The organism is Gordonia sp. GN26, assembly GCF_054823965.1.
In genome coordinates this window covers 71,319-115,746 of sequence record NZ_JSYC01000151.1, presented here as the reverse complement: position 1 = coordinate 115,746, position 44,428 = coordinate 71,319, and the positions used below count along the sequence as shown (strand labels likewise).

The window sequence follows — 44,428 nt, the reverse complement described above, 5'->3', positions numbered from 1 at the left end:
GCCTGTGCGGGTCCTCGCACCGCCGGAGATCACGATGTTCACGTTGCGCGCGCAGGGCTGACAGCGGGGCGTCGTTTCGATACGGCTCCTCGCTGCGCTCGTCGCCTACTCAACGAGCAGGAGGGCCCCTCGGCTGCGCTCGTGCCTACTCAACGAGCAGACAAAGCACTCGGCCAGCGGGGGAATATCCACCGCTGGCCGAGTAGGTCCGAGGGGCTACCCGAGGACCGTATCGAGGTCAGGCGTTGATGTCCGACGGGTGCTTCGCGAGCGGCGTGACCTTGATGTCCATATACGGGAACAACGGCAGCCCGGACAGAAGCGTGTGCAGCTCGTCGTTGGATTCGACGTCGAAGATCGAGTAGTTCGAATACTCGCCGACGATCCGCCAGATGTGCGGCCACTTGCCGGAACGCTGCAAGTCCTGGGAGTACGCCTTCTCCCGGGCCACGGTCTCGGCCCGGACATCCGGGTCGAGGTCGTCGGGGATGTTGACGTCCATCCGAACGTGGAACAGCATCACTTCTCCGGATCGAGGACGAAGTCGTAGGCCACGGTGTAGCCGCCCTGGCCGTCATCCTGCGGATCGAGGATCAGTTCCGGCTTGACCGCGCTGGCGACGTCGTCGTCGTTGTGCGCGTCGCCCGGGAAGTACAGCTGCGCGGTCAACTGCTCGTGACCGGGAGCCGAGACCTTCAGGTGCAGGTGCGCGGGACGCCACGGGTGCCAGCCGGCGGCGGAGATCATCTTGCCGCAGGAGCCGTCGGTCGGGATCATGTACGGCGCCGGGCGGACCGTGGTGATCTCGAAGCGGCCCTCCTCGTCGGCGGTGAAGGTACCGCGCAGGTTCCACTCGGGGATGCCCGGTGCGAACTGCGAGTAGTAGCCGTCGTCGTCGGCGTGCCAGAGTTCGACCTTGGCGCCGGACAGGGCCTTGCCGTCGACCGTGCGCACCTGGCCGTTCCAGACCAGACGATCGCCCTTCTCGCCCTCACGCATCGGCAGGGTGCCCTTCGAACCCAGCTCAGGGGCGTTCGGAACGTAGTACGGACCCTCGATGCTGCCCTTGTTGCCCTCGCGGTGTTCGGTCGCGACGTCCTCGACGACGTGCTCGACCCACACGTCGAGGAACAGCGGCCATTCGCCGTCCTGACCGACGTTGATGAGCCACGCCTTGAGGGCGTTGTACTCGTCGTAGGTGACCTTGTGCTTGCGGATGGTCTCGTGGACACCGGCGAGAACGTCGTTGATCAGGGTGGCGACGCGCTCCGGCGGGGTGTCCTTGACGGCCTCGAAGGGAGACTTGTCGGCGTGGAAGCGCTCGGTGGCGGAGGCTCCGGAGGCTGCGGCGGTGGCCGCTTCCTGGCGCTGCTCGACTGTGGTCATCAGTTTCTCCTCGGTGGGTTCACGGTTCCCGGGGCTGCCGGGGAACACGCTGTGGGGGTGTACTTCTCAGGTTCTTCAGTTGTTGTCGGTGCGGAAGTGCTCGAGCTTGTCCGGGTCGATCTCGAAGCCGATGCCCGGCGCAGTCGACCGGTGGAGGTGGCCGTCGCGGATCTGCAGGGGCTCGGTGAGCAGGTCATCGCTCATGTCGAGGAAGTTCGACAGCTCGCCCGCGTAGCGCGAGGTCAGTTCGAAGGCACTGCCGAACGCGAGCGCACACGCGGTGCCGACCTGGCCGTCGATCTGGTTGCCCATGACCACCGGGATGCCGAGCCCCTCGGCGAGGTGGTGGGTCCGACGCGAGGTGGTGAAGCCGGTGCGGGCGGTCTTGATGCTGATCGCGGTGGCCGACCGGCCGAGGATCTCGCGGGTCACGTCGGCCGGCGTCGGCACCGACTCGTCGGCGATGAACGGAACGTCGAGCTGCTCGACGAGCCATCGGCGACCCATCACATCGGCTGCGTCGCAGAGCTCTTCGGCGAACAGGAGGTCGAGGTCCGACATCTCCTTCATGGCGCGCGCGGACTCCGCGGCGGTCCAGCCGCGGTTGCCGTCGACGTAGAGTTCGATCTCGTCGCCGAACCGCTCGCGCAGTGCGCGTACGACGGCGGTGTCGAGGGTGACCGGGTGGCGGCCGACCTTCACCTTGAAGGTGCGGATGCCGTAGGTGTCGACCATCTTCTCGGCCTCGGCGACCATCTTGGTCGGTTCGGCGAAACCGAGCATGTGGCTGACGCGCATCCGGTCGGTGAAACCGCCGAGCAGGTCGCCGACGGGCAGGCCGAGTGACTTGCCGAGCGCGTCCCAGATCGCCATGTCCACCGCGGATTTGGCTGCCGGGTTGCCGACGGTCCGCGCCATCCGGGAGGCGACCACCTCTCGTTCGAGGAGGGACAGCCCGACGATCGCAGGCGCGAAGATCGTGTCGATGACGGTGATGATCCCGGCCTGGGTCTCGCCGTAGGTGAAGGGGCGCGGCGGGGCCTCGGCGACGCCGACCACGCCGGTATCCGTGTGTACCCGCACCAGGACGTGATTGGCCTCGTGGACCTCGCCCGAGGCGAACCTCAAGGGCTTCACGTACGGGATCGCGAATGGAATCGCTTCCACGCGAGTGATCTTCATCGTTCATCTCCAAATCGGGCACCGAGCTGAGGAGCGGGTGCGAAGGCTGTGGTCTCGAACGCGGCGGCGATGGTGTCGGCGACCGCGGCGATGACCGGGTTGTCGACGCCGCGACGCCAGGCGAGGGCGACCTCGACGGTGTCGGCGTCGACGAGATCTCGGACGACGAGTCCGTCGAGCGGCAATGCGCGCACCGAGGCCGGCAGGACCGCGACCCCCAGACCGGCGGCCACCAGGGCGAGCAGGACCGTGGTCCCGGTCGCCTGGTGGGCGCGCTGAGGGACGAAACCCGCTGCGCGACAGGTCCGCATCGCGGCGTCGTTGACGGCCGAGTCACGGCTGTCGTACATCACGAAGGGTTCGTTGCGGAGGTCGACGGCCGACACCACCGGTTCCACGGCGAGGCGGTGATCCGCCGACACCGCGAGGACGAGCGGCTCGTGGTCGATGACCCGGGTCTCGATGTCGTCACCGATGGCCGGCGGACGCAGGAGCCCGAGGTCGATCGCGCCGGCCCGCAGGGCGTCGCACTGACCGGGGGTCAGCATGTCGGACCGGATGTGGAGGTCCACGTCGGGGAGCTCACGCTTGACGACCCGGGCGATCCGGGGCAGGTGCGAGAACGCAGCGATTCCGGTCAGGCCGAGCCGGACGAGGCCGCTGCGTCCGGCGGCGATTCGCCGGACCCCGTCGACCGCTTCGTCGACCCCGGCCAGGATGCGCTCGGCCTGGGCGCGCAGATACTCCCCCGCGGGGGTGAGCGAGACCTGCCGGGTGGTGCGGACGAAGAGCGTGACATCGAGCTCGGCCTCGAGCTGGCGAATGGCATAGGAGAGCGCCGGCTGGGCCACGTGCAGGGTTGCCGCAGCCTGACCGAAATGGCAGGTGTCGGCGACCGCTGCGAAGTAGCGCAGGTGCCTCAGCTCCATGACCTCGCCTTTTGTCGTCGGAATCCTCTCCGCGATCCGGTGTGACCCGGACCACGTCCTACACACGGTAGATCGCGGGATACATACATGACAAAGACCTGTGGTGGCCTCATTGATCGAGGCTCTTTATCAATGGGCACCTAGGTCAGGACCGGCGAATGCCCTGGTGTGATCGCCGCCACGTGGTGCCAGAGTGCAGTGAACAGCCCATATCTGGAGGTTTATCGACCATGACCGCGTCCGTTTCGGAGCACCTGAACCACGTGAACACGGTCCTCGACGACGCCGTCGTCGATGACCGGACCGCCGGCGTCTACCGCGCCAACCGCCGTATCTTCACCGACGAGGACATCTTCGAACTCGAGATGAAGCACATCTTCGAGGGCAACTGGATCTACCTGGCCCACGAGAGTCAGGTGCCCAACCCCGGCGACTACTTCACCACCTACATCGGCCGGCAACCCGTGGTCATCACCCGCGACAAGAGCGGTGAGCTCCACTGCCTCATCAACGCGTGCGCCCATCGCGGTGCGATGATCTGCCGTCGCAAGACCGACAACCGGATGACGCTCACCTGCCCGTTCCACGGCTGGACGTTCCGCAACGACGGCACCCTGCTGAAGGTCAAGGACCCCGAGGGGGCCGGATACCCCGACACCTTCGACGTCAACGGTTCGCACAACCTGACCAAGGTCGCGCGTTTCGACAGTTACCGAGGCTTCCTGTTCGGCAGCCTCAACGACGACGTGCAGTCGCTCGAAGATCACCTCGGCGACACCCGACTGGTGATCGACATGCTCGTCGACCAGTCCCCCGACGGGCTCGAGGTGGTGCGCGGCGCATCGACCTACACCTTCGACGGCAACTGGAAGGTCCAGGCCGAGAACGGCGCGGACGGGTACCACGTCACCGCGACCCACTGGAATTACGCGGCCACCACCTCGCGACGCAGCACCGGAGAGTCGAAGAACGACACCAAGGCACTCGACGCCGGTGGCTGGGGCAAGTCCGGCGGCGGCTACTGGTCGTACCCCAACGGCCACCTCTGCCTGTGGACCTGGGCCGCCAATCCTCAGGACCGCCCGCTGTGGGACAAGATGGACGAGCTCAAGAAGACCCACGGCGACGCCAAGGGCGAGTTCATGGTCAAGGGTTCGCGCAACCTGTGCCTGTACCCGAATGTCTATCTGATGGACCAGTTCTCGACGCAGATCCGCCATTTCCGGCCGATCGCGCCGGACAAGACCGAGGTGACCATCTACTGCATCGCCCCCAAGGGGGAGAGCGACGCCGCACGCGCGCACCGCATCCGCCAGTACGAGGACTTCTTCAACGCCTCGGGTATGGCGACGCCAGATGACCTCGAGGAGTTCCGCTCCTGCCAGCTCACCTTCCGGGCGCAGGCCGCGCCCTGGAACGACATGAGCCGCGGTGCCGAGCACTGGCTGACCGGACCGGACGAGGTCGCCGAATCGCTGGGCATGACCGGCGTCATCTCGGCGGGCGTCAAGAACGAGGACGAGGGTCTCTACCCCGTCCAGCACGGCTACTGGCTGGAGACGATGCGCGCCGCGGCCGCCGCCGAAGAGCACTCCACCACCGCAGCCGAGAACCACTGAAGGGGAACGCGATGACGACCGCAGAGACCAACGCCGCGACCGGGACCGAGGCCGGCGGAAAACTGATCACCCAGAACATGATCGAGCAGTTCCTCTACCGCGAGGCGCGCTATCTCGACGACCGCGAGTTCGAGAAGTGGCTCGAGTGTTACGCCGACGACGTCGTCTACTGGATGCCGTCGTGGGACGACGACGACCGCCTGACCGAGGATCCGCAGCGGGAGATCTCGCTGATCTACTACGGCAACAAGGGCGGGCTCGAGGACCGCGTGTTCCGCATCCGGACCGAACGGTCGTCGGCGACCTCACTCCCCGAGCCACGGACCAGTCACAACATCAGCAACGTCGAGGTCATCGACCGGCGCGGCGATCTCATCGACGTCCGGTTCAACTGGCACACCATGTATTTCCGCTACCACACGATCGACCCGTACTACGGCACGTCGTTCTACACCATCGACTTCTCGGGCGATCAGCCGTTGATCCGACGCAAGACGATCGTGCTGAAGAACGACTACATCCACCACGTGGTGGACATCTACCACTTCTAGGACGCGTTGAAATGACTGTCACCACCGATCAGGGCGTCGGCACCACCGCCGACCACGCAGACGACGGGACACCGACGCACCAGGTCGCCCTGTCCTTCGAGGACGGGGTCACCCGGTTCATCACCTGCCGCGAGGACCAGACCGTCGCCGACGCGTCGTATCGGCAGCGCATCAACATCCCGCTGGACTGCCGTGACGGTGCGTGCGGAACCTGTAAGTCGTTCTGCGAGTCCGGCGATTACGACGGCGGGATCTACATCGAGGATGCGCTGTCCGACGACGAGTCGGCCGAGGGCTTCGCTCTCCCGTGTTGTATGAAACCGAGATCCGATCTGGTGCTGCAGGTCCCGGCCACATCGGACATCGCCAAGACCCAGGCCTCCCGGTTCACCGGGACCGTCGTCGAACTCGAACGCCTCTCCGAGTCGACGATGCGCCTGGAGATCCGGATCGAGAACCGGGGCGAGCTGGCGTTCCTCCCCGGCCAGTACGTCAACATCGAGATCCCCGGCACCGACGACGGTTCCGGGGAGCCGGTCAGCCGCTCCTACTCGTTCGCCAACGGACCGCACGAGGATCGTCTGATCTTCCTGATCAAGTTGACCCCCGGTGGCGCGATGTCGACGTATCTGACCGATCGCGCGACGTGTGGCGAACAGATCTCCTTCACCGGACCCCACGGATCGTTCTTTCTCCGCGAGGCGAGCCGGCCGGTGCTGCTGCTGGCGGGCGGCACCGGACTGGCCCCGATCCTGTCGATGCTGCGAAAGCTGCACGCCGACAACAACGGACGCAAGGTCCACCTCATCTACGGCGTCTCCACCGACACCGACCTGGTCGCGCTCGACGAGATCGAGTACTTCGCCGGGAAGCTGCCCGGATTCACCTGGGACCACTGCGTGTCCGACCCCGCGAGCACGGCGGTCAACAAGGGTTACGTCATGAGCCTCATCGAACCCGGACATCTCTTCGACGGCGATGTCGCGATCTACCTCTGCGGTCCGCCGCCGATGGTCGAGGCGGTGCGCAAACACGTCGCCGAGGCCGGGATCGAACCGACCGGCTTCTATTACGAGAAATTCGCTCTGGCAGCGACATCCGCCGCCCCGGGTGAGAACGCGCCGGCTGGCGCGCCGATCGCGCCTGCCGCACCGGAGGTTCCGACGGACGAAGGCATCATCGCCAGCCCGGACGCCCGCGCGATCGCCGGGCAGATCACTCTGCCGCCGGCCGATCTCCCAGACGCACCGGCCCGTTCCGGCACCCGGGCCGCCGACGACTCGCTCGTCCGGATCGCCGGCCAGCGGATGTGGCCGAGCGAGATCGTCGATGCGGCACTCGATTCGGACGCGGGGACGCTGCGTCCCGCGGGGACGGCCCGCGCCATCGCCGGACAAGAGATCTTCCGTCCCGGTGACGTGGCCCCGCTGCACGAACCGGCGGCGGCGTCACCAGTCCCGGCCTCGGAGTCGCGGGAACCCGCACCCGAAGCCGCGACGTCCACCGTCGTCGGTTCGCAGGGCTACCAGATCGGTGAGGAACACCCGGCGATCTTCGAATCCGACGCACTCTTCGAAGCGCGCGCCGCTCTCGAACTCGGTGCGCTGGAACTGACTTTCGGGCGCCTGACCACGCAGCAGCTCGCCGGGTACCGCCTGCTGGCCGACGCCACGGTCCCGTATGTGGACGGTGAACGGTTCGTCGACGCCGCCGAGTACACCGAGACCAATGCCGCGTTCCATGACTACTTGTTCACCCTGACCGGCAACGACCATCTGCTCGAGGCGTACAAGGCGCTCGGCGTGAAGGGCCGGATGAGCGAGGTCCTGCGCAACGCGACCTGGTGTCACCCCCTCTGCGCCCAGGACCACCTGGACATCGTGACCGCCTTCGAGTCCGGCGACCACGACGGTGCCCGCGCCCTGATCTCGGCCCACGCCGACCGGTCCAAGCAGACGATGCGCCGTGCGATGTCCGACGAGATGGCCGCTCGCCGTCCGCGTTTCGTCACCCCGGGCCGCTTCGCCGGCAAAGTCGTCGTCATCACCGGTGCGGCCCAGGGCATCGGCGAACAGGTCGCACGTCGGATCAGTGCCGAGGGTGGGAAGGTTGTCGTGGCCGACCGGTCCGGGCTCGTCGACGAGGTCGCGCACGATCTCGACACGACCGGTCCCGGTGCGGTGTCGGCGATCGCCGACCTGGAGAGCTACGACGGAGCGGAGTCGGTGATACGGCGCGCGGTCTCGTCGTACGGTCGCGTCGACGTGCTGATCAACAACGTCGGCGGAGCCATCAACTTCAAACCCTTCGTCGAGTTCACCGACGCCCAGATCCGCGCGGAGATCGACCGCTCCCTGATGACAACGCTGTTCGCCTGTCGCGCGGCGTTGCCCTCGATGGTCTCCCGCGGTGGCGGGGTCATCGTCAACGTCTCCTCGGCGGCCACCCGAGGGATCAACCGCATCCCGTATTCGGCCGCCAAGGGCGCGGTCAACGCGATGACGGCCTCGCTGGCCATGGAGTACGCCGATGATGGCATCCGGGTGGTAGCCACCGCTCCGGGCGGCACCGAGGCTCCCCCGCGGCGCATCTCACGCGGCACCCCCGAGCCGCGCAACGAGGTGGAGGCCCAGTGGTTCCAGGCACACATCGACCAGACGCTCTCGTCGTCGCTGATGCGTCGATACGGCAGCCTCGACGAGCAGGCGGCGGCGATCTGTTTCCTCGCCTCGGACGAGGCGTCGTACATCACCGGCACGGTACTGCCCGTCGCGGGTGGCGATACCGGGTAGCGCCCGGTCCTAGGATGGGACGATGACGGTCGCCGGCCGGGACACCACCCACATGGTCATCTCCACCGTGTGTGCCGGCCGCGACCGTGAGGTCGGCGTCCTCACCGAACGTCTCCGCGAGATCTCGGGTACGGATCTCCTGGTCGTGACCGGCGACCCCGGCATCGGCAAGTCGACGCTCCTGAACCGGATGGTCGACCTCCACCGCCGAACAGCGGGCGACGCACACACGCTTGTCGCGCAGGCGTCCCCGTGGCAGTCGAGGTCCCCGGGACCGCTGATCCGGCAGCTGACGCAGGACACCACCGGCGCCACGCCGACGAACCCCGACGAACTCGCCGAGCGCCTCCTCGCGGTGATCCCGGACACCGACGAACAGCCGACACTCATTGCGGTCGACGATGCCGACTCCGCGGACGAGGAGTCACTCCAGGCTCTGATCACGCTCACCCGCGAGCACCGGTCTCGCCGCATCCTGATCGTGGTCACGACCGGCCGTCCGGGCATCCGGTTGGCGGGAACGACATTCGACGAGCTCCGACTGGACGGCGTCGGCCCGGACGCGGCCTCCGAGATCGCCGCGCAGCGCGGGATCCTGCTGCACCCGGTGATGCGCGACGAGCTGACCGCCCACACGCGCGGGAACCCGCGCGACATCGTCGCACTGCTCGACGAGGTACCCACCGGGACCTGGGCGCGCAGCGGCGGCCGTCTCCCCGCCCCACGACGTGTCGTCGACGAGGTCCGGGCCGCACTTCCCGCTCCGGAAACCCCCGCACGCGCACTCATCGAGGCCCTCGCCATCCTCGACGCGAACGAGCCGCTCTCCACCGCGATCGATCTCTCCGGCGTCGACGATCCGTTGCGGGCCATCGACGATGCCCGAAGGTCCACCCTGGTCACCTCCGACGGCGCCCTGACGCCCGCGGAGGCGCAGCCGCGGCTGACCACCCCCCTGGTCCGGGCGGCCGTCCTCGAGATCATGGGCATGACCGCCGTCGGCGAGGCCCATCGCCGGGCCGCGGAGGTGGTCACCGATCCGGCCCGTCGCCTCCATCACCGGGTCGCCGCCACACCCACCCCGGACGCCGACCTGGCCGACGACCTGGCCGGCCTCGCCCGCACGCGCGGCGCCGAGGGGGCCTGGGCCGAGGCCGCCCGCCTCTACCGCCAGGCCGGTCGCCTCACCCCCGACACGCTCGAACGGGATACCCGGGTCACGCTCGCGGTCGATTCCCTTCTCGCGGCGGGTGATTGCGTCGGAGCCGGGGCACTCGTCCCGACCGTCGAGAGCCTCCGCGAGACACCGCTGCGCAATGCGACCCTCGCCTACCTGGCCATCCTGCGGGGACGGTCGTCGGAGGCGCAACTCCGACTCGATCGCGCCTGGGGCATCGTCAACGTCCAGCGTGAACCCGACACCGCCGCACTCATCGCACAGCGATACGTCCTGCACAACCTCGTGCGTTGCCAGGGTGCAGAGCTGGTGGCCTGGGCCGACCGCGCGATGGAGATGGCGGTGGAGGGCTCCGCCGCCCGCATCGAGGCCGCGGTGATCCGCGGTCTCGGCCTCGCCTGGTCGGGCCGGCCGGAAGCGGCCCGCGCGGAATACGATTCGATCACCGAGCGCATCCGCTACGGCGCGCAGGCACAACGCGCCACGATGGGACGCGGCTGGCTGCAACTCAGTCTCGACGAGATCGACGCCGCCCGTACCAATCTCGAGGCCGCCGTGTCGATGGCCCAGCTGGGCGGCTCCACCCGGATCTCGTTGTGGGCGTTGGCCTGGCTGGCCCGCGTCCAATTCCTCACCGGCGACTGGGACGAGGCCATGCGCGGGGTCGACGCCGGCCTCGCCCTCGCCCGGAGCAGCGGCATCGAGCTCGCCACCCCGCTCCTCGACTGGACCGCATGCCAGATCCATTCGTCACGCGGGCACTGGGAGCAGGCCGATCAGCACATCGCCCACAGCTCCATCTCGATCGGCGACTACGAGATCATGCGCATCCCCGAGATCCTCGCCCGCGCCCACCGCGCCGAGGCGGCCGCCGAGTATGCGAAGGTCACCCGGATTCTCACACCGCTCGTCACGATGGCCGAAACCGTTCCCGCCCTGTCGGAACCGGGAATGTGGACATGGGTGGACGTACTCGCGAACGCCCAGGTGATCGAGGGCCGCATCGACGACGCGGATCGTCTGCTCAGTCGGTACGAGGCCCGTGTCGCCGAGCGCGGCCACCGCTCGGAGTCGGCACGTCTGAAGTACGCGCGCGGCCGACACCTCGGCGCCACCGGCGACATCCACGGAGCGCGTCGGACCTTCGAGGAGGGACTCGAACTGCTCGACGGCCTCGGACTCCGCTACGACCAGGCCCGGGTCAACTTCGCCTACGGGCAGACCCTGCGCCGGGCCGGCAAGAGACGCGCCGCCGACACCGTCATCGGTACTGCCCGTGAGCTCTACCTGTCCCTGGGGGCGACCGCTTTCGTCGAACGGTGCGACCGGGAGCTGAAGGCCGGCGGGCTGATCACGTCACGGCCCGACCGCGACGGCGCACCGAAGGACGCCGGCGAGCTCACCCCGCAGGAGGAGGCGGTGACCGCCCTCGTGGCCCGCGGACTGTCGAACCGCGAGGTGGCCGCCGAACTGTTCATCTCACCGAAGACGGTGCAGTACCACCTGACCCGGATCTATGCGAAGCTCGGGCTGCGGTCGCGCGCGGAGCTGGCCGCATCGCGGCGCTGATCGACCAGCGGCGCTCCGGTTTTCTCGGCGACGGTGTGGAAGTCGACCCCCGGCGCTAACTCGACGACGTCGAAACCCGTTCCGGCGACGTCGAACACACCGAGATCGGTGATGACCCGACTGACCATCCCGCGACCGGTCAGCGGCAGGGCGCAGTGGTCGAGGAGCTTCGGTTCGCCCTTCTTGGTCACGTGCTCCATCAGGACGATCACCTTGCCGGCGCCGTTGACGAGGTCCATCGCGCCACCGATGCCCTTCACGAGCGCGCCGGGCACCATCCAGTTGGCGAGGTCGCCGTTCATGGCCACCTGCATGCCGCCGAGAACGGCCACGTCGACGTGTCCGCCGCGGATCATCGCGAAGCTGGCTGCGGAGTCGAAGTACGACGCGCCGGGCAGCACCGACACGGTCTGCTTGCCGGCGTTGATCAGGTCGGGATCGACCTCGTCGTCGTAGGGGAAGGGACCGACGCCGAGGATGCCGTTCTCGGCGTGCAGGAAGATGCCGGAGTCGTCGGGCATGTGGTCGGGGATCAGGGTCGGCAGGCCGATCCCGAGGTTGACGTAGTCGCCGCGGGTGAGTTCCTTCGCCGCGCGGGCGGCCATCTCGTTCCGGTTCCAGGTCATGGCAGCTCTCCTAAACGGTGGCGACGGCGGGGCGTTCGCGGATGGTGCGCTTCTCGATCCCCTTGCGCGAGGCCTGTTCCGGGGTCAGTTCGAGAACTCGCTGGACGAAGATGCCCGGCAGATGGATCTCGTCGGGTCCGAGCTCGCCGACCTCGACGACCTTCTCCGCTTCGACGATCGTCGTGCGGCCCGCCATCGCGGCCGGCGGGTTGAAGTTGCGTGCGGCAGCATGGAATCTGCAATTGCCGGCGGTGTCGACGACCGCGGCACGGATCAGTGCGTAGTCGGTGACGATCGCTTCCTCGAGCACCATCGGCTTGCCGTTGAAGGTGCGGACCTCCTTGGGCGGGGAGGCCTCGGCGACGGTGCCGTCGGCGTTGTAGCGCCACGGCAGCCCACCCTCTTCGACGAGGGTGCCGACGCCCGTGGGGGTGAAGAAGGCGCCGATTCCGGCGCCGCCGGCACGCATCCGCTCGGCGAGGGTGCCCTGCGGGGTGAGTTCGACGGTGACCTCACCGGAGAGGAACTGGCGTCCGAACTCCTTGTTCTCGCCGATGTACGAGGCGATCACCTTGTCGATGCGGCGGTTCTCGAGCAGCAGACCGAGTCCCGCTCCGTCGACGCCGCAGTTGTTGGAGACGATGGTGAGGTTCTTCGCACCCTGGGCGAGGAGTGCGTCGATGAGGAATCCCGGGATGCCGGCGAGACCGAAACCGCCCACCGCGAGGCTCGCACCGTCGGGGATGTCGGCGACGGCGTCGGCGGCCGAGGCGACCACTTTGTCGTAACTCATTGCTGCTCCAGGTGTTCGATCAGCGCGGGGTTGATGATGTCTGGCTGCTGGGCGTTGGCCAGGTGGGCCGCGTCGGGGACGACGAGGAGGCGGCCGTTCTGGACGTTGGCGGCGATCTCTTCGAGCTTCGCGGGCGGGGTCGCCGGGTCGTCGGAGCCGGCGATGGCCAGAGTCGGTGCCGCGATCGACGGCAGGTCGCCGCGGAGATCCATCTCGGCGATGACCTCGCAGCACGAGGCGTACCCCTCGGCCGGCGTCGCGGCGACCATGTCCTCGTGGTACTTCCGGGAGGCCCCGAAGGTGCTGATGTAGTCGGGCGTGAACCACCGCTGCACAACGGATTCGGCGACGGCACCGGTGCCCTGTTCGCGCACCATGGCCGCCCGGTCGAGCCAGGCCTCCCGCGGGGGGAGCTGAGCTCCGGTGCAGAACAACGCGACCCGGTTGACCCGTTCGGGGTTGCGCGCCGCGACCCGCATCATGGTCATGCCGCCGAGTGAGAGCCCCATGAGGTGAGCACGCTCGATGTCGAGGCGGTCGAGCAGGGTGATCACGTCGTCGGCGAGGTCGTCGATCGTGTACGGCCCCTGCGGAACCGGGGATTCTCCGTGGCCGCGGGTGTCGTAGCGGATGACACGGAACCGCGCTTCGAGTGCGGGCAGCTGCGCGTCCCACATGCGATGCGTGGACCCGAGCGAGTTCGACAGGACGACCGCGGGACCGTCGGGACGGCCCGAGACGACTGCGTGTACCTGCACCGGGGCGCTCATCGGGTCGCCTCGAAGATCGCGGCGAGGCCCTGTCCGCCGCCGATGCACATGGTCTCGAGGACGTAGCGCGCCTCGCGGCGTCGTGCCTCGTAGGCAGCGGTGGCGAGTATTCGACCGCCGGTCGCACCGATCGGGTGGCCGAGGGAGATCCCGGAACCGTTGGGGTTCAGCCGTTCGTCGCCGGCGTCGATCTTCCACTCGTCGAGGCAGGCGAGGACCTGTGCGGCGAAGGCCTCGTTGAGTTCGATCAGGTCGATCTCGTCGAGAGTGAGGTCGGCGCGGTCGAGGGCAGCGGCGGTGGCGCTGACCGGACCGATGCCCATCGTCTCGGGATCACACCCGGTCACGGACCAGGAACGCAGGGCGAGAAGGGGTTCCAGCCCACGACGCTGTGCTTCCGCGCGGGTGGTCACCACGCACATCGCCGCGCCGTCGTTCTGTCCGGATGCGTTGCCGGCGGTGACCGTGGACTCCGCGTCGAGCTTGAGCCGGATAGGGCGCAGCTTGCCGAGCGACTCCGCGGTGGCGTCGGCGCGTGGGTGCTCGTCACGGTCGATGACGGTGTCGGGCTTTCCGCGGCGTCCGGGGATCGTGACCGGCACGAGTTCGTCGGCGAAGCGACCCTCCTCATGTGCGGCGACGGCCCGGTGGTGCGACCGCGCGGCGTACTCGTCCTGGTCGGCGCGGGAGATGCCGTACTTCGCACGCAGGTTCTCGGCGGTCTCGATCATGCCGCCGGGCACCGGATGCGATTCGCCGCCGGCGGTGAGGCGTCCGCGATCGAGGCGATCCATCAGTTCGACGCCACCCTGCTTGATCCCCGACCGAAGGCCGAGAGCGTAGTGCTCGACATTCGACATCGACTCGGCACCACCGGCGACCACGAGACGCGCGCCGCCGGTCGCCACCGACGACGCCGCGGTCAGGATCGCCTGCAGGCCCGAACCGCACCGGCGATCGACCTGCATGCCGGGGACACCCACGCCGAGACCGGCGTCGAGGGCCGCGATGCGCCCGAGCGCCGGCGACTCACCGTTCGCGTAACCCTGTCCGAGGATGACGTCGTCGATGTCGCCCTCGCCGAGGCCGGTTCGCGTCGTCAGTTCCTTCAGCAGGTCGGTTGCCAGGCGGGTGACCGGCACGGAGGAAAGCGCCCCACCCATGCGCCCGACGGGGGTGCGCAGGGGTGAACAGAGAACGATGTCCGTGTCCGCGGTAGTCGAAGTAGCCATGCGTCCAGCCTAGGTACCTGCAGCTATATGGAGAAGTATCCATTTGGGCATCTTTGATATGTCAGGAGTATCAATGCGTAGGATGGCCGCATGGAGCTGCGCCACCTGCGGTACTTTCGCGCCGTCGCCGAGGAACTGCACTTCGGCCACGCGGCCCAACGCCTGCACATCGCCCAGCCGCCGCTGTCCCAGCAGATCCGGCAACTCGAGGAGGAACTCGGCGTCGCCCTGCTCGTCCGGTCCACGCGACGCGTCGAGCTGACCGCCGCCGGCGAGGACTACCTCCGTCAGGTCGAGGCCATCCTCGATTCCGTCGACGCCGCGGGACGCCGGGCGCAGCGTATCGCCGACGGCCGGCAGGGCAACCTGGCCATCGGATGCGTCGGGTCGGCGACCTACTCGCTGCTCCCCCGCTTCGTGCGAGCTCTGCGCGACGAGCTGCCCGACGTCGACGTCAGCGTCCGCGGGGAGATGCTGGCCCCCGAACAGCTGGCCGCCCTGGAGTCGGGCGACATCGACCTGGCCCTGCTACGGATGCCGGTGGAGACGCACGGGCTGCACGTGGAGTCGATCCGAACGGACCGCCTGATCGTCGCGCTCCCTGCCGATCATCCGCTCACCGCGACCCCCGAGGACCAGGCGGTCGACATCGCGCAGCTCCGCGGCGAGGACTTCATCTCACATGTCGGTGGCGGCCGGTCGGTCATCGCCGGAGTCCTGGCCGCCACGTCGGAACGCGCAGGATTCGTGCCGCGCATCCGGCACGAGGTCGAGGAGACGTCGACGCTGGTGACACTGGTCGCCGCGGGACTCGGCGTGGCCATCGTGCCCGAGCCGACCTCGGCTCTCGGTGTGGCCGGCGTCGTCTACCGACCCCTGTCCGCACCGATCGACCACGTCGACCTGGCCGCCGCCTACGCCGCGGCGCGTCGGACACCGCTCGTCGACCGGGCGGTGGAAGTGCTCCGCACGCTCTCCTGAACGCCGGTCTCTGCCCCCTGAGGAGCGAGCTTGCGAGCGTCACGAAGGGCCTGGCAACATGCGTCACCAGGCCCGTCGAGGCTCGTCGCTATCGCTCCTCACACCTCAGGGAGCGAGATCGGTTGCGACGCAGCGATTTTGCGAACTGTCAGCGGTGCGTGAAGTTCGGGTCCCGCTTCTCGACGAAGGCGGCCATGCCCTCGGTCTGGTCGTCGGTGGCGAAGGTCGAGTAGAACAGGCCACGCTCGGCGCGGACGCCTTCGGTCAGACCCGACTCGAACGCACGGTTGACGGCCTCCTTGGCGAGGGCCGACGCGATGAGCGACTTCGAGGCGATGACCTCGGCGATCTCGATGGCCTTGGCGAGGGCTTCTTCCTTGGGGAAGACGCGCGACACGAGGCCCGCACGCTCGGCCTCTTCGACCTTCATGTTGCGGCCGGTGAGGATCATGTCCATCGCCTTGGCCTTGCCGACGGCGCGGGTGAGGCGCTGCGAGCCACCGATGCCCGGGATGACACCGAGGTTGATCTCCGGCTGACCGAAGACGGCGTTGTCGCCGGCGATGATGAAGTCGCAGAGCATGGCGAGCTCGCAGCCGCCGCCGAGGGCGTAGCCGGTGACCGCGGCGACGATCGGGGTGCGGGTGCGTGCCAGCTCGTCCCAGGCGCCGAAGAACTGCTGGTTGGCGACCTCGGCGTAGGTCTTGGTCGACATCTCCTTGATGTCCGCACCGGCGGCGAACGCCTTCTCCGAACCGGTGATGACGATGGCACCGATGGCCTCGTCGACGTCGAATTCCTTGACGACGCCGACCACTTCGTTCATGAGCTCGGAGTTGAGGGCGTTGAGCGCCTTCGGGCGGTTGAGGGTGATGATGCCGACGCGGCCGCGGCGTTCGACGAGGATGGTCTGGTATTCGGTCACGAGTGTCCTTCTTCCGGTTGAGGTGGTCGGTCAGGCAGGGAACGTCAGGTCGTGCGGCAGCGGCGCGAAGAACGCGTCGACGCCCGCCTCCGAGAATTCTGCCCAATTCGGGTTGCGGTCCTTGTCGATGACCTGCGCGCGGATGCCCTCGGCCATGTCGGGATGCAGGAGGCACCGGAGAGAGACGCGGTATTCGCGGACCAGGGTGTCCTCGAGGGTCGCGTCGTTCGCGGCCTCGCGCAGCGAGCGCAGCGTGACCGCCAGCGCCGTGGGGCTCTTGGCTGCGATGGTGTCGGCGGTCTTGGTCGCCGCTTCGGTGCCGACCGCGCGGCACCGTTCGATGATCTCCGAGATGGTCTCGGCGGCAAAGGCTTCGGAGATCCACTCCCGCTGTGCGGCGAGCTCGGACTCGGGTGCCTCGGTGGCGTACTCCGCGATCGCGGCGTCGACTCCGGTCGTTCCGATGGCCTCGATGAACGCCGGCAGCGACTCGGAGGGGACGAAGTGGTCGGCGAGACCCATGGCGATGGCGTCGGCGCCGCGGAGGTGGGCCGCGGTGAGTCCCGCGTACAGGCCGAGCCCGTCCGGGACCCGCGAGAGCAGGTGCGTACCACCGACATCGGGGACGAACCCGATACCGACCTCGGGCATGGCCAGACGGGTGCGGTCGGTCACGATGCGCACGTTCCCGTGTGCGGAGACGCCGACACCGCCGCCCATGACGATGCCGTCCATGATCGCGACGTAACTCTTGGGATAGCTCGAGATCGCAGCGTTGAGGCGGTACTCGTCGAACCAGAACTTTGCCGACGGCGAGTTCTCGGCGTCGATGTCGGTGGAGTCGGGATTGCCGCTGAGCGCCGAGGCGTCGCGGTGGATCGCGACGATGTCGCCGCCCGCGCACAGTCCGCGTTCGCCGGCGCCATAGAGGACGACGGCCTCGACCGAGTCATCACCGGCCCATTCGTCGAGCCGCTCCGCGATCTCGGTGGCCATCTCGTGGTCGATCGCATTGATCGACTTCGGACGGTTGAGGATCAGCGATCGCGCCGACCCGTTCTCCTCCGTCAGGACAGACGGGACCAGCACTGATTGTTCCGACACGATCGAAACTCCTCTCCACACCGACAGGCCTCCACAGATGGTTGCATATCCTAGTAACAGAGGCCAGACCCCGGGTGTCCACCGATAGTGAGGTTAGGGTGGCCTCATGGGCTACTCGAGAGCACGCGTCCGTGAGGTCGACGACCTGACGCCCAACCTGCGACGACTGACATTCGACGTGGCGGACCTGCCCGGTCTGGGACTACCCGACGTCTCCGACGAGGCGGTGGGCATCTATTTCCCATACGAATCGCAGCGCTCGACCCCGGATATGGGGTGCCGGGACGGAGTCTGGGCCTATTACGACATCGATCCCCCGCCGGACGGTCGCAACTATTCGATCCGTGCCGCCGACCCGGACGCGGGCACCGTCGTCGTCGACTTCGTCATCCATGCCGCCGGGCCGGCGACGACGTGGGCCCAGCGGACCGAGCCCGGTCACGAGGTCGTCATGACGCACGCGCGTAGCTGGTTCGCGCCGCCGGCCGGTGCAGACCGGCTCGTCCTGGCCGCCGACCTCGCCGGACTCCCGGCACTCGCGCGGATCATCGAGGATCTCCCGGTCGTCGACGGCGTGACCGTGGTGGTCGAGGTGCCGTCGCCGACCGATCTCGCCTACCTACCCGAGCGGAAGGTCGAGACGATCACGCTGATCGGCGGCAACGGACGGACTCCGAGCCGGCTGGCCGAGACAGTCGCAGCACTGGATCTCACGGACGCCGGGTACTGCTGGTTCGCCGGAGAGGCCTCGGAGTCGCGAGCCGTCCGCAAACATCTGCGCAGCGAATTGCGGTGGGGCCGCGAGTCGTACGACGTCATCGGCTACTGGCGTCAGGACAGCGAACGCTGGACGCAGGCCTACTCCGAACGCAGCACCGAGCTGTTCGCGGTGTACCGGCAGGCGCTCGCCGACGGGAAGACCGAGAAGGAGGCCTCGGAGGAGTTCGACGAGGCGCTCGAGCGCGTCGGGCTCTGATCCCGCGGGCTCACTCGACGTTGCGCGTCACCCGCCGGAGCAGGTTCACCAGCGTCTCGATCTCCTCGTCGTCGAGATCGTCCAGCATCTGGTGTTCGCTCTCGATGCGGCGGGGGAACTCCTCGTCGACGAGTGCACGCCCGGCAGACGTCAGCGACAGCAGGACCACACGGCCATCGCGTTCGAGGCGCTTCCGTTCGACCAAGCCCATCGCGACCAGCCGCTCCACGTTCTTGGTGGTCGAGGCCCCGGAGATGCCGGCGACCGAGGTGACCTCGCTGGCTCGGAGCGGTACGTCGCTGCGCGCGAGTGCACCGAGGACGTCGAACTCGGTCCGGGTGATCCCGCGGGGAGCGAGGTCACGGTCGAAACGTGCGAGGGCCAGCGAACCGATCCGCACGATGCGCCCGATGACATCGACCGGCCGCATGTCGAGGTCGGGATACTGCGCCGCCCACTCCCGGCGGGCACGGTCGACATAATCCGACGACCCTCCAGAACGCTCCGACATGCGCCGATCGTAACCCTTCGCAGATGTTTCATAGATAATTTACCGAGAAAGTATTATCGTGGACGGGTGCCCGACTCCCCCGCCTCGACCCGTGACCGCAGCCGCCTGCAGCATTCGCGCAGGGCATTGGCGCATTCGGTGTCCCCGGTCGCGTGGCGCAGCACGCTGGAGTTCCGTCGCGCTGACCCCACCGTGGCGATCGCCGTGCGCGTCGGGCTTGCCGGCGCGATCGTCCTCGTTGCCGGCGGCCTGCTCGGCCGGACCGAGATCGCCGGGTTCGCCGCTCTCGGTTCCCTCGCCGCCGCGTTCCTCCGCTACGAGCCCTATCCCCGGCTGGCCCGCAAACTCGCGGGTGTGGCCGGACTGATCGTCGCCTACACGGCGTTCGGCGCCGCCCTCGGTGTCGCGGGCGCGCCCATCTGGACGCAGGTGGTGCTGGTCTCGGCGGGCGCCGGTATCGCCTACTGGCTCACCTTGGTCTTCGGGATCACCGGGCCCGGCCCCGTCGTCATGATCTTCGCCGCCGCGGGCGCAGCCGGGTTCGCGGACACCTGGGCCGACGCCGCCTCCGTCACCGGGGCCGCCGCGCTGGGCGGCCTCGTCGGCTGGGCCGTCGCCATGGCCCCCTCGCTGTCCCATCCGCACAGCCCTTCCCGGGTGGCGGTGGCACGCGCTCTCGCCGCCGTGTCGGCAACCGAACAGCACCGAGATCAGGCGGTTCCGGCCGCACGAGCGGCGATCACCCGGGCCCGGGAAACCATCGCGCTCACCCCGCGCCGACGCGTCGACGCACACGTCCACGAACTGATCGCACTGCTCGACGCCGCCGAGAACACCCTCGACGGGCGCGAATCCGGACTGTCCCGGCAGGACGACTTCGCGCGACTGGAAGCCGAACTCCGCAAGGTGCGCAGCGACATCCGAACGCCACGGACACCCGACGCCCCTCTGCCGGTCACGGCCCCGGCCCCCGGTTACCTCCGCGCCGCAACGGACAAGACATTCTGGTTCAGCGCCTCTCGTGTGGCCGTCGCATCGCTGATCGCCGGCATCTTCGCGGTCGCCGTCGGACTGGATCACCCGCTCTGGGCAATACTCGGCACGATCGCCACCCTGCAGGGCGTGAACTACGGCCACGCCGTTCAGCGAGGCATCCAACGTCTACTCGGAAACACCGCGGGCGCACTGCTCGCGGCCGCACTGATCTTCGCCGGACTCGGCTACTGGCCACTCGTCGTGATGGTCGTGGCCTGCCAGACCGCCGCGGAACTGACGGTGACCCGCAACTACGCGCTGGCCTCCACCTTCGTCACCGCCATGGCACTACTGGTGACCTCGATCGGCCATCCCGCCGGCACCGGCATCGCGGCCACCCGGGTCGGCGACACGCTCGTGGGCGTCGTCGTCGGAATTCTCGTGGCAGCGTTGACCATCCGCCCCGACGACCGGCACCACCTGACAGCGCCCGAACGTACGGAGAAGTCGGCCGATTAACCCCCTTCGGGAGACTCCTCGTCCTTCGCTTGATCCTGAGCGATCGCCACGCCGACCGGATCGACGACGGCGTTGACGAATCGGGCCAGTCGCGCGGTGGGCGGCTTGGCGATGAGCTCCGGGCCGCCCTGGGCAACGATCTGCCCCTGTTCCATGAAGACGACCCGATCGGAGACCTGCTCGGCGAATCCCATTTCGTGCGTGACGCTGATCATCGTGAGCCCCTTCGTGGCAAGCCTTTTCATGACCAGCAGAATCTCGGCCTTCATCTCCGGGTCGACCGCGGAGGTGACCTCGTCGAAGAGGACCACGCGCGGTTGCATGGCGAGCGTCCGCGCCATGGCCACACGTTGCTTCTGCCCACCGGAGAGCTGGCCTGGGTAGGCGTCGATTCGGTCCCCGAGGCCGACCTCCTCCAGCAGTTCGATCGCCCGGGCACGTACCTCCGCCCGCGGCTGCCCCAATGAATTCACCGGCGAGTCCATGACGTTCTCGATCACACTCATGTGTGGAAAGAGGTTGAAGGACTGGAAAACCATGCCGACATCGCGACGCAACTCGCGGAGATCGCGTCCCCGGAGGTGCTTCTGCTGCCCCTTCGCATCCGGCCCGGAAACACGTTTGCCCAGGATGTCGATGGTCCCTGCGCTCGGTGTCTCGAGCAGGTTCAGGCAACGAAGCAGAGTTGTCTTCGCCGCGCCCGACGGCCCGATCAGGGCGACCACCTCGCCCTGGTTCACGGTGAGGTCGACGCCGTGGAGGATCTCGCGATCTCCATAACTCTTTCGTAGGCCAGAGATCTCGATGATGGGTGTGGTCATGCCAGGACTCCTTCGGCTCGCATGATTCCGGTGCTCGCGACCACCGTGCTCATGACTTCAGTGCGAACGCACGCTCGAACAGGAACTGCAACAACACCAGCACCGTGTTCAGAAGCAGGTAGATGATCGCGACGATCGTCAGGATCTCCAGCGGCTGAAAGGTGGTGCTGATCAACCTGTTCGCGGTTCCGGTGATCTCGGCGACCGTGATGGTGCTCGCGAGTGACGTCGCCTTCAGTGCGGTGATGGCGTTGCTGAAATAGGGCGGAATGCTGACACGGAAGGCCTGGGGTGCGATGACCCGCCACATGTAGTGCGTCGGAGTCATCGCCAGGGCCTGCGCGGCCTCCCATTGTCCGCGGTCGACCGCGGACAACCCACTTCGGAAGATCTCCGCGGTGTAGGCCGCGGCGGTCAGACCGAGGCCCAGGATTCCCGCGGCCATCGGCGTCAGGGCCACTCCGAGCGCGGGCAGTCCGAAGTACGTGAAGAACAGGATCACCAACGGCGGGAGGCCGCGGAAAACCCAGGTGAAGGCGATGGACACGGCGCGCAACGGCCACACCGGGGTGGTGCGCATCAACGCGAGCAGTGCGCCACCGACCGTACCGATCGCCATGCTCCCGAGGAACAGCCAGATGGTCGCCCACAGACTGTCCAGGAGCGCACCGAGGTACTCGCCCCATACCTGTGCGTCGAATGTCATCTCGTCACCAACCCGGTCCGCGGACTACTGGTCCGACTTGGTGGGCGCGACCGGGAACGGATTGGCCGCATCCAGCGAGGTCGGGGTCGGGAGTGCCTGACCGAACCACTCCATCTGCAGCGATCCGATGGTCCCGTCGGAGTACATCTCGGTCAGGGCCTTGTTGACGCGGTCGAGCAGCTCGGTGTTGCCCTTCTTGGTGGTCGCGGCCACGATCGAGGGATTGACCGAGTCGCCGACCGGGGCGACGCCGTCGGCCGGGTTCTTCTGGGCGTAGTACAGCGCGTTGATGGTGTCGTAGACGATCGCGTCGATGCGGCCGTTCTTCAGGTCCAGGATCGCCTGCGACGGTCCTGCATAGGCAACGAGGTCGGAATACCCGAGGTCGGCCTTGTTCGCCAGCGCCCACTGTTGCTGCACGCTGCCGTCGACGGCGCCGATCCGAAGGCCGGCCAGCGACGAGTCGAGACCGGTGATCTTCGCCTTGTCGGCGGCCCGGACCATCGCCACCGATCCGCTCGACGCAACCGGGTGGGTGTAGTCGAGTTGCTTCGCGCGCTCCTCGGTGAACACCACCGAACCGTCGGACATGTCGTAGCGACCGGTGGTGACACCCTGCAGCAGGGACTTGTAGTCGACCTTCTCGAACTTGACCGTGGCGCCCATGCGCTCGCCCATCTCCTCGGCGATGTCGATCGCGTAACCGGTCAGGTCACCGGAGGTCTCGACCATTGTGAATGGGGCGTAGTTGGCCGACGTCGCCACGGTCACCACATCACCGTTGCCCTCATCGGTCGTTGCGCAGGCGCTGAGTGCCAGGACGCCTCCGAAAACGGTCACCAGGGCACGTAAAGGCAGCTTTCTCATCGCGTTGTCCTTCTGTCGAGGGGGATCGCCCCGGGGGTCGCTGGGGCGAGAGAGGAAACAGCCGAGCCATCGCGCCCAGCGTCGGTTCACTGAGCGCGATCTCGGTTCGGTGGATGAGTCAACGTTCCGGTCGTTTAGCGGAGGTTGCCCATTTGTGAACACTGGGTTTCAAGCCCATCGGCCCAGGTCAGGGCGTCTACCGAAGTGGTTGCACAGCAGTGATTTTCATCCAGTACGGAATGGAAACCACTGTGTAACAAGGTCGAAACCGAACCAGTCCAAGCTGCTCACATCCCACTGAGACAGCGGTTCACTAGCTGAACCAGACCCCCCTTGGAGGCCCCCATGACGAGCAGCGGCACGCTCACGCCCACGACGCAGGAAGGAACCGACTGGATCGCCCGCGCCCACCGCGACCACGTGCTCACCTCATGGTCGAAGCAGTCGGGCCCGGACCCGATCACCGTCGTCGACGCCGCCGGCTGTTGGTTCGTCGACAGCAACGGCAACAGATACCTCGACTTCCTGTCCCAGCTCGTGAATCTCAATCTGGGTCACCAGCATCCGCGGCTGGTCGAGGCGATCGCCGAGCAGGCCCGCAAGTCGTGCTTCATCGGTCCGACGTTCGCGAACGAGGCGCGTAGCCGGCTGGCTCTCGAACTCGACGCCCTCACTCCCGGCAACCTCACCTCCAGCTTCTTCACCACTGGCGGCGCCGCAGCCAACGAAGCCGCCATCGCCATCGCCCGCGCGGTGACCGGCCGGCACAAGGTCGTGGCCCGATACCGCTCGTACCACGGCGCCAGCGCCGGGGCGATGACACTGACCGGCGATTCGCGCCGGTGGGGGCTGGAACCCCTGACCACGCCGGGTGTCGTGCGCATGCTCGACCCTTATGTACCGGGTGGGGGAAACCCGGACGACCCCCGCTACTCCGCTGCCCATCTCGAAGAGGTCCTCCAGTACGAGGACCCCGGGAGCGTCGCCGCGGTGATCATGGAGACCGTCACCGGCACCAACGGGCCCATCGTTCCCCCGCCCGGTTACCTCAAATCCATTCGCGAGGTGTGTGATCGGCACGGGATCCTCTTGATCTGCGACGAGGTGATGGTCGGGTTCGGCCGACTCGGCACCTGGTTCGGCATCGAGCAGTTCGGCGTCGTGCCCGACATCCTCACCACAGCCAAGGGCATCAACTCCGGCTACGTCCCGCTCGGTGCCACGATCGTGGGCGCGCACATCCGCGACGCCCTCCGCGACATCGCCCTGCCGGCCGGTCTCACCTACGCCGGGCACCCGCTCGCCTGCGGCAGCGCCGTCGCGTCCATCGAGATCATGAAATCCGAAGGTGTGGTGGAGAATGCGGCGATCCAGGGTGCGCGCCTGCAGCGTGGCCTCGAGGAGTTGGCGCGACGCCACCCCAGCGTCGGCGGCATTCGGGGTCTCGGTCTGATGTGGGGCATCGATCTCGTGGCAGCCGACGGATCCCCGCTGATCCCGTTCAAGGGAACACCCGAGCAGTCCACCCCCGGCGTCGCCGTCGTGAAGGCTGCCAAGGAGCGCGGTCTGTGGATCGGCCGCCAGGACAGTGTCATCCGGCTCGCACCGCCGCTGATCATCACCGCGGAGGAGATCGACCTCGCGCTGTCGATCCTCGACGAGGCACTCGTCCACGCCGACGACGCCGTGGGAGTGGTTCGATGACAGAGAGTCTCATCATCCGCGGCGGTCACGTGGTGACCGCCACGGACACCTTCCGCGCCGACGTGCTGATCGCCGACGGCAAGATCGCCGCCCTGGGCGTCGACGACGGGTGGACCGCGGACCGCGTCATCGACGCCGACGGCCACTATGTCCTTCCCGGCGGGATCGACACCCACACCCACTTCGAGCACCACAACCTCAAGGGCACCACCCGGACCGCCGACGATTTCCGCACCGGCAGCGCCGCATCGGCGGCCGGCGGCACCACCACCTTCGTCGACTTCGTCCGCGGACTCCCCGGCGAGAGCCTGATCGACGCCTTCCACCGTCGCCGGACGGCCGCAGAACAGGGTTCGATGATCGATTTCGGTTTCCACCTGATGGTGCCGGCGACCGCGAACTCCGACGATTCGTTCGACCAGTTGCGGCATCTGACGGAGGAATTCGGCGCCACCAGCTGGAAGTTCTTCATGGCCTACACCGGGCTGATGGTGCCCGACGACGTGCTCATCCGCGGGTTCACCGAGGCCAAAGCACTCGGGGTGCTCCCCATGGTGCACGCCGAGAACGGCCATATGGTCAACGCCGCCGTCGACGCACTCATCGAAGAGGGCAAGACCGAGGAGCACCATCACATGCACGGCCATCCGGCCGCCGCCGAGCGCGAGGCCATCGTGCGCGCGGCGACGATCGCCGAGTGGGTGGACACACCGTTGTTCATCGTCCATGTGTCCTCGGCCGACGGCGTCGGCGAGATCCAGGCCCTACAGAGTCGCGGACGTCCCGTGTTCGGCGAAACGTGTCCGCACTACCTCGTAACGGGGTACGAGGACTACTCGCAGGCGGATTTCGAAGCGGCCAAGTACATCTGCTCGCCTCCCATCCGGGAGAGCAGTCACCAGGAGCCACTGTGGAACGCCCTGGCCACCGGTGTCCTGGGGTCGGTGGGTACCGATCACGCGACCTACACGATGGACCAGCCCGAGGACCTGCCACCACAGAAACCGCAGGGGCGCGGTTTCTTCCCGAACGTGCCGCCGGGAGTCCCAGGGGCCGAGGAACGCTTGATGGTCCTCTACGAACACGGCGTTGTACGAGGTCGTTTCGACCTGAACCGGTTCGTCGACATGACGTCGACCAACCCGGCGAAGACCTTCGGGCTCTACCCCCGCAAGGGGACCATCGCCCCTGGTTCCGATGCCGACGTCGTCATCTGGGATCCGCAAGCCGACCACACCATCTCGGCCGACCGACACCGCTCCCGCGCCGGATACACCCTCTACGAGGGTATGTCGGTCAGCGGAGCACCGCGCCACGTCTTCTCGCGCGGAGAGCAGCTCGTCCGCGACGGTGAACTGGTGGAACGGTACGGACACGGCCGGTACCAATCTCGGACGACGCTGCGGGATCGAACACCGACCCCGCGCCCCGCCGATCGATTCGATTCATCCCTACCCATCGACTGTGAGGTGTGATGTGACCATTCCCCTTGGAGTTCACCTCGGTGAACGTTTCACTCTGGACGAGACGAAGGCCATTGCCGATGTCGCCGACGAAGCAGGCTTCGACAGCCTGTGGGTGGCCGAAGGCCGCTTGACCCGAGACGCGATCAGCGTCATGGCCCTTCTCGCCGACCGCACCCATCAGGTCCGCATCGGCTCGGGTGTCATCAACAACAAGACCCGCAATCCGGCCCTCACTGCCGTCACCTTCAAGACCCTCGACGAGATCGCCCCTGGGCGAATCATTCTCGGCGTCGGTGCGTGGTGGGAACCGATCGCATCGAAGGTCGGTGCCCCCATCCGCAAGCCGCTGGGCACGATGCGCGAGTTCATCTCCATCTGCCGCTCACTCTTCGCCAACGAGGAGGTGACGCTCCAGGGCGAGCACTTCTCGATGGACAAGATCCGGTTCGACCGGATGTACGCCGAGAACAAGCCGGTCGACATTCCCATCTACACCGGCCCGGTCGGTCCGAAGATGCTCGAACTGTCCGGAGAACTCGCCGACGGGGTCTACCTCGACTTCCTGATGCCGACGAGCTACACCAGGGAGGCTGTGAACGCGTTGCAGCGCGGTCGCGAACGCAGCACGCTCACCAAGGATCTCGACATCACCCAGATCATCTGCTGCTCGATCGACGACACCAACCCCGAAGATGCCAAGGACTCAGTCAAGGCGTTCCTCACCATGTACCTGATGCAGCAGCCGCACATCGGTTCCCACTGCGGCGTCGAGCCCGGTCTCGTCGACCGCCTGAAGGAGATCGCGGGTTGGCCGGCACGCCCGGAGGACATCCGCAAGGCCATGCCACTCGTCCCCGACGACCTCGTCCGTCGCGTCACCGCCTACGGCACCACCGCACAGACAGCCGACATGATCGACGAATACCGCGCGGCCGGAGTCCGTGTGCCCGTGGTGTTCCCGCTCGGCGCCAACCCTGTTGACACCATCCGTTCTCTCGCAAAGGTTTCCGCATGACAACCCCCGATAAGACCAGCACCGAGGAGTCCACGCCCGGCATCGTCACCGCCGGCGTCCTACAGCTCCGGCCGACCTCCGATCGAGAGGCCAACCTCGCCGTCGTCGCCGATCTGATCGATCAGGCCGCGGCCCGCGGCGTCAAGGTCTTGCAGCTGCCAGAGCTCTTCTCGGTTCCCTTCGTGGCGCCCATGCCCGTCGATCCCGATTACCTGGTCTACGGCGAGCCGCTCGACGGCCCCAGTAACACGATGGTGGCGGAGAAGTCGCGCGAGCACGGGATGACCATCGTGTCGTCGATCTTCGAGAAGACCGCGGCTGCCGGGGTCTTCTACAACACCGCGACCATCTTCGTCAGCGGTGAACGCCGCCTGGACTACCGCAAGTCGCACCTGCCGCTGTCGTTCAATTTCCCGGAGAAGTCGTACTTCCGCCCCGGCGACAAGTCACCGGAGGTCGTCGACGCCGACGGCATCCCGGTGTCGACGATCATCTGCTACGAACGGCACTTCCCCGAACTCGCGCGCACCGCAGCGGTTCAGGGCGCCACCGTGCTGGGCATCCCGATCGCCTCCGGCAACGGGTACTCGCGTGAGACATTCGATCTGGAGCTGAAGGCACATGCGGTCTTCAACTGCATGTACGTGCTGGCCAGCAACCGCATCGGCATCGAGGGGCCCAAGGAGTACTTCGGCGGCAGCTCCATTTACGGACCCGACGGCGAGACGGTGGCCACGGCCGAGGACAACGGCGGCGACGAACTGGTGGTCGGTGACATCGACCTGGGCCAGCTCCCGGCCAAGCGCGCTTTCGGTCGTCCTTTCCTGCGCGATCGGCGGTTCGCCCTATACAAATGACACCTACGACACCCGCTTCCCCTGTAATCACCCCGATCTGAGGAGAACCCGTGGCCGATGCCGGGCTGGTACAGAAGACCCTCCGCGTCCTGCAGACCGTCGCCGCGAGTCCGAACGGTATCGGTCTGTCCGGGGTCGCCCGGCTCACCGAGATCCCCAAGGCGACCTGCCACCGGATCCTGCTGGCACTGGCCGCCGAGGACTGGGTGGTCCTCAACGAGGACACGAAGCGCTTTCACATGTCCCTGTCGGTGCTGCTCATGCTCAGCCCCACGTCGGACCGAGACACCGCACTGTCGTATGTGAACCGACTCCTGGAAGCCCTCGCCACCCAGGCGATGGAGACCTGCGGACTCGATCAGCCGATCAAGGGCACCAACACCGTGATGGTGCTCGCCCAGACGGCCTCGCCGCACAACATCGGGCTCGGACGCCGTGCGGTACCCCGGATGCAACCGGCGTGGTCGACCTCGACCGGCAAGGTGTTCCTCTCGCTCGGTGATCCCGAGGCAGTGCGTCAGGAGCTCGAAGCCGATGCCCTGTTCCGGGATTCACCGCGCGGGAGAGACCTCGACGGGTTCCTCGAGGAGCTCGCCGAGAGCGCGGAACGCGGGTATGCGTCTTCACGAGATGAACTCGAGCCGGGCGCAGCCTCGGTCGCCTGCCCGGTTCGGGTCAATGGCGCAGTGCCGTACGCGATCTGGGTGGGAGGACCCACCTACCGACTGACGCCCGAACGGGTTCCGGAGATCGCCGGACTACTCCGCCACACCGCGCACGACATCGAGCGGGTGCTCGCCCGCACGCCGCCCGGCACCCAACTGGGTCCCGCGCTGTGACACCACCCTCAGCAATTCCCCACATTTTTCGATCAAGGAGACAACTCATGACAACGACGTCGACCACGACACCGCATTCGGAGCTCTACGACGCCGGTCTGGCGATGCGCAAAACCGTCCTCGGCGACGCCTACGTGGACAAGGCACTGTCGGCGGTGACCGAGTTCGGTCAGCCCATGCAGGATCTCGTCACCGAGTACTGCTGGGGCGGCATCTGGACCCGCGAGGGCCTCGACCGCCGAACGCGGAGCCTGCTGAACCTCGTCATGCTGACCGCCCTCAACAGGCAGACCGAGTTCTCGACGCACGTGCGCGGCGCACGGGCCAACGGGGTCACCGACGAAGAGATCCAGGAAGCACTCTTGCAGACCGCCGTATACGTCGGTGTACCAGCTGCCCTGGAGGCCTTCCGCAACGCGGAGCGGGTACTTCGCGAACTCGACGCTGCGGAACAGGCCGACTGAAACCCGAGCCGGGCAGGTCGCAGGCAGTACTGGATACTGCTGTCAGTACTGGGCGACCTGCCCGTCCTTCGGCGCGCGGTACATCTTCCACAGCAGCTTCGGAATCCCGCGCACCGGCAGCGGCCGGGGCCAGTCCCGGGTTCGCATGAGGGCCTCGGTTCCACCGTCGACGGTGATGATGGTGCCGGCCATGAAGTCGGCGGCGGGCGACAGCATGGTCATCACCCATGCGGCGAGTTGTTCGGGGGTTCCGAACTCGCGCACCGGAACCGGGAACGACGTGACGGCCTTGGCCTGCGGGCTGTCGAGCTGTGCCTGCAGCAGCGGCGTCATCACCGGGCCGGGTGCGATCACGTTGATCCGGATGCCCGCACCCGCCCACTCCGGCTTGGTGCCCTGCCAGCGGACCCACTGCGTGACCGCGATCTTCGACGCCGCGTAGGCGACCGGCGCGGTGACGCCACGACGCCGGAGGATCTGCCGGGTGGCACCGACCGTGTCGCCGTTGATGAGCCGGCGAATCGCGCCGCGCGGCACCAGCGGTGTCACCGTCGTCGAATTGGAGCCGAAGACAACCACTTTCGCCTTGTCGGCAGCGGCCAGCGCCGGACGCCAGGCGGTCAGCAGGTCGGTGACGCCGAGGACGTTGACCTCGGTGATCATCCGCTCACGCCCCTTGGTCGGCCCCATTCCGGCGGCGAGGACCGCACCGTCGAGCTTCCCGCCGGCCTTGACCAGGACTTCCTCCGCAGCCTTCTGCCGACCGTGCGGGGTCGACAGGTCGGTGACGACATCGGCGTCCCGCAGATCGACGCCGATCACCGTGTGGCCCTCCCCGCACAGGGATTTGGCGACAGCCGCCCCCATCCCCGACGCCGATCCGGTCACCACGTACGTACGGCCCCCAGTGCTCATGCCAGCCCTCTCTTCAATCCCTCATCGCTCTTCTCGTTCCGCTCACCGGTCCCGTGCCGGTCCTGCGTCCGTTCATAGGCGTCGTTGAACGCCCGTAATTCATGGAGCAGCGCCTCGGGACTGCCCGGCGCAAGGTCGGCGAAGACCTGCTCCAACCGTTGGGCGCGCAACAGTCCGTCGCGTTTGAAGGCCTCCCGACCCAGTTCGGTGGGGCGGATCAGCTTGGACAGCGAGTCCTCCACCTCGAAACGCTCGAGGTAGCCGTGCTTGATCGCGGCGTTCACCTGTCGGTTCACCGTCGACTGTTCGAGCTCTAGTTCCTCGGTCAGTTCACGAAGGGTCCGCGGCCGCCCGTCGGACAGAACCCACAGGATCGCGAAAGCCGACTTCTCCAGTCCCACCGATGGATGCACGAGACTCCGCCGCCGGGACATGCGCAGCAATTCGGCCGCCAGGTCTCGGTGCACCGGCGATTGCCACGGCGCGTGGTCCTCGGACATGTCTCCTCCATCACATTCGACCAGGACAATCTACTGTCCGGTTTGCCTATGTACGTTACATATGTATGCTGCATACCTCGAAGGAGGTCTCAGATATGAGCCACGTACAAGGTCAGGCGCCTGCCGACGACCAGGCCGCAGCCGCGGCGGACAAGGCACCCGCCGGCGCTGTCATCAGCGTCGTGGTGCTCTGCTTCGGCGGTCTCGTCGCCTCGCTGATGCAGACCCTGATCATCCCGATCCAGCCGGATCTGCCGCGTCTCCTCGGGACCTCGATCGGCAATGCCTCATGGATCATCACCGCCACGCTGCTCGCAGCAGCCGTCGCGATGCCGATTGCCGGCCGCCTCGGCGACATGTTCGGCAAGCAGCGCGTCCTGCTCGCGAGCGCCGCGCTGCTCACCCTCGGTTCGCTGCTCTGCGCACTCGGCGACACCCTGATCCCGCTGATCATCGGACGCGGCGTCCAAGGCCTGGCGATGGGCTTCATCCCGGTCGGCATGAGCCTCATCCGCGAGATCACCCCGCCGCGCATCACGTCCATGGCCGTGGCCGCGATGTCGGCGACCCTCGGCGTCGGTGGCGCCATCGGCCTGCCCCTGTCGGCCTGGATCGTCCAGACCTGGGATTGGCACGCTCTCTTCTGGGTCGCCACCGGCCTCGGCGTGCTCATCGTGGTCGCCGTCCTCGTCTTCCTCCCCCGCGTGAACACCGCCGCCGGCGGACGCCTCGACGTCCCCGGCGCCGTCGGCCTGGCCATCGGACTCTCGGCCTTCCTCATCGCCGTCTCGAAGGCCAACGACTGGGGTTGGACCTCGGGCGGCACGCTCGGTCTGGGCCTCGGCGGCCTCGCAGTGCTGGTTCTGTGGGGCTTCTTCGAGCTCCGTCAGAAGGAGCCGCTGGTCGACCTGCGGACGTCAGCCCGCCCGGCCGTGCTGCTGACGAACATCGCGGCCGCGGCCATCGGCTTCGGCATGATGGCGCAGGCGATCATCCTGCCGATGCTGCTGCGGCTGCCCGAGGCGACCGGATACGGCCTGGGACAGTCGATCCTGGCCGCGGGCCTGTGGATGGCACCCGGCGGTCTGATGATGATGTTCTTCGCGCCGCTCTCGGGCCTGCTGATCAACCGGATCGGCGCCAAGTTCACCCTGGCGATCGGTGCGACCATCCTCGGCGCCGGCTACATCTTCGCCTTCTTCCTCATGGACTCGGCGTGGAAGCTGATGCTGGCCTCGATCATCTGCGCCATCGGCGTGGGCATCGGTTACGCGGCCATGCCGACCCTGATCATGGGTTCGGTGCCGCCGACCGAGGCCGGCGCGGCTGTCGGCCTGAACGGCCTGATGCGTTCGCTGGGCACCACCGTCGCCTCCGCCGTCATGGCCCTCGTCCTGGCCAGCGCGACCATCTCGCTGGGCGGCACCGAGGTTCCCGACGAGTCGACGTTCACCTGGTGCTTCGTGATCGCGGCCGCCGCCGCCTTCGTCGGCGTGGCGATCACCCTGCTGATCCCCACCAAGGCAAAGGCATCGAGCATCGTCGAGGAGCAACCGGCACCCGCCGCCAACTGATCCTCGCGAAACACGAAGTGGCCCGGCAGTCCTCGACTGTCGGGCCACTCTCGTCTCGCGCACCTCACGGTCGCGTCCACCTCATAGGCCGCTGCGGCGAAGCGTCACGCGGTAGGTGTAGTGCTCGGGCAGGAAGTAACTGACCGCGAGTTCGACGGCCCGCCCCCGCGAGTCGGTGTAGAACCGGTCGACGCGCAGCACGGCATGCCCCTCCGGACAACCGAGACGCCGCGCGGTCCCGGCGTCGGCGGTGGTGGCCGTGATCGATTGTGCGCATTCCTCGATCGGATACTGCAGATGCGGTTCGAGCAGGCCGATCATCGTGGAATCGCTTGTCGCCCCGGCCTGCACCTCGGGCGCGTCGATCACGAGCCGCGCCACCGACTCGGGCCACGAGACGGTGGTGACCACGAACGGCACACCGTCGTGGATTCGCTGGAACACGATCCGGTAGACGACGTCGGTGTCGAGGCGCAGACGCCCGGCGGCCTCGAGATCGACTCGGCGCGAAGGAGATTCGAGGACCTGCATCTCGGTGTCGGTGGACAGGTTCATCAGGTCGTCGATCGAGCCGAGCTGCCGTAGATACTGACCGGCGTTCTCGGTCGCGAAGGTTCCTCGACCGGGCACCCGGTACACCGAACCCTCGGTGACCAGCTCGAGGAAGGCGCGGCGCACCGTCTGCCTGCTCAGCCCATTTTCCTGCGAGAGCTCGGACTCGGTGGGCAGCCGGACGCCTCCCTTGTAGCGACCCTGCGCGATGTGCGAACGCAGTTCGGCGGCCAGCACCTTGTATGCCGGCTCGGACTGCCCGACCTCGCCCATCCCACTCCCCTGTTCGAGTACCACCGCTGCCGACGAACCTTCGCCGTCAGATACCGCCCCGCGCCACGAGCTGCGCGGCGATCACATTGCGCTGGATCTCGTTGGTGCCCTCACCGACGATCATCAGCGGTGCGTCGCGGAAATACCGCTCGACGTCGAACTCGGTGGAGTAACCGTAACCGCCGTGGATGCGAACCGCGTTGAGGGCGATCTCCATCGCAACCTCGGAGGCGTACAGCTTGGCCATGCCGGCCTCCATGTCGCAGCGCTCGCCCTTGTCGTACTGCTCGGCCGCGTGCCAGGTGAGTTGCCGGGCCGCGGTCAGCTTGGTCGCCATGTCGGCGAGGTAGTTCCCGATCGACTGGTGCTTCCAGATCGGCTGGCCGAAGGACTCACGCTGCTGCGCGTAGGCCAGCGAGTCCTCGAGGGCGGCCGTCGCGACACCCAGTGCGCGACAGGCGACCTGGATACGCCCGGTCTCCAGACCCTTCATCATCTGTCCGAAGCCCTTGCCGGGCACCGTGCCGAGGATCGCCGACTTGGGAGCGCGGTAGCCGTCGAACGAGAGCTCACAGCTCTCCACGCCTTTGTAACCCAGCTTGGGCAGGTCGCGCGAAACCGTCAGTCCGGGACCGTGTTCGACGAGGACGATCGAGATGCCCCGGTGTCGCGGCTGGGCCGCCGGATCGGTCTTGCAGAGCAGCGCGATGAGTCCCGAGCGTCGGGCATTGCTGATCCAGGTCTTGGCGCCGCTGATGACCAGCTCGTCGCCGTCCTCCTTGGCGACGGTCGACATCGCCTGCAGGTCGGAGCCTCCGCCCGGTTCGGTCAGGGCCATCGTCGCCCGCATCTCGCCCGTGGCCATCCGCGGCAGGTAGTTCTGCTTCTGCTCCTCGGTGCCGAACAGCGTGATCAGCTTGGCGACGACGGTGTGGCCGCCCATCGCACCCGCGAGGCTCATCCAGCCGCGGGCGAGTTCCTGGGTCACGTGCGCGTAGCAGGGCATCGAGACCGGCGAGCCGCCGTACTCCTCGGGCACGGCCAGGCCGTAGATCCCGATCTGCTTCATCTGCTCGATCCACTTCTCGGGGTATTCGTTGGCGTGCTCGACCTCCTGCACGGTCGGCTTGACCTCGCGGTCGACGAATCGCCGAACGGTCTCGACGAGGAGGGATTCTTCGGCTGACAGCGTGCTCATGAAGGGGCTCACCTGTGATCTTCGTGGTCGGGCTGATTTGTACGGCCATTTTGTCCATCGGCCGTACCTATGTCAACCTTCCCAACAGACATCCAGGTCTGATACAACCGTGGCGGCACACTTTGGCCGCACATTTGAACCCGACATCCGGGTTGTCACGATCATTTGGGAGCAATGGTGCAGAGAAGACGAGGCGTTCTGGTGGCCCCGGCCTCCGACGACCGCAAGGCACGCAAGGCGCTGGCCTCGATCGCAGACGAGGTGGTCCTCGACCTCGAGGACGCGGTCACCCCGGCCAACAAGGACACCGCACGCGCCGCCGCTGCCGAACTCGTCGCCGAGTTCGGCGCCGATCGCGCGGTCTCGCTGCGCATCAACGCCATCGACACCCCGTGGGCATCGGACGATCTCGCGGCGTGCGCGCAGATGCCGAACCTGACCTCGGTGGTACTCCCGAAGGCCGACACCCCCGGCGACCTCCAGGAGGCCGACCAGCAACTCGGCGACTCCTCGGTCCGTCTCCAGGCACTGCTCGAGACTCCCCGCGGCATCCGCGACGCCGCGGCCATCTGCGCGGCGACCGACCGTCTCGACGCCGTCCTGATCGGGTACGCCGACCTCGGTGCGTCGCTGGGCCGCGCGTCGGGCCTGCCCATGCAGACCTGGCATGTCGTGCAGGACTCGGTGTTGCTCGCCGCCCGCGCCGCGGGTGTCGATGTGGTCGACGGCCCCCACCTGACCATCGCCGACGACGACACCTTCCGCGACGCCAAGCGCTGGGTCCGCGACCTCGGCTTCGATGGCACCTGGGTGATCCACCCCGCGCAATTGGCAAGTGCCATCGAGATCTTCACCCCGGACGCCGACGCCGTCGAGGATGCGCGACGCGTACTCGAGGCGCTGGAGAAGGCGGCCGCCGCGGGCGCAGGTGCCGCAGAGCTCGACGGCCGGATGCTCGACGAGGCCCTCGCCGTCTCCGCTCGCCGCGTCCTCGCGAAGGCGGCGGTCGATGACTGAGGCGATCGCGGTCGGCGGACCCTACTTCGACGAACTGACCCACGGTCAGGTCTTCGACGACGCCCCGTCACTGACACTCACGTCCGGTCTCGCCGCCTCCCATCAGGCGATTCTCGGTGACCGACTGCGACTTTCACTGGATGCGCATCTGGCGGTCCGCGTCCTGGGCCAGGTTGTCGGCGAGGGCGGCACGCTCGCTCATCCGGGACTGGTCACCGACGTCGCGATCGGGCAGTCGACCCTGGCCACCCATCACGTCAAGGCCAACCTGTTCTACCGCGGGCTGCGTTTCCTGAGTTACCCCAAGATCGGCGACACGCTCACCACCGTGACCGAGGTCGTCGGGTTGCGGGAGAACAAGTCCAAGCCCGGCCGCGCCCCGACCGGTCTGGCCGCGCTGCACATGGTCACCACCGACCAGAACGGCGCGACGGTCCTCGACTTCTACCGCTGCGCGATGCTGCCGCTGTCCCCGGACGCCGACCCCGGTCGCACCGTGCACGCCGACGATCTGAGCACCATCGGGCCCGGCGACGAGGCCGAGCCGGCGTTGCCCGATTGGGATCTCGCCACCTTCCGGTCATCGGTCAGCGGCCGGCACTTTTCCCCCGACCTGGCCGGACGCGTCTACCGTTCGAGCGCCGACGTCGTCTCCAGCGCACCGGAGCTCGCGCGCCTGTCGCTGAACATCGCGGCGACCCACCATGACGAGCGGGTGGCGGGCAAGGCCGCGGGCGGCCGACTCGTCTACGGCGGACACACCATCGGACTCGCTCTGTCGCAGGCCAACCGCGCCCTGCCGAACCTGGTCACCGTGGTGGCCTGGGACTCGTGCGACCACACCGGACCCGTCCGCGAGGGCGACACCCTGAGTTCGGAGATCGAGGTCGAGGAGGCGACGCCGCTCGCCGGAGGCGGCGGTGTCCTGCGCCTGAGGTCGAAGGTCGTCGCCCACGGTGACACCGACGACCCGGGGGACCGCGACGTCCTCGACTGGCGCTATCACGTCCTGATGGCCTGACCCGAACACCCAGTTCCCGGAGGATCTTTCGCTCATGAGCACCAACCCCCGCCCCCTCGAGGGACTCCGCGTCGTGGAGGTGTCGAGTTTCGTCGCATCCCCGCTGTGCGGTCTGACGCTGTCCCAGCTCGGCGCCGAGGTGATCCGCGTCGACCCCGTCGGCGGTGCCGCCGACACCAACCGCTGGCCGGTCACCGCCGACGGCAACTCCATCTACTGGACCGGCCTCAACCGGGGCAAGAAGTCGGTGACCGCGAACTTCCGGGAGCCCGAGGGGCAGAAGCTGATCCAGGATCTCGTCACCGAGAGCGGTCCAGGTGGCGGCATTCTCGTCACCAACGCCGGCGGGCGCGCGTGGATGAGTCACGAGACGCTGGCCGCCAAGCGCCCCGACGTCATCACCCTCGAACTACTCGGACGCACCGACGGCACCCCCGGCGTCGACTACACGGTCAATGCGGCACTGGGTTTCCCGTCGATCACCGGCCCCACCGACTACGCCGGCGTCGTCAACCACGCCCTCCCCGCGTGGGATGTGGCGTGCGGCCTGTACGCCGCGCTGGCGATCACCGCCGCGGTCCGACGCCGCGACCAGACCGGTGCCGGAGCCCAGATCACGTTGCCTCTCGAGGACACCGCCCTCGCGATCGCCGGGACGCTCGGCTACCTCACCGAACCGCAGCTCGGCGGCGGCAGCCGCCCGGCCACCGGCAACGACGTGTACGGCACGTACGGAACGGATTTCGTCACCGCTGACGGCGGTCGCTTCATGCTCGTCGCCCTCACCCCGCGTCACTTCCGGGATCTGGTCGCCATGACCGAGACCGGCGACGCGGTGGCCGCGATCGAGAAAGCACTCGGTGCCGACTTCACCACCGAAGCCGACCGCTACACCCACCGCGGGATCCTCACGCCGCTGTTCGCCGCGTGGTTCGAACGCCACACCACCGCCGAGGTCGAGGACGCCCTGTCGAAGTGCGCCGTGTTGTCGGAGCGGTACCGTACGTTCGACGAGGTCGTCGAATCCGGAGTGCTGCAGCGGAATCCGCTGTTCACCGAGCTGGATCAGCCGGGGGTCGGCACGTACCTCGCCGCCGGCCTCCCGGCCCGGTTCGACGGAGAGCACTACTTCGCCGGCCCCGCCCCGGAGCTGGGGTCGTCGGCGGGGTTCTGACGCAGCGCATCCCCTCTGCTGCCTGAGGTGCGAGGAGCGATAGCGACGAGCCACGAAGGCCTGGCGAGATTCTCACCAGGCCTTCGTGGCTCGCTTCGCTCGCACCTCAGGCAGCAGGAGTGGACACTTCGCTCGCACCTCAGGCAGCGGGAGTGGACGCTCCGCGCACCTCCCTCATCGAGGTCAGATCACCTGTGCGCCAGGTGATCCGGTCGCGGTGCGGTCCCGCCGAACGGCTCCTGGAGCGCATTCGACTTCGCGTTGAACACGACGAAGAGGTTGCTTCGCGGGTACGGCGTGATGTTGCCGCTCGAGGCGTGCAGGCAGTTGGAGTCGAAATACAGCGCCGACCCTGCCGGTCCGGTGATCGTGTCGATCCCGAGCTCGTCGGCGAGCGTCGCGACATCTTCCTCTTCCGGCGTACCGAACGGCGGCCGGTACGAGGTCAGCGATTCCCGGTGGTAGCCATCGGGTGTCGCGCCCACGCAGCTGACGAAGCGGCGATGCGATCCGGGGATGATCATCAGCGGACCGTTGGTGGACAGGTTCGGGGTGAGCGCCAACGAGACGCTCAGTGCTCGCGGGGCGGGCATCCCGTCCTCGGCGTGCCAGGTCTCGAAGTCGGAGTGCCAGTAGAAGGGCCCTCCGGCGAAGCCCGGCTTCAGGTTGATCCGGCTCTGGTGAATCGTCACCTCGTCGTCCAGGATCTGTTCTGCGACACCGCGGATCGCCTCGCGGTCGCAGATCTCCGCGATCAGGTCGCTGAGCTTGTGCACCGCGAACAGCGAACGCACGTCGCCGCTGGAGGACTCGCGGATCACCCGGTCGTCCTCCCCGAGACGATCGGTGATGTCGGCGACCTCGCTCAGGCATGCATCGATGTCCGCGGCCGACAACACCTTGTTCTCGGTGTGGTAGCCACGGTCGGCGTAGTGACGCAGTTCGGGTGCCGACAACGGCCCGGGGTTCCCCATGCTGCCCCACACGGTGTTGTGGGGACGCGGTTCGATCTGGCTGCGGTGGGCGAGACGGGTTCGGTACACGTCGACGCCGCGCGCCTGGTTGTCGCTCTTGGGGATTTCGGTCTTTGTGATTTGGGCGTTCTTGTTTGCTGTTTGAGTTACCACGATCGAGTCGATCCTTTCCCTCATCCGGCAGGCCGCTCGGGAAAGACATCCGGCGGCAGGCAAGGTGATTGTGTTGTGCGCGAATCCGCATCACGCGATGACGGATCGCGAAAGATACGGCTGCACGAGGCACGTCATCTGCACGCGCCTTGATCAGGCCGTATGTGTGCACCTTGCCAGGCAAATGCGGTCCCCCGCAACCATGCTGGTATGCCGGTCGCCAAAGACTCACTTGTGATGTGGATCTCAGATGTGTTGGAGCACCACGGTCGCGATCGACGACGGCTTGCCCGTCGAGTTCGCCGACACGATCCGCACCACGGACAGGCTTCGGCCACGGTGCAACGTCTCGGAGGTGAAGGTGGTGACGTCGGCGGCGTTGCACGGGCGCACGTAGGTGATGTCGATGCTGGTGGTTCGCAACTGTCCGTTCGCCTCGACTGCTGACATCGCGGCGAGTTCTGAAGCGCAGATGAGGATTCCGCCGTGCACGCTGCCCATTCCGTTGGCGGAGAGGACCGTCGGGGCCATCGTCAGCACGCCGGGAGTGGTGGGCACCAGCCCCAGTTGGTCGCGGACCGGGCTGGTGGGCGCGTCGAGGACCTCGGCGGTCGCGTGGGCGCCCGGGGTGGTCGGGGCGTCGACGAGATGTGAGCGCTGGATGATCGTCGCGATCGGGCGCCCGGACGGATCGGACACCCGGCCCGTGGTCATCGCGCCACGCTCGTCGCGGGCGACGAGTTCGCCGGTGACGTCCAGCGGTGTCCCGTCGAGCGGCGGGTCGGCGACGAAGTCCATCCGGATACCGAGGGAGACCGGCCAGCGGCCGTCGGGGCTGCCCGCGTCGACGACGTATCCGGTCACGTCGTCGAGTGCGACAGCGAGCGCAGCGCGGTTGACACCGGCCGCGGGGTCGGCGAGCCACGGCCCGGACACGATGCGTGCCTCACCGCGTTCGGCGGACACGGCATGGCCGCTGATCCGCAGCATGACCTCGGGTCCACCGATGTAGAAGACTGACGATGTCGTCGGCATGGGACGAACTTACTCAGCGCCGGGAGTTCGCGTATTCCAGGATCACGTCGACGGCCCGCGCGGCACTCTGGCAGGCGCCCTCCATCGTGGTGGTCCAGTCGGTCCTGGTCCAGTCCCCGGCGAGGGCCAGGCCGTCGACGGCGGTGCGCTGGTCGGGGCGGATTCCCGCGGTTCCGGGACGCTGGGCGAACGTCGACTTCGGCATCCGTACGACGTGGCTGTGGATCACCTGCGCGTCCGCGGCCTGCGGGAAGTACTTGCGCAACATGTCCATCTGGATGTCGGTGATCTCGGCGTTGGTCTTGCCGATCAGGTCATACGATGCCGACACCGTCGTCGAGTAGAACCAGTTGTCCTTCGGTTCGCGGCCGTGCATGCGCTGGCGGTCCCAGACCTGTTCCAGCACTCCCTCACCGCCGTAGAGGATCTCACCCCAGTCGGTCATGCCGATCGACCGGTCGAGGTAGAGGTTGACGCTCACGATAGGGACCGGGGTGAGGTTGTCGACCGCTTCATAGATCCGTTCGTGGCCCGGCACCTGGTCGAGGAGCCCCTTCACGCTCCACACGGGCACCGCGCAGATGACGGCGTCGGCGGCGACCTTCTCCCCGTCGGCGAGCGTCACACCGTTGACCCTGCCGTCGGTGACGTCGACGGACGACACCACCGCACGATGCCGGACGTCGACGCCGGCGTCGGCGAACCTCTTCTCCGCGCCGGCGACGAACAGGGTGTCGAGGTCGACGGTCGGGAAGCCGATCGAGACCGGGGTCCTGGTTGCGGCGGCGCGTCGGGCGCCGGTGACGAGCAGGTCGGCCGGGACCTTGGCCGACGAGATCTCGGTCTTGTCGCCGGTGAGGCCGATGACGATGCCGTCCCAGAGCGCGTCCCGCGCCGACTGCGGCATGCCGATCCGGCGGAACCACTCGTCGGCGGTCACCTGATCGAGCCATTCGGGTTGCCGGAATGCGTGCCGGATCAGCCGCGCCTGCGCGAGGGCTGTCCGGAGCCGGTCGAGGCCGGTCACCCCGGGGAGATCACCGAGCGCCGTTCGCAGGCCGGTCAGTCCGCCGAAAGCCGACCGCCGGGTGGCGCCACCCGGCATCCGCATCGTCATGTGGCCGGGGAACTCGACGTGCTCGCGGGTACCGACACTTTCGAGATACCGCATCAGGTGTTCGTATCCACTGGCGAAGACGTGCTGGCCGTTGTCGGGCACGTCGTCGACCGCGGCGAGCGGCATCGAAATGGTGCGGCCACCGAGTGAACCGCGGCGCTCGAGGAGCGTCACTCGTTGCCCGGCCTCCGCAAGCCATACCGCCGACGCCAGACCGGCGAGTCCCCCACCCACGACCACGCAATGCATGCGCCACAGCGTAGCGGCCGGCACACAACGGCGTGAGATGGTTGGCCGGTTTCGTCTCAGTCGATCATCTTGACGTTGCGGGCGGCACCGAGGGCTGCCACGCCCTGCGGCACCAGGGCGAGCGAGAGGACCGCCATCGCCACCGTCCAGGAGCCGGTCACGTCGTGGATCAGGCCGATCAGGATCGGCCCGACGGCGGCGGCGAGATAACCCACCGACTGCGCCATCCCGGAGACCTGGCCGGTCTGCTTCGATCCCGAGCTGCGGAGAACCATGAACAACAGCGAGAGGCTGATGGAGGCGCCGGGGCCGACCATCACGCATGCGGCCCAGAGCCCGGGCCACACGTCGGTGCCGATCAGTCCGGCGAAGCCGACCGCGCAGACGACGAGGACCACGAAGGTCACCACGCGCTGGTCGTCGAACCGTCCGGCGACGATCGGCGCGACCAGCGACATGATCAAGGCGACCACCTGTGCGGACGCGACGACGGCGCCGGCTCCCACCGGGGTCATCCCGTTCTCGTCGACCAGGTACTGCGGCAGCCACGCCACGAAGGTGTAGAAGATGAGCGACTGGGTGCCCATGAAGACGGTCACCGCCCACGCGATCGGGTTACGCAACAACGACGACGTCGGGCTCGCCGCCGTCACCCGGTGCACATGCGACAACTGCGGTATCCACACGACGACCGCGACCAATGCTAGAAGTCCCCAGGAGGCGAGCGCGAGACGCCAATCCCCGCCCAGCGCATCGTTGATCGGCACGCTCACCCCGGAGGCGACCGCGGCACCCCCGGACAACGTCATCGAGTAGAAGCCGGTCATCAAGCCCGACCGGTGCGCGAAGTCGCGCTTGATGAGGGCGGGCAGAACGACGTTGCAGGTGCCGATGGCGGCACCGATGACCGCCGACCCGAGGAACAGGGCGACCGACGACGGCACGAGGCGTACGACGATGCCGAGGATGAGCACGAGCAGGGCACCGAAGATGACGCGCTCGATGCCGAACCGGTTCGCGAGCCTGGGCGCGACGGGAGCGGAGATACCGAAGAAGAGGACGGGCAACGCGGTGAGCAGACCCGCCACGGCGCTGCTGAATCCGGCGTCGGCCGAGATGGTCCCGATCAGTGGGCCGACCGACACGACCGCCGGGCGGAGGTTGGCCGCAACCAGCATCACGCCGACAGCGGTGATGATCACGCCGGCGGTGGTCCGTTCGTTCGCGGACCGGGTTCGGCGCTCTGACATCACAGTCGAACGTAACAGCCCGCCCATGGTCGAAAAGTGCGAGCCCCCGGGACCCTGTGGCGTCCCGGGGGCTCGGCTCTCCCTACTTCGCGACCGCTGCGGCGGCGGAGATCCGAGCGACGAAGTCCGCGACCTCCTGGCGCAACTCGTTGCACCGCGGCACGGCACCCGACATCCAGAACACCCCGTGGACCAGGCCCTGATACCTTCTGGCGACCACCTCGACACCGGCGTCGGCGAGGCGCCGCGCATAGTCCTCGCCCTCGTCGCGCAGCACCTCGTTCTCGGTGGTCAAGACCAGCGCCGGCGGCAGTCCACTCAGATCGCCCCGAAGAGTCGGGGCGGCAACCGGATTGACCCGTGAGGCCGCGTCCGGGAGGTAGTTCTCCCAGAAGAAGTCCATGTCGGCCGCGGAGATGACATAGCCTTCACCGAACTGTTCACGCGACGGGAACGCGGTGTCGGGGCCGAGCGCGGGGTAGATCAGCACCTGACCGCGGACGCTCGGGGCCCCGGCGTCGTGTGCACGCTGGGCGACACCCGCGGCGAGACCACCGCCGGCGCTGTCCCCCATGACCACCAACCGGGCGGGGTCGCCGCCGAACGCACCGATGTTGTCGGCCACCCAGTTCAGCGCCGCCCATGCGTCGTCCGTCGCAGCCGGGAATCGGTGTTCGGGAGCGAGGCGGTATTGCGCGGCGACGACGATGGCACCGGCCGCGTTCGCGATCGCGCGTGACGGCTCGTCGATCACCTCGATGCTTCCCGCGACGAAGCCACCTCCGTGGAAGTACAGGATGACCGGAAGGGGTCCCGACGACTCGGGTGTGTAGATCCGTAGTTCGAGCTCATGACCGTCGCTGACATAGTGGGCGCTGTCCACCTTCGCAACCGGTTCGGCCGGCAGTTGCAGCCCGACGAACGTGTCGATGATGCTGCGGACCTGCTCCACCGAGACCCGGTGGAAGGCCGGTACGCCCTGTTCGGCGAGGCCTGACATCAGTTGGGCGACATGCGGATCGAGTGTCATGGTGTACTCCTTGGGGTTGTGGTGTTCGTGATTCGGAAGCGGCCGGGGCAGTTCGTCACCGGTTACCGAAGTAGCTGACGTCGTCGTTGCCGATGAGGTCCGGCACGGTCCAGCCGTCGAGGTCGTACTCGGACAGGCACTGCTCGGCGAGACCCTTCATCTGGTCGACGCCGCCACGGTTCTGCGCGGCGAAGAGCAACTCGGCCTTGACGTTCTCGTGGTTCCCCGAGTAATTGCGCTCGTACAGCTCGTGCCGGCCGCCGAATTCGCTGCCGATCGAATCCCACAGCGCCTTCATCACCTTCACGCGATCGACTGCGGTGATGCCGTTGGACCCGCGGACGTACTTGTCCAGGTACGGACGCACGACAGGGCTCTTGAAGTCCCGTGAACTCGACGGCAGGTAGATCAGTCCGGACGCGACGTCCTGCTCGATGATCTCCTTGATCCGCGGATATCCCTGGATCATGAACATGCGGTAGGTCAGGCCGTACTCGAGCTTCGGGATGACGGTGTCGCCGATCCACGGTTCGGGATTGTGCGCCATCGCATCGGTCAACGACCAGAACAGGTTTCGCCAGCCGATGACCTCACCGACACGGGTCTGTACACCGCGGAACCCGCCGGACCCGGTGGCGTCGAGGGCCTTCATCAGCAGGCCGGCGATGAAGTCGAGCTTGACCGCGAGACGGGTACAACCCTGGAAGGTGAAGCGCGGCAGGAAGCCCGACTGCGGGAAGAAGGCGTTGATCTTCTCGACATCGCCGTACATGAAGACGTTCTCCCACGGCACGAGCACCTTGTCGAAGACGAAGATCGTGTCGTTCTCGTCCATCCGGCTCGACAACGGGTAGTCGAACGGGGTGCCCATCACCGCGGCGTTCTCGGTGAACGACGACCGGCAGATCAGTTTGATCCCAGGCGCATCCATGGGGACAGTGCAGATCAGCGCGAACTGCTTCTTCTTGATCGGCAGACCGTAGTGCGCGATGAAGTTGTAATTGGTGATCGCCGAACCCGTCGCGACGACCTTGGCACCC

41 protein-coding genes are annotated in these 44,428 nt (G+C 67.4%); 17 read left to right on the top strand and 24 right to left on the bottom strand.

The genetic code is table 11. The features are described 5' to 3' along the window. Positions 1-238 precede the first annotated feature (238 nt). From catC to OK17_RS21185, 4 genes are all read right to left on the bottom strand, one after another. Entirely contained in the window at positions 239-520 is a 282-nt protein-coding gene (catC, locus tag OK17_RS21200) for a muconolactone Delta-isomerase (protein ID WP_006867540.1), read from the bottom strand. Next, positions 520-1,386, bottom strand: a complete 867-nt coding sequence (gene catA / locus OK17_RS21195; protein WP_461418668.1) for a catechol 1,2-dioxygenase — start codon at positions 1,384-1,386, stop codon at positions 520-522. The genes catC and catA overlap by 1 nt, the downstream gene beginning before the upstream one ends. A gap of 75 nt (positions 1,387-1,461) precedes the next feature. Beyond that, positions 1,462-2,568, bottom strand: a complete 1,107-nt coding sequence (locus tag OK17_RS21190; RefSeq protein WP_461418667.1) for a mandelate racemase/muconate lactonizing enzyme family protein — start codon at positions 2,566-2,568, stop codon at positions 1,462-1,464. Continuing rightward, entirely contained in the window at positions 2,565-3,497 is a 933-nt protein-coding gene (locus tag OK17_RS21185; RefSeq protein WP_461418666.1) for a LysR family transcriptional regulator, read from the bottom strand. Before OK17_RS21185 ends, OK17_RS21190 begins: the two co-directional genes overlap by 4 nt. Positions 3,498-3,727: 230 nt before the next feature. Here OK17_RS21185 and benA point away from each other — a divergent pair, with 230 nt between their 5' ends. From benA to OK17_RS21165, 4 genes are read left to right on the top strand one after another with little or no spacing between them, the layout of a single operon-like run. After that, the gene (gene benA, locus OK17_RS21180) at positions 3,728-5,116 is read left to right on the top strand and encodes a benzoate 1,2-dioxygenase large subunit (protein WP_461418665.1); all 1,389 of its coding nucleotides are present in this window, start codon (positions 3,728-3,730) and stop codon (positions 5,114-5,116) included. Between the two features lie 11 nt (positions 5,117-5,127). After that, complete coding sequence (gene benB, locus OK17_RS21175; protein WP_461418664.1) at positions 5,128-5,667, top strand: benzoate 1,2-dioxygenase small subunit; 540 nt, start codon at positions 5,128-5,130, stop codon at positions 5,665-5,667. An 11-nt stretch (positions 5,668-5,678) separates the two neighbouring features. Next, entirely contained in the window at positions 5,679-8,459 is a 2,781-nt protein-coding gene (gene benC / locus OK17_RS21170; RefSeq protein WP_461418663.1) for a benzoate 1,2-dioxygenase electron transfer component BenC, read from the top strand. 22 nt (positions 8,460-8,481) lie between these two features. Continuing rightward, entirely contained in the window at positions 8,482-11,205 is a 2,724-nt protein-coding gene (locus OK17_RS21165) for a helix-turn-helix transcriptional regulator (protein ID WP_461418662.1), read from the top strand. Here the strand turns inward: OK17_RS21165 and OK17_RS21160 are convergent. The 4 genes from OK17_RS21160 to OK17_RS21145 are packed head-to-tail and all read right to left on the bottom strand — an operon-like array spanning position 11,151 to position 14,626. Further along, positions 11,151-11,831 carry a 3-oxoacid CoA-transferase subunit B gene (locus OK17_RS21160; RefSeq protein WP_461418661.1) on the bottom strand — a complete coding sequence of 227 codons (681 nt, stop codon included), beginning with the start codon at positions 11,829-11,831 and terminating at the stop codon, positions 11,151-11,153. The two genes, OK17_RS21165 and OK17_RS21160, sit on opposite strands and share 55 nt — an antisense overlap. A 10-nt stretch (positions 11,832-11,841) precedes the next feature. Next, positions 11,842-12,624, bottom strand: coding sequence for a CoA transferase subunit A (locus OK17_RS21155; protein ID WP_232717877.1), 783 nt, complete (start codon positions 12,622-12,624; stop codon positions 11,842-11,844). Next, positions 12,621-13,394 carry a 3-oxoadipate enol-lactonase gene (pcaD, locus tag OK17_RS21150; protein WP_461418660.1) on the bottom strand — a complete coding sequence of 258 codons (774 nt, stop codon included), beginning with the start codon at positions 13,392-13,394 and terminating at the stop codon, positions 12,621-12,623. The genes OK17_RS21155 and pcaD overlap by 4 nt, the downstream gene beginning before the upstream one ends. Then, positions 13,391-14,626 (bottom strand): acetyl-CoA C-acetyltransferase, encoded by a 1,236-nt coding sequence (locus tag OK17_RS21145; protein ID WP_461418659.1) that lies wholly within the window; start codon positions 14,624-14,626, stop codon positions 13,391-13,393. Before OK17_RS21145 ends, pcaD begins: the two co-directional genes overlap by 4 nt. Before the next feature lie 90 nt (positions 14,627-14,716). On the opposite strand from OK17_RS21145, the gene OK17_RS21140 reads away from it, so the two are divergent. Next, positions 14,717-15,607 (top strand): LysR substrate-binding domain-containing protein, encoded by an 891-nt coding sequence (locus OK17_RS21140; RefSeq protein WP_461418658.1) that lies wholly within the window; start codon positions 14,717-14,719, stop codon positions 15,605-15,607. Between the two features lie 148 nt (positions 15,608-15,755). On the opposite strand, the gene OK17_RS21135 is transcribed toward OK17_RS21140, so the two are convergent. Together OK17_RS21135 and OK17_RS21130 are read right to left on the bottom strand one after the other, a co-directional pair. Then, positions 15,756-16,532: an enoyl-CoA hydratase gene (locus OK17_RS21135; protein ID WP_119033221.1), complete on the bottom strand. Its 777-nt coding sequence runs from the start codon at positions 16,530-16,532 to the stop codon at positions 15,756-15,758. Between the two features lie 30 nt (positions 16,533-16,562). Continuing rightward, positions 16,563-17,636 (bottom strand): enoyl-CoA hydratase/isomerase family protein, encoded by a 1,074-nt coding sequence (locus tag OK17_RS21130; protein ID WP_461418657.1) that lies wholly within the window; start codon positions 17,634-17,636, stop codon positions 16,563-16,565. Positions 17,637-17,742: 106 nt separating this feature from the next. On the opposite strand from OK17_RS21130, the gene OK17_RS21125 reads away from it, so the two are divergent. Then, positions 17,743-18,612: a siderophore-interacting protein gene (locus tag OK17_RS21125; protein WP_461418656.1), complete on the top strand. Its 870-nt coding sequence runs from the start codon at positions 17,743-17,745 to the stop codon at positions 18,610-18,612. Positions 18,613-18,622: 10 nt separating this feature from the next. Here the strand turns inward: OK17_RS21125 and OK17_RS21120 are convergent, their stop codons facing one another. Further along, complete coding sequence (locus OK17_RS21120; protein ID WP_461418655.1) at positions 18,623-19,123, bottom strand: MarR family winged helix-turn-helix transcriptional regulator; 501 nt, start codon at positions 19,121-19,123, stop codon at positions 18,623-18,625. Positions 19,124-19,189: 66 nt separating this feature from the next. On the opposite strand from OK17_RS21120, the gene OK17_RS21115 reads away from it, so the two are divergent. Further along, entirely contained in the window at positions 19,190-20,617 is a 1,428-nt protein-coding gene (locus OK17_RS21115) for an FUSC family protein (protein ID WP_461418654.1), read from the top strand. Here the strand turns inward: OK17_RS21115 and OK17_RS21110 are convergent. From OK17_RS21110 to OK17_RS21100, 3 genes are read right to left on the bottom strand one after another with little or no spacing between them, the layout of a single operon-like run. Further along, a complete protein-coding gene (locus tag OK17_RS21110; RefSeq protein WP_232717869.1) occupies positions 20,614-21,438 on the bottom strand; it encodes an amino acid ABC transporter ATP-binding protein in 825 nt (274 codons plus the stop codon). The genes OK17_RS21115 and OK17_RS21110 overlap by 4 nt on opposite strands. Before the next feature lie 49 nt (positions 21,439-21,487). Beyond that, positions 21,488-22,144: an amino acid ABC transporter permease gene (locus tag OK17_RS21105; protein ID WP_006867521.1), complete on the bottom strand. Its 657-nt coding sequence runs from the start codon at positions 22,142-22,144 to the stop codon at positions 21,488-21,490. 24 nt (positions 22,145-22,168) lie between these two features. After that, entirely contained in the window at positions 22,169-23,011 is an 843-nt protein-coding gene (locus OK17_RS21100; protein ID WP_232717868.1) for a substrate-binding periplasmic protein, read from the bottom strand. Between the two features lie 345 nt (positions 23,012-23,356). Between OK17_RS21100 and OK17_RS21095 the strand changes: the two genes are divergently transcribed. Genes OK17_RS21095 through OK17_RS21070 form a run of 6 tightly spaced genes read left to right on the top strand, consistent with a single transcriptional unit; the run spans position 23,357 to position 29,356 of the window. Then, positions 23,357-24,715, top strand: a complete 1,359-nt coding sequence (locus OK17_RS21095) for an aminotransferase class III-fold pyridoxal phosphate-dependent enzyme (RefSeq protein WP_461418653.1) — start codon at positions 23,357-23,359, stop codon at positions 24,713-24,715. After that, a complete protein-coding gene (gene hydA / locus OK17_RS21090; protein WP_461418652.1) occupies positions 24,712-26,190 on the top strand; it encodes a dihydropyrimidinase in 1,479 nt (492 codons plus the stop codon). Before OK17_RS21095 ends, hydA begins: the two co-directional genes overlap by 4 nt. Before the next feature lies 1 nt (position 26,191). Further along, positions 26,192-27,196 carry an LLM class flavin-dependent oxidoreductase gene (locus OK17_RS21085; RefSeq protein WP_232717865.1) on the top strand — a complete coding sequence of 335 codons (1,005 nt, stop codon included), beginning with the start codon at positions 26,192-26,194 and terminating at the stop codon, positions 27,194-27,196. Continuing rightward, positions 27,193-28,053 (top strand): carbon-nitrogen hydrolase family protein, encoded by an 861-nt coding sequence (locus tag OK17_RS21080; RefSeq protein ID WP_461418651.1) that lies wholly within the window; start codon positions 27,193-27,195, stop codon positions 28,051-28,053. The genes OK17_RS21085 and OK17_RS21080 overlap by 4 nt, the downstream gene beginning before the upstream one ends. A 50-nt stretch (positions 28,054-28,103) precedes the next feature. Beyond that, entirely contained in the window at positions 28,104-28,892 is a 789-nt protein-coding gene (locus tag OK17_RS21075; RefSeq protein ID WP_006867515.1) for an IclR family transcriptional regulator, read from the top strand. A gap of 47 nt (positions 28,893-28,939) precedes the next feature. Continuing rightward, entirely contained in the window at positions 28,940-29,356 is a 417-nt protein-coding gene (locus OK17_RS21070; RefSeq protein WP_006867514.1) for a carboxymuconolactone decarboxylase family protein, read from the top strand. 42 nt (positions 29,357-29,398) lie between these two features. On the opposite strand, the gene OK17_RS21065 is transcribed toward OK17_RS21070, so the two are convergent. Continuing rightward, positions 29,399-30,271 carry an SDR family oxidoreductase gene (locus OK17_RS21065; protein WP_461418650.1) on the bottom strand — a complete coding sequence of 291 codons (873 nt, stop codon included), beginning with the start codon at positions 30,269-30,271 and terminating at the stop codon, positions 29,399-29,401. Beyond that, positions 30,268-30,771, bottom strand: coding sequence for a MarR family winged helix-turn-helix transcriptional regulator (locus tag OK17_RS21060; RefSeq protein ID WP_248658674.1), 504 nt, complete (start codon positions 30,769-30,771; stop codon positions 30,268-30,270). Before OK17_RS21060 ends, OK17_RS21065 begins: the two co-directional genes overlap by 4 nt. Before the next feature lie 95 nt (positions 30,772-30,866). Between OK17_RS21060 and OK17_RS21055 the strand changes: the two genes are divergently transcribed. After that, complete coding sequence (locus OK17_RS21055) at positions 30,867-32,345, top strand: MFS transporter (RefSeq protein WP_461418649.1); 1,479 nt, start codon at positions 30,867-30,869, stop codon at positions 32,343-32,345. A gap of 81 nt (positions 32,346-32,426) precedes the next feature. Here the strand turns inward: OK17_RS21055 and OK17_RS21050 are convergent, their stop codons facing one another. Together OK17_RS21050 and OK17_RS21045 are read right to left on the bottom strand one after the other, a co-directional pair. Next, positions 32,427-33,170, bottom strand: coding sequence for a GntR family transcriptional regulator (locus OK17_RS21050; RefSeq protein ID WP_461418648.1), 744 nt, complete (start codon positions 33,168-33,170; stop codon positions 32,427-32,429). Positions 33,171-33,216: 46 nt separating this feature from the next. After that, positions 33,217-34,368: an acyl-CoA dehydrogenase family protein gene (locus OK17_RS21045; RefSeq protein ID WP_461418647.1), complete on the bottom strand. Its 1,152-nt coding sequence runs from the start codon at positions 34,366-34,368 to the stop codon at positions 33,217-33,219. Between the two features lie 201 nt (positions 34,369-34,569). Between OK17_RS21045 and OK17_RS21040 the strand changes: the two genes are divergently transcribed. Genes OK17_RS21040 through OK17_RS21030 form a run of 3 tightly spaced genes read left to right on the top strand, consistent with a single transcriptional unit; the run spans position 34,570 to position 37,580 of the window. Continuing rightward, complete coding sequence (locus OK17_RS21040) at positions 34,570-35,385, top strand: HpcH/HpaI aldolase/citrate lyase family protein (RefSeq protein ID WP_461418646.1); 816 nt, start codon at positions 34,570-34,572, stop codon at positions 35,383-35,385. Continuing rightward, positions 35,378-36,406 carry a MaoC family dehydratase gene (locus tag OK17_RS21035; protein WP_461418645.1) on the top strand — a complete coding sequence of 343 codons (1,029 nt, stop codon included), beginning with the start codon at positions 35,378-35,380 and terminating at the stop codon, positions 36,404-36,406. Before OK17_RS21040 ends, OK17_RS21035 begins: the two co-directional genes overlap by 8 nt. 34 nt (positions 36,407-36,440) lie before the next feature. After that, on the top strand, positions 36,441-37,580 hold the full coding sequence (locus OK17_RS21030; protein ID WP_461418644.1) for a CoA transferase: 1,140 nt from the start codon (positions 36,441-36,443) through the stop codon (positions 37,578-37,580). 188 nt (positions 37,581-37,768) lie between these two features. Here OK17_RS21030 and OK17_RS21025 read toward each other — a convergent pair whose 3' ends face one another. From OK17_RS21025 to OK17_RS21000, 6 genes are all read right to left on the bottom strand, one after another. Beyond that, positions 37,769-38,707, bottom strand: coding sequence for a phytanoyl-CoA dioxygenase family protein (locus OK17_RS21025; protein WP_232717854.1), 939 nt, complete (start codon positions 38,705-38,707; stop codon positions 37,769-37,771). A 246-nt stretch (positions 38,708-38,953) separates the two neighbouring features. Continuing rightward, the gene (locus OK17_RS21020; RefSeq protein WP_461418643.1) at positions 38,954-39,742 is read right to left on the bottom strand and encodes a PaaI family thioesterase; all 789 of its coding nucleotides are present in this window, start codon (positions 39,740-39,742) and stop codon (positions 38,954-38,956) included. 13 nt (positions 39,743-39,755) lie between these two features. Then, complete coding sequence (locus OK17_RS21015; RefSeq protein WP_461418642.1) at positions 39,756-41,108, bottom strand: hydroxysqualene dehydroxylase; 1,353 nt, start codon at positions 41,106-41,108, stop codon at positions 39,756-39,758. Between the two features lie 56 nt (positions 41,109-41,164). After that, positions 41,165-42,358 carry a CynX/NimT family MFS transporter gene (locus OK17_RS21010; protein WP_461418641.1) on the bottom strand — a complete coding sequence of 398 codons (1,194 nt, stop codon included), beginning with the start codon at positions 42,356-42,358 and terminating at the stop codon, positions 41,165-41,167. Between the two features lie 82 nt (positions 42,359-42,440). Next, a complete protein-coding gene (locus tag OK17_RS21005) occupies positions 42,441-43,388 on the bottom strand; it encodes an alpha/beta hydrolase (RefSeq protein ID WP_461418640.1) in 948 nt (315 codons plus the stop codon). Positions 43,389-43,443: 55 nt separating this feature from the next. Next, a partial coding sequence (locus OK17_RS21000; protein ID WP_461418639.1) for a 4-hydroxyphenylacetate 3-hydroxylase C-terminal domain-containing protein occupies positions 43,444-44,428 on the bottom strand: 985 nt, incomplete at its 5' end.

Bases quoted from the DNA above. Each gene is read 5' to 3' on its own strand.
- OK17_RS21005 (WP_461418640.1), bottom strand. From the start codon at position 43,388: ATGACACTCGATCCGCATGTCGCCCAACTGATGTCAGGCCTCGCCGAA.
- catA (WP_461418668.1), bottom strand. From the start codon at position 1,386: ATGACCACAGTCGAGCAGCGCCAGGAAGCGGCCACCGCCGCAGCCTCC.
- OK17_RS21110 (WP_232717869.1), bottom strand. From the start codon at position 21,438: ATGACCACACCCATCATCGAGATCTCTGGCCTACGAAAGAGTTATGGA.
- OK17_RS21160 (WP_461418661.1), bottom strand. From the start codon at position 11,831: ATGACCTGGAACCGGAACGAGATGGCCGCCCGCGCGGCGAAGGAACTC.
- OK17_RS21015 (WP_461418642.1), bottom strand. From the start codon at position 41,108: ATGCATTGCGTGGTCGTGGGTGGGGGACTCGCCGGTCTGGCGTCGGCG.
- OK17_RS21185 (WP_461418666.1), bottom strand. From the start codon at position 3,497: ATGGAGCTGAGGCACCTGCGCTACTTCGCAGCGGTCGCCGACACCTGC.
- catC (WP_006867540.1), bottom strand. From the start codon at position 520: ATGCTGTTCCACGTTCGGATGGACGTCAACATCCCCGACGACCTCGAC.
- OK17_RS21125 (WP_461418656.1), top strand. From the start codon at position 17,743: ATGGGCTACTCGAGAGCACGCGTCCGTGAGGTCGACGACCTGACGCCC.
- benC (WP_461418663.1), top strand. From the start codon at position 5,679: ATGACTGTCACCACCGATCAGGGCGTCGGCACCACCGCCGACCACGCA.
- OK17_RS21190 (WP_461418667.1), bottom strand. From the start codon at position 2,568: ATGAAGATCACTCGCGTGGAAGCGATTCCATTCGCGATCCCGTACGTG.
- benA (WP_461418665.1), top strand. From the start codon at position 3,728: ATGACCGCGTCCGTTTCGGAGCACCTGAACCACGTGAACACGGTCCTC.
- OK17_RS21145 (WP_461418659.1), bottom strand. From the start codon at position 14,626: ATGGCTACTTCGACTACCGCGGACACGGACATCGTTCTCTGTTCACCC.
- OK17_RS21060 (WP_248658674.1), bottom strand. From the start codon at position 30,771: ATGTCCGAGGACCACGCGCCGTGGCAATCGCCGGTGCACCGAGACCTG.
- OK17_RS21010 (WP_461418641.1), bottom strand. From the start codon at position 42,358: ATGTCAGAGCGCCGAACCCGGTCCGCGAACGAACGGACCACCGCCGGC.
- OK17_RS21055 (WP_461418649.1), top strand. From the start codon at position 30,867: ATGAGCCACGTACAAGGTCAGGCGCCTGCCGACGACCAGGCCGCAGCC.
- hydA (WP_461418652.1), top strand. From the start codon at position 24,712: ATGACAGAGAGTCTCATCATCCGCGGCGGTCACGTGGTGACCGCCACG.
- OK17_RS21045 (WP_461418647.1), bottom strand. From the start codon at position 34,368: ATGAGCACGCTGTCAGCCGAAGAATCCCTCCTCGTCGAGACCGTTCGG.
- OK17_RS21030 (WP_461418644.1), top strand. From the start codon at position 36,441: ATGAGCACCAACCCCCGCCCCCTCGAGGGACTCCGCGTCGTGGAGGTG.
- benB (WP_461418664.1), top strand. From the start codon at position 5,128: ATGACGACCGCAGAGACCAACGCCGCGACCGGGACCGAGGCCGGCGGA.
- OK17_RS21105 (WP_006867521.1), bottom strand. From the start codon at position 22,144: ATGACATTCGACGCACAGGTATGGGGCGAGTACCTCGGTGCGCTCCTG.
- OK17_RS21035 (WP_461418645.1), top strand. From the start codon at position 35,378: ATGACTGAGGCGATCGCGGTCGGCGGACCCTACTTCGACGAACTGACC.
- OK17_RS21120 (WP_461418655.1), bottom strand. From the start codon at position 19,123: ATGTCGGAGCGTTCTGGAGGGTCGTCGGATTATGTCGACCGTGCCCGC.
- OK17_RS21095 (WP_461418653.1), top strand. From the start codon at position 23,357: ATGACGAGCAGCGGCACGCTCACGCCCACGACGCAGGAAGGAACCGAC.
- OK17_RS21155 (WP_232717877.1), bottom strand. From the start codon at position 12,624: ATGAGTTACGACAAAGTGGTCGCCTCGGCCGCCGACGCCGTCGCCGAC.
- OK17_RS21070 (WP_006867514.1), top strand. From the start codon at position 28,940: ATGACAACGACGTCGACCACGACACCGCATTCGGAGCTCTACGACGCC.
- pcaD (WP_461418660.1), bottom strand. From the start codon at position 13,394: ATGAGCGCCCCGGTGCAGGTACACGCAGTCGTCTCGGGCCGTCCCGAC.
- OK17_RS21100 (WP_232717868.1), bottom strand. From the start codon at position 23,011: ATGAGAAAGCTGCCTTTACGTGCCCTGGTGACCGTTTTCGGAGGCGTC.
- OK17_RS21020 (WP_461418643.1), bottom strand. From the start codon at position 39,742: ATGCCGACGACATCGTCAGTCTTCTACATCGGTGGACCCGAGGTCATG.
- OK17_RS21165 (WP_461418662.1), top strand. From the start codon at position 8,482: ATGACGGTCGCCGGCCGGGACACCACCCACATGGTCATCTCCACCGTG.
- OK17_RS21065 (WP_461418650.1), bottom strand. From the start codon at position 30,271: ATGAGCACTGGGGGCCGTACGTACGTGGTGACCGGATCGGCGTCGGGG.
- OK17_RS21050 (WP_461418648.1), bottom strand. From the start codon at position 33,170: ATGGGCGAGGTCGGGCAGTCCGAGCCGGCATACAAGGTGCTGGCCGCC.
- OK17_RS21140 (WP_461418658.1), top strand. From the start codon at position 14,717: ATGGAGCTGCGCCACCTGCGGTACTTTCGCGCCGTCGCCGAGGAACTG.
- OK17_RS21080 (WP_461418651.1), top strand. From the start codon at position 27,193: ATGACAACCCCCGATAAGACCAGCACCGAGGAGTCCACGCCCGGCATC.